The sequence below is a fragment of the Sphingomonas metalli genome, assembly GCF_014641735.1.
GTDB lineage: Bacteria > Pseudomonadota > Alphaproteobacteria > Sphingomonadales > Sphingomonadaceae > Sphingomonas > Sphingomonas metalli.
Window position 1 is genome coordinate 169,031 of record NZ_BMIH01000003.1, and the last position, 56,755, is coordinate 225,785.

At 68.9% G+C, this 56,755-nt stretch carries 51 protein-coding genes (2 of these 51 cut by a window edge); 23 read left to right on the forward strand and 28 right to left on the reverse strand.

Going from position 1 to position 56,755, the window contains the following annotated elements:
* From IEX18_RS11090 to mazG, 7 genes are all read left to right on the forward strand, one after another.
* Positions 1-161, forward strand: the end of a protein-coding gene (locus IEX18_RS11090) for a D-alanyl-D-alanine carboxypeptidase family protein (RefSeq protein WP_188658841.1). 1,003 nt of this gene lie to the left of the window's left edge; 161 of the gene's 1,164 nt are visible here — the last part of the coding sequence; the start codon falls outside the window, past its left edge; its stop codon occupies positions 159-161.
* A 7-nt stretch (positions 162-168) separates the two neighbouring features.
* The gene (locus IEX18_RS11095; RefSeq protein ID WP_188658842.1) at positions 169-1,137 is read left to right on the forward strand and encodes a DNA polymerase III delta subunit-related protein; all 969 of its coding nucleotides are present in this window, start codon (positions 169-171) and stop codon (positions 1,135-1,137) included.
* 61 nt (positions 1,138-1,198) lie between these two features.
* Positions 1,199-2,749, forward strand: coding sequence for a methionine--tRNA ligase (metG, locus tag IEX18_RS11100; protein ID WP_188658843.1), 1,551 nt, complete (start codon positions 1,199-1,201; stop codon positions 2,747-2,749).
* Entirely contained in the window at positions 2,749-3,525 is a 777-nt protein-coding gene (locus tag IEX18_RS11105; protein ID WP_188658844.1) for a TatD family hydrolase, read from the forward strand. The genes metG and IEX18_RS11105 overlap by 1 nt, the downstream gene beginning before the upstream one ends.
* Before the next feature lie 4 nt (positions 3,526-3,529).
* On the forward strand, positions 3,530-4,294 hold the full coding sequence (locus tag IEX18_RS11110) for an MBL fold metallo-hydrolase (RefSeq protein ID WP_188658845.1): 765 nt from the start codon (positions 3,530-3,532) through the stop codon (positions 4,292-4,294).
* Complete coding sequence (locus IEX18_RS11115) at positions 4,291-4,452, forward strand: hypothetical protein (RefSeq protein WP_188659475.1); 162 nt, start codon at positions 4,291-4,293, stop codon at positions 4,450-4,452. The genes IEX18_RS11110 and IEX18_RS11115 overlap by 4 nt, the downstream gene beginning before the upstream one ends.
* A 22-nt stretch (positions 4,453-4,474) precedes the next feature.
* Positions 4,475-5,242, forward strand: coding sequence for a nucleoside triphosphate pyrophosphohydrolase (gene mazG / locus IEX18_RS11120; RefSeq protein ID WP_268234947.1), 768 nt, complete (start codon positions 4,475-4,477; stop codon positions 5,240-5,242).
* A gap of 46 nt (positions 5,243-5,288) precedes the next feature.
* Here the strand turns inward: mazG and hflX are convergent, their stop codons facing one another.
* From hflX to dusB, 7 genes are all read right to left on the reverse strand, one after another.
* Complete coding sequence (gene hflX, locus IEX18_RS11125; RefSeq protein WP_188658846.1) at positions 5,289-6,593, reverse strand: GTPase HflX; 1,305 nt, start codon at positions 6,591-6,593, stop codon at positions 5,289-5,291.
* A complete protein-coding gene (gene hfq / locus IEX18_RS11130; protein ID WP_188658847.1) occupies positions 6,590-7,141 on the reverse strand; it encodes an RNA chaperone Hfq in 552 nt (183 codons plus the stop codon). Before hfq ends, hflX begins: the two co-directional genes overlap by 4 nt.
* 75 nt (positions 7,142-7,216) lie before the next feature.
* Positions 7,217-8,590, reverse strand: coding sequence for a nitrogen assimilation response regulator NtrX (gene ntrX, locus IEX18_RS11135; RefSeq protein ID WP_188658848.1), 1,374 nt, complete (start codon positions 8,588-8,590; stop codon positions 7,217-7,219).
* 4 nt (positions 8,591-8,594) lie between these two features.
* Positions 8,595-10,829, reverse strand: a complete 2,235-nt coding sequence (locus IEX18_RS11140) for a sensor histidine kinase (protein ID WP_229664533.1) — start codon at positions 10,827-10,829, stop codon at positions 8,595-8,597.
* A gap of 80 nt (positions 10,830-10,909) precedes the next feature.
* On the reverse strand, positions 10,910-12,343 hold the full coding sequence (gene ntrC / locus IEX18_RS11145; protein WP_188658850.1) for a nitrogen regulation protein NR(I): 1,434 nt from the start codon (positions 12,341-12,343) through the stop codon (positions 10,910-10,912).
* Positions 12,340-13,470 (reverse strand): two-component system sensor histidine kinase NtrB, encoded by a 1,131-nt coding sequence (locus IEX18_RS11150; RefSeq protein ID WP_188658851.1) that lies wholly within the window; start codon positions 13,468-13,470, stop codon positions 12,340-12,342. Before IEX18_RS11150 ends, ntrC begins: the two co-directional genes overlap by 4 nt.
* Complete coding sequence (dusB, locus tag IEX18_RS11155; RefSeq protein WP_188658852.1) at positions 13,391-14,401, reverse strand: tRNA dihydrouridine synthase DusB; 1,011 nt, start codon at positions 14,399-14,401, stop codon at positions 13,391-13,393. The genes IEX18_RS11150 and dusB overlap by 80 nt, the downstream gene beginning before the upstream one ends.
* 82 nt (positions 14,402-14,483) lie before the next feature.
* Here dusB and IEX18_RS11160 point away from each other — a divergent pair, with 82 nt between their 5' ends.
* From IEX18_RS11160 to IEX18_RS11170, 3 genes are read left to right on the forward strand one after another with little or no spacing between them, the layout of a single operon-like run.
* Positions 14,484-15,620, forward strand: a complete 1,137-nt coding sequence (locus IEX18_RS11160; protein WP_188658853.1) for a bifunctional 2-C-methyl-D-erythritol 4-phosphate cytidylyltransferase/2-C-methyl-D-erythritol 2,4-cyclodiphosphate synthase — start codon at positions 14,484-14,486, stop codon at positions 15,618-15,620.
* Positions 15,617-16,141, forward strand: a complete 525-nt coding sequence (locus IEX18_RS11165) for a hypothetical protein (RefSeq protein WP_188658854.1) — start codon at positions 15,617-15,619, stop codon at positions 16,139-16,141. Before IEX18_RS11160 ends, IEX18_RS11165 begins: the two co-directional genes overlap by 4 nt.
* Positions 16,138-16,671: a CinA family protein gene (locus tag IEX18_RS11170; RefSeq protein WP_188658855.1), complete on the forward strand. Its 534-nt coding sequence runs from the start codon at positions 16,138-16,140 to the stop codon at positions 16,669-16,671. The genes IEX18_RS11165 and IEX18_RS11170 overlap by 4 nt, the downstream gene beginning before the upstream one ends.
* On the opposite strand, the gene IEX18_RS11175 is transcribed toward IEX18_RS11170, so the two are convergent.
* On the reverse strand, positions 16,605-17,093 hold the full coding sequence (locus IEX18_RS11175; protein WP_188658856.1) for a type II toxin-antitoxin system RatA family toxin: 489 nt from the start codon (positions 17,091-17,093) through the stop codon (positions 16,605-16,607). The genes IEX18_RS11170 and IEX18_RS11175 overlap by 67 nt on opposite strands.
* Positions 17,093-18,037, reverse strand: coding sequence for a lipoyl synthase (gene lipA / locus IEX18_RS11180; protein WP_188658857.1), 945 nt, complete (start codon positions 18,035-18,037; stop codon positions 17,093-17,095). The genes IEX18_RS11175 and lipA overlap by 1 nt, the downstream gene beginning before the upstream one ends.
* Positions 18,038-18,213: 176 nt before the next feature.
* On the opposite strand from lipA, the gene IEX18_RS11185 reads away from it, so the two are divergent.
* Positions 18,214-18,843 (forward strand): carbonic anhydrase, encoded by a 630-nt coding sequence (locus IEX18_RS11185; RefSeq protein ID WP_188658858.1) that lies wholly within the window; start codon positions 18,214-18,216, stop codon positions 18,841-18,843.
* 81 nt (positions 18,844-18,924) lie between these two features.
* On the opposite strand, the gene IEX18_RS11190 is transcribed toward IEX18_RS11185, so the two are convergent.
* Positions 18,925-19,236 carry a UrcA family protein gene (locus IEX18_RS11190; RefSeq protein WP_188658859.1) on the reverse strand — a complete coding sequence of 104 codons (312 nt, stop codon included), beginning with the start codon at positions 19,234-19,236 and terminating at the stop codon, positions 18,925-18,927.
* Positions 19,237-19,456: 220 nt separating this feature from the next.
* Between IEX18_RS11190 and IEX18_RS11195 the strand changes: the two genes are divergently transcribed.
* The 6 genes from IEX18_RS11195 (at position 19,457) to IEX18_RS11220 (ending at position 27,858) form a co-directional block, all read left to right on the forward strand.
* Positions 19,457-21,739, forward strand: a complete 2,283-nt coding sequence (locus IEX18_RS11195; protein ID WP_268234948.1) for an ATP-dependent helicase — start codon at positions 19,457-19,459, stop codon at positions 21,737-21,739.
* A gap of 91 nt (positions 21,740-21,830) precedes the next feature.
* Positions 21,831-22,343, forward strand: coding sequence for a glycine zipper 2TM domain-containing protein (locus tag IEX18_RS11200; protein ID WP_188658860.1), 513 nt, complete (start codon positions 21,831-21,833; stop codon positions 22,341-22,343).
* Positions 22,344-22,482: 139 nt separating this feature from the next.
* Positions 22,483-24,513 carry a 3-hydroxyacyl-CoA dehydrogenase NAD-binding domain-containing protein gene (locus IEX18_RS11205; protein ID WP_188658861.1) on the forward strand — a complete coding sequence of 677 codons (2,031 nt, stop codon included), beginning with the start codon at positions 22,483-22,485 and terminating at the stop codon, positions 24,511-24,513.
* A 122-nt stretch (positions 24,514-24,635) separates the two neighbouring features.
* Positions 24,636-25,817, forward strand: a complete 1,182-nt coding sequence (locus IEX18_RS11210; RefSeq protein WP_188658862.1) for an acyl-CoA dehydrogenase family protein — start codon at positions 24,636-24,638, stop codon at positions 25,815-25,817.
* Between the two features lie 12 nt (positions 25,818-25,829).
* A complete protein-coding gene (locus IEX18_RS11215) occupies positions 25,830-26,957 on the forward strand; it encodes an acyl-CoA dehydrogenase family protein (protein ID WP_188658863.1) in 1,128 nt (375 codons plus the stop codon).
* Between the two features lie 19 nt (positions 26,958-26,976).
* Positions 26,977-27,858 (forward strand): acyl-CoA thioesterase, encoded by an 882-nt coding sequence (locus tag IEX18_RS11220; protein ID WP_188658864.1) that lies wholly within the window; start codon positions 26,977-26,979, stop codon positions 27,856-27,858.
* Here IEX18_RS11220 and IEX18_RS11225 read toward each other — a convergent pair.
* From IEX18_RS11225 to IEX18_RS11265, 9 genes are all read right to left on the reverse strand, one after another.
* Positions 27,855-28,295, reverse strand: coding sequence for a DNA polymerase III subunit chi (locus IEX18_RS11225; RefSeq protein ID WP_188658865.1), 441 nt, complete (start codon positions 28,293-28,295; stop codon positions 27,855-27,857). The genes IEX18_RS11220 and IEX18_RS11225 overlap by 4 nt on opposite strands.
* Before the next feature lie 52 nt (positions 28,296-28,347).
* Positions 28,348-28,740: a response regulator gene (locus IEX18_RS11230; RefSeq protein ID WP_188658866.1), complete on the reverse strand. Its 393-nt coding sequence runs from the start codon at positions 28,738-28,740 to the stop codon at positions 28,348-28,350.
* Between the two features lie 64 nt (positions 28,741-28,804).
* Complete coding sequence (locus IEX18_RS11235) at positions 28,805-30,997, reverse strand: ATP-binding protein (protein WP_188658867.1); 2,193 nt, start codon at positions 30,995-30,997, stop codon at positions 28,805-28,807.
* A 239-nt stretch (positions 30,998-31,236) separates the two neighbouring features.
* A complete protein-coding gene (locus tag IEX18_RS11240) occupies positions 31,237-32,556 on the reverse strand; it encodes an EAL domain-containing protein (protein ID WP_188658868.1) in 1,320 nt (439 codons plus the stop codon).
* A gap of 278 nt (positions 32,557-32,834) precedes the next feature.
* On the reverse strand, positions 32,835-37,061 hold the full coding sequence (locus tag IEX18_RS11245; RefSeq protein ID WP_188658869.1) for a translocation/assembly module TamB domain-containing protein: 4,227 nt from the start codon (positions 37,059-37,061) through the stop codon (positions 32,835-32,837).
* On the reverse strand, positions 37,061-39,250 hold the full coding sequence (locus IEX18_RS11250) for an autotransporter assembly complex protein TamA (RefSeq protein ID WP_229664534.1): 2,190 nt from the start codon (positions 39,248-39,250) through the stop codon (positions 37,061-37,063). Before IEX18_RS11250 ends, IEX18_RS11245 begins: the two co-directional genes overlap by 1 nt.
* Positions 39,251-39,382: 132 nt before the next feature.
* Positions 39,383-39,808, reverse strand: coding sequence for a hypothetical protein (locus IEX18_RS11255; protein WP_188658870.1), 426 nt, complete (start codon positions 39,806-39,808; stop codon positions 39,383-39,385).
* Positions 39,805-40,572 (reverse strand): prepilin peptidase, encoded by a 768-nt coding sequence (locus tag IEX18_RS11260; RefSeq protein ID WP_373284573.1) that lies wholly within the window; start codon positions 40,570-40,572, stop codon positions 39,805-39,807. The genes IEX18_RS11255 and IEX18_RS11260 overlap by 4 nt, the downstream gene beginning before the upstream one ends.
* Entirely contained in the window at positions 40,565-40,909 is a 345-nt protein-coding gene (locus tag IEX18_RS11265; protein ID WP_229664536.1) for a hypothetical protein, read from the reverse strand. The genes IEX18_RS11260 and IEX18_RS11265 overlap by 8 nt, the downstream gene beginning before the upstream one ends.
* Here IEX18_RS11265 and IEX18_RS11270 point away from each other — a divergent pair.
* A complete protein-coding gene (locus IEX18_RS11270) occupies positions 40,899-42,098 on the forward strand; it encodes an acetyl-CoA C-acyltransferase (RefSeq protein ID WP_188658871.1) in 1,200 nt (399 codons plus the stop codon). The two genes, IEX18_RS11265 and IEX18_RS11270, sit on opposite strands and share 11 nt — an antisense overlap.
* A 265-nt stretch (positions 42,099-42,363) precedes the next feature.
* Here the strand turns inward: IEX18_RS11270 and IEX18_RS11275 are convergent, their stop codons facing one another.
* Positions 42,364-42,849, reverse strand: coding sequence for an SH3 domain-containing protein (locus IEX18_RS11275; protein WP_188658872.1), 486 nt, complete (start codon positions 42,847-42,849; stop codon positions 42,364-42,366).
* A gap of 118 nt (positions 42,850-42,967) precedes the next feature.
* On the opposite strand from IEX18_RS11275, the gene IEX18_RS11280 reads away from it, so the two are divergent.
* Positions 42,968-43,966 (forward strand): 2-hydroxyacid dehydrogenase, encoded by a 999-nt coding sequence (locus tag IEX18_RS11280; RefSeq protein WP_188658873.1) that lies wholly within the window; start codon positions 42,968-42,970, stop codon positions 43,964-43,966.
* A gap of 33 nt (positions 43,967-43,999) precedes the next feature.
* Here the strand turns inward: IEX18_RS11280 and IEX18_RS11285 are convergent, their stop codons facing one another.
* The 3 genes from IEX18_RS11285 to IEX18_RS11295 form a co-directional block, all read right to left on the reverse strand.
* Positions 44,000-44,653, reverse strand: coding sequence for a DUF4893 domain-containing protein (locus tag IEX18_RS11285; protein ID WP_188658874.1), 654 nt, complete (start codon positions 44,651-44,653; stop codon positions 44,000-44,002).
* Between the two features lie 163 nt (positions 44,654-44,816).
* Positions 44,817-46,220 (reverse strand): NAD(P)H-dependent flavin oxidoreductase, encoded by a 1,404-nt coding sequence (locus IEX18_RS11290; protein ID WP_188658875.1) that lies wholly within the window; start codon positions 46,218-46,220, stop codon positions 44,817-44,819.
* A 76-nt stretch (positions 46,221-46,296) separates the two neighbouring features.
* Positions 46,297-47,436, reverse strand: coding sequence for a glycosyltransferase family 4 protein (locus IEX18_RS11295; RefSeq protein ID WP_188658876.1), 1,140 nt, complete (start codon positions 47,434-47,436; stop codon positions 46,297-46,299).
* Between the two features lie 144 nt (positions 47,437-47,580).
* On the opposite strand from IEX18_RS11295, the gene IEX18_RS11300 reads away from it, so the two are divergent.
* The gene (locus IEX18_RS11300) at positions 47,581-47,832 is read left to right on the forward strand and encodes a hypothetical protein (protein ID WP_188658877.1); all 252 of its coding nucleotides are present in this window, start codon (positions 47,581-47,583) and stop codon (positions 47,830-47,832) included.
* 54 nt (positions 47,833-47,886) lie between these two features.
* Here IEX18_RS11300 and IEX18_RS11305 read toward each other — a convergent pair whose 3' ends face one another.
* Positions 47,887-48,462 (reverse strand): PEPxxWA-CTERM sorting domain-containing protein, encoded by a 576-nt coding sequence (locus tag IEX18_RS11305; protein ID WP_229664537.1) that lies wholly within the window; start codon positions 48,460-48,462, stop codon positions 47,887-47,889.
* 64 nt (positions 48,463-48,526) lie between these two features.
* Positions 48,527-49,636, reverse strand: a complete 1,110-nt coding sequence (locus IEX18_RS11310) for a glycoside hydrolase family 130 protein (protein WP_188658878.1) — start codon at positions 49,634-49,636, stop codon at positions 48,527-48,529.
* Positions 49,637-49,801: 165 nt separating this feature from the next.
* On the opposite strand from IEX18_RS11310, the gene IEX18_RS11315 reads away from it, so the two are divergent.
* Positions 49,802-50,194 (forward strand): hypothetical protein, encoded by a 393-nt coding sequence (locus IEX18_RS11315; protein WP_188658879.1) that lies wholly within the window; start codon positions 49,802-49,804, stop codon positions 50,192-50,194.
* Between the two features lie 64 nt (positions 50,195-50,258).
* Here IEX18_RS11315 and IEX18_RS11320 read toward each other — a convergent pair whose 3' ends face one another.
* Positions 50,259-51,122, reverse strand: a complete 864-nt coding sequence (locus IEX18_RS11320) for an alpha/beta fold hydrolase (RefSeq protein ID WP_188658880.1) — start codon at positions 51,120-51,122, stop codon at positions 50,259-50,261.
* 36 nt (positions 51,123-51,158) lie between these two features.
* On the opposite strand from IEX18_RS11320, the gene IEX18_RS11325 reads away from it, so the two are divergent.
* Complete coding sequence (locus IEX18_RS11325; protein WP_188658881.1) at positions 51,159-52,517, forward strand: protein adenylyltransferase SelO family protein; 1,359 nt, start codon at positions 51,159-51,161, stop codon at positions 52,515-52,517.
* A gap of 44 nt (positions 52,518-52,561) precedes the next feature.
* Positions 52,562-53,971: a succinylglutamate-semialdehyde dehydrogenase gene (gene astD / locus IEX18_RS11330; protein ID WP_188658882.1), complete on the forward strand. Its 1,410-nt coding sequence runs from the start codon at positions 52,562-52,564 to the stop codon at positions 53,969-53,971.
* A 4-nt stretch (positions 53,972-53,975) separates the two neighbouring features.
* On the opposite strand, the gene IEX18_RS11335 is transcribed toward astD, so the two are convergent.
* Both IEX18_RS11335 and IEX18_RS11340 read right to left on the reverse strand, forming a co-directional pair.
* Positions 53,976-55,229, reverse strand: a complete 1,254-nt coding sequence (locus IEX18_RS11335) for a spinster family MFS transporter (RefSeq protein ID WP_188658883.1) — start codon at positions 55,227-55,229, stop codon at positions 53,976-53,978.
* A gap of 29 nt (positions 55,230-55,258) precedes the next feature.
* Positions 55,259-56,755, reverse strand: partial view of a TonB-dependent receptor gene (locus tag IEX18_RS11340; protein WP_229664538.1) — the 3' portion only. Its footprint extends 765 nt past the window's final position; the window shows 1,497 of its 2,262 coding nt (coding positions 766-2,262); its start codon lies off the right edge, out of view; the stop codon is at positions 55,259-55,261.

Here is a 56,755-nt window from a genome sequence, read left to right on the forward strand (position 1 = left end):
CGATCAAGGCGCCGATCAAGGCGGGCCAGCACATCGCAGACCTCGTCATCTCGTCGCCCGATGTGCCCGAACAGCGTCTGCCGCTCGTCGCTGCCACCGATGTCGCGGAGGCGGGCTTCTTCCGCCGTGCGTGGAACGGCCTGACCGGGTTCTTCGGCTGAACCGCCGATGCTGCCACGAGGGCATGACGGCGCCGTCGCGGCCTTCATGGCAGCGCTGCGGGGCGGCGCGCTTCACCATGCGTGGCTGTTGGCGGGGCCCGAAGGGGTAGGCAAGGCGGTGTTCGCCCGGGCCGCCGCGCTGCGGCTGCTCGCCGAAGGGGCAGGCGAGGCGTTGCCGCCCGGGCTCGACGTGCCTGCGACCAGCCGGACCACGATGCTGGCCGATGCAGGTTCGCATCCGGACCTCAAATGGCTGGCGCGCCTGCCCAAGGAGGCCGACAAGCCCGAGGGGGAGGTCGCCCGGTCGATCACCATCGCCCAGGTGCGGTCGCTCCAGCCGCTGTTCGCGACGGCTCCGTCGATGAGCCGCCGCCGCGTCGTGGTGATCGACGCGATCGACGATCTCGAGCGCAATGGCGCCAACGCCCTGCTCAAGAATCTCGAAGAGCCGCCCCTGGGCACCGTCTTCCTCCTCGTCAGTCATGCGCCCGGGCGGCTGCTGCCGACGATCCGCTCGCGTTGCCGGCTGCTGCGGTTCGAGGCGTTGCCCGATCGGTTGGTCGAGACGATCCTGCGCGAGGCTTTGCCGGACGCCGAGGATGCCGAGATCGCTGCGCTGACTGCCGCGGCGGAGGGTTCGCCCGGGCGCGGCCTGCGCTTCGCCGGGCTGGATCTGGCGGCGGTCGACGGTGCTATCGCCGCGATCGCGGCGGATGGCGATCCAGACAATCGACGCCGTTCGGCGCTGGCAAAGCAGCTCGCCGGCAAGGCCGCCCAGCCGCGCTACGAGGCGTTTCTCGATCGAGCGCCGGCGTTCATCGCCCGATCGGCCCGCACGCGGCAGGGGGCGGGACTGAAGGTCGCGCTCGACGCGCATGCCGCGGCCCGCGACCTCGCAGGCGCGGCGCGCGGTCTGTCGCTCGATGCGAGCGGCACCGTCTGGGAGATGGCGGGGCTCGTCGCGCGGCTGCGCTGAGCGCGCGCCGGCGTCCGCTTCGATCATTGTCCTGATCGCCCCGGCCGCCTAGAGCAGCGCCATGTCCGCGCCCTATTACATCACCACCGCGATCAGCTATCCCAATGGCCGCCCCCATATCGGCCATGCCTATGAGGCGATCGCCGCCGATGCGATCGCCCGGTTCCAGCGCCAGGCGGGGCGAGATGTGCGTTTCCAGACCGGCACCGACGAGCACGGCCTGAAGATGGTCCAGACAGCGCGCGACCGCGGCATCGGGGTGCGGGCTCTCGCGGACGAGATGTCGGGCCATTTCCAGGCGATGTGCGACGCACTGGCGATCAGCTATGATCGTTTCATCCGTACCACCGACGCCGATCACCATCGTGCCAGCCAGGCGATCTGGGAGGCGATGGCAGAGGCGGGTGACCTGTACCTCGACCGGTACGAGGGCTGGTATTCGGTTCGCGACGAGGCCTTTTACGATGAGAAGGAGCTCGTCGACGGGGAAGGGGGGGCGAAGCTGTCGCCGCAGGGCACGCCCGTGACCTGGACCGCGGAAGAGACCTGGTTCTTCCGTCTGTCCAAATACCAGCAGCCGCTGCTCGACCTGTACGACGCCAATCCCGACTTCATCCGTCCGGAATCTAGGCGCAACGAGATCCTGCGCTTCGTCGAAGGCGGCCTGTCGGACCTGTCCGTGTCGCGGACCAGCTTCGACTGGGGCGTGCCGGTCCCGGGCAGCCCGGGGCATGTCATGTATGTGTGGGTCGATGCGCTGACCAATTATCTGACCGGCGCGGGCTATCCGCACGGTCCCATGCCGCACTGGCCGGCCGACCTGCACCTGATCGGCAAGGATATCGTCCGGTTCCATGCCGTCTACTGGCCCGCCTTCCTCCTGTCGGCGGGGATTGCGCTGCCGAAGACGGTGTTCGGCCATGGCTTCCTGCTCCATCGCGGCGAGAAGATGTCGAAGAGCCTCGGCAACGTCGTGGATCCGCTCGACCTCTCCCGGGTGTTCGGGGTCGATGGCCTGCGCTACTTCCTGCTTCGCGAGGTGAGCTTCGGACAGGATGGCAGCTATTCGGCCGAAGCCATTGTGACGCGGGTCAATGCCGAACTGGCGAACGCCTTCGGCAATCTCGCCCAGCGCACCTTGTCCTTTATCGCGAAGAATCTGGAGGGCGCGTTTCCCGAGCCGGGCCGCAGCGATCCGGCCGACGCGATGCTGATCGAGGAGGTCGTGGTCGCCTGTGCCGGGCTGAAGACGGCGTTCGAGGATCTGATGCTCAGCCAGGGCATCGAGGCGTGGCTGCGCGGCGTCTATGCCTGCAACCAGTATATCGACGTGCAGGCGCCCTGGTCGCTCCGCAAGACCGATCCCGACCGGATGCACGCGGTACTCGGCACGCTCGTCCGCGCGATCCGGATGCTCGCCATCGCGATCCTGCCGGTCGTTCCGCGGGGCGCGGCGCATATCCTCGACATCCTCGGCGCCGAGGCGCGCGACCATGACGCGGTCGACGATGACGCCTGGTACGCGCGAACGGCCGCCAGCGGCTTTCGCATTGCGACGCCGACGCCGGCCTTTCCCCGGCTCGAAATGCCGGTCGAGGCGGAGCCGGCCTGATGCTTGCCGACAGCCATTGCCACCTCAACTATGAAGGGCTGGTGGACGACCAGCCGGGTGTCCTGGCGCGGGCGCGGGCACGCGGCGTGTCCGCGATGCTCAACATCGCGACGCGCGAACGCGAATGGGATGCCGTGATCGCCACCGCCGAGCGCGAGCCGGATGTCTGGGCGACGGTCGGCATCCACCCGCACGAGGCGGACCAGCATCCGCATGTCGATACCGCCCGGCTGGTCGAGCGCGCCCGGCATCCGCGGGTGGTGGGGATCGGCGAGTCCGGGCTCGACTATCACTACGATCATTCCGATCGGGCGCGGCAGCGTGACAGTTTCCGCGCCCATATCGCTGCCTGCCGCCAGTCCGGACTGCCGCTGATCGTGCATACCCGCGACGCTGAAGAGGATACCGCGGAGATCCTGGCCGACGAGATGGGGAAGGGCGCCTATCGCGGCGTCATCCATTGCTTCACAGCCAGTGGAGAATTCGCCGACAAGGCTTTGGCGTTAGGACTTTATATATCCATTTCGGGCATCGTTACCTTCAAGAACGCGACAGCCCTTCAGGCGGTGGCGGCCCGGCTGCCGATCGACCGGCTACTGATCGAGACCGATGCGCCCTTCCTGGCGCCGGTGCCGCATCGGGGAAAGCCGGGCGAGCCGGCGTTCGTCGCGGACACGCTGGCCTTTCTCGCCAGGCTGCGCGGCGACGACGCCGCGACGCTGGCCGAGCGGACCGCGGCCAATTTCCATCGCCTGTTCGACAAGACGAAGGGCTGAACGGGTGAGGGTGCGCATCCTCGGCTCGGGCACCTCGTCCGGCGTGCCGCGGATCGGCAATGATTGGGGTGCGTGCGACCCGGCCGATCCCCGCAACCGGCGCACCCGCGCCTCGCTGCTGGTCGAGCATGACGATACCCGCATCCTGATCGACACCAGTCCCGACATGCGCGAGCAGCTTCTGGCGGCAGGCGTCGCGCGGCTCGACGCCGTCATCTGGACCCACGACCATGCGGATCACTGTCATGGCATCGACGATCTGCGACAGGTCTTCCACGCGCTCGGCCATCCGATCCGCGGCATCGCCCGGCCATGGACGCTCGAGGTACTGCAACATCGCTTCGGCTACGCCTTTTCCGGCAAGCCGGGCTATCCCGCGACGATCGCGGCCGAAACGCTGCCGGATCAGTTCAGCATCGGCGGCATCGCGATCGAGGTCGTGGACCAGCCGCACGGCCGGGGCACCAGCACGGGTCTGCGTTTCAGTGCCGGCGGAAAGATCGTCGGCTATGCTACGGATTTCCATGAGCTGACACCGGACATGCGGTCGCTCTACAAGGGGCTCGACCTGTGGATCGTCGACGCGCTTCGCCACGCGCCGCATCCGTCGCATCCGACCGTGTCGCAGGTCGTTGCGTGGTGCGCCGACCTTGCGCCGGCTCGCGCGGCCCTGATCCATATGGATCAGAGCCTGGACTATGCGACCCTCGCGGCCGCGCTGCCGCCCGGGATCGAGCCGGGCCATGACAAGCTGGAGTTCGCGCTGTGAGCAAGACGGCGGATGTGGCGATGGCTCTGTTGCTGTTGATCCTGCCGCTGTCCGCGTTGGCGGCGCGACGGCTGCCCGCGCGTCAGTGGGTGCCCATGGCATTGGCCTGGATCGCGATCTTCGCCCTCGGCTGGCTCCTCGTGGCGTATTTTACATAATGTTGATTATCGGATATCTGTTGTGAGCGAGAGGGGGATCGACCGCCTGCTGGCGATCATGGCGACGCTGCGCGATCCCGTGCGCGGCTGCGAATGGGATCTGGCGCAGCGCTGGGACACGATCGCGCCTTACACGATCGAGGAAGCGTTTGAGGTCGCCGATGCAATCGACCGTGGCGACGCCGCCGCGATTCGCGAGGAACTCGGCGATCTGCTGTTCCAGGTGGTCTTCCAGAGCCGGATCGCCGAGGAAGCCGGCCTGTTCGCCTTCGCCGACGTGGCCGACGCGATCTCCGCGAAGATGGAGCGCCGCCATCCCCATATCTTCGGCGGCGCCGCCGAACGCCCCGACTGGGAAGCGCTGAAGGCGGACGAGCGATCGGGCGGCGGTGCGCTGGCCGGTGTCGCCAAGGGATTGCCGGCGCTGCAACGCGCGGACAAGCTGCAGCGCCGCGCCGCGCGGGTCGGCTTCGACTGGACCGATGCCTGCGGCCCGCGCGCGAAGATCGACGAGGAACTGGCCGAGATCGAGGCCGCCGGCGCGGACACGCTGGAAGAGGAAATGGGCGATCTGCTGTTCAGCGTCGTCAATTGGGCCCGCCACAAGGGGATCGACCCCGAACAGGCGCTGCGCGCCGCCAACGCCAAGTTCGAGCGGCGTTTCGCCGCCATGGAGGCCGCGTCCGGCGGGGACTTTGCCAGCCTGCCGCTCGACGCCAAGGAGGCGCTTTGGAATACGGCCAAGGCCGGCGAGAACGTACCGGATCGGAGCCAGACTCCAGACCGTTGACCCTCCGTCACGCTTGGTCCGGATCCGGACAAAACGACTCCGGCCCCTACTCCGCCCGTTCCGCCAGCCGTCGCTCGAACCGTGCATGGTCCTCTGCGCCCAGACGCACCTCGACGGTCACCGTCTCGTCGGCATCATGCTGGTCGACGACCTCGCCATGCGCATGCAGCCACGCAAGGCTGGCGCCATCGGAGGCGGGCAGCGTGATCGTATAGCGCCGGTGCCCCTCGGTCAGCTTCGCGGCGACCGCCTCGACCAGCGCGTCGACGCCCTCCCCGGTCAGCGCCGAGATCGTCATGACCCCGTCACGCCGCGCCGCGTCGGCAAGCACCGCTGCCCGATCGTCGTCGTCGAGCAGATCGAGCTTGTTCCATGCCTCGAAGCGCGGCGTCGTGTCGGTCACACCCAGCTCCGCCAGCACGCCCTCGACATCGGTGCGCTGCGCTTCGGTATCGGGATGCGCGATGTCGCGGACATGGATCAGCAGGTCCGCCGATACGACCTCTTCCAGCGTCGCCTTGAAGGCGGCGACGAGCTGGGTCGGCAGATCGGAGACGAACCCCACCGTGTCGGACAGGATCGCCTTGTCGAGCCCGGGCAGCGAGATCTGCCGCAGGGTCGGATCGAGCGTCGCGAACAGAAGATTCTCGGCCATCACGTGCGCGCCGGTCAGGCGGTTGAACAGCGTCGACTTGCCGGCATTGGTATAGCCGACCAGCGCGATCACCGGCCAGGGCGCACGCTGGCGCCGCTCGCGATGCAGGCCGCGCGTGCGGCTCACCTGTTCGAGCTCGCGACGCAGGCGCGCCATCCGGTCGCGGATCATCCGCCGGTCGGCCTCGATCTGCGTTTCGCCCGGGCCGCCGAGAAAGCCGAAGCCGCCGCGCTGGCGCTCCAGATGGGTCCAGCTACGCACCAGACGGCCTGACTGATAGTCGAGATGGGCCAGCTCGACCTGCAAGCGGCCCTCGGCCGTCGCAGCGCGCTCGCCGAAGATCTCGAGGATCAGCCCCGTCCGGTCGATCACCTTCGCCTTCAGGCCCGTCTCCAGATTACGCTGCTGGATCGGGGTGAGCGCGGCATCGACCACGACCAGGCTGGCATCTTCCATCGCCACGCGGGTGGCGAGCTCCTCGACCTGGCCGCTGCCGATCAGGGTCGCGGGACGCGGCTGCCGGACGCGAAGCGCGACGCGATCCACCACCTCCAGCCCGATCGCCGCGGCAAGCCCGGCGCTTTCCTCCAGCCGCGCATCCGCGTCGCGCGAGGAATCGCCGCGGTCCGGCAGGACCACGACGGCGCGCGCGCCGCGGGCGAATTCGTCCCGATCGCGTTCGAAACCCGTGCTCAATCCTCGACTGCCTCGTTCTGCTCTTCGGCCAGGTTCAGCGGCCGTGCCGGCTGGATGGTCGAGACGGCATGCTTGTAGACCAGCTGCACCATGCCCTCGCGTTGCAACAACATGCAGAACAGGTCGAATCCGGCGATCTGGCCCTGCAGCATCACGCCGTTGATCAGGAACATGGTCACCGGATCTTCGGACTTGCGCACGGCGTTCAGGAACAGCTCCTGCAGCAGCGGCTGCTTGCGCTGGTTCTCGCCCACCGCATCGACCACCGCGTCCGCGTCGAACGCGCCGCCGGGCATTATCGTGCTGATCGCATGCTTGTAGATGAGCTGCGACTGGCCGTCGCGGCGCAGCAGCACCGAGAAATTGTCGAACCAGGTGACGATGCCCTGCAGCTTCACGCCCTTGACCAGGAACATGGTGACCGGCGTCTTCGATTTGCGGAGGGCGTTGAGGAACAGGTCCTGCAGCGAGGTCTGCTTTTCGGCCATTTGCATTGAGCCTTCTTGTTGGCGGGCCGTGACCCGCAGGTGTGCGCCGTTGACCGGCATCGACAGGCGGCACCATGGCGGGCGCCGCTGCCATCAATCTAGGGTGCCGGACCATCAGCGTCCAGCACCCGCCCCTCAATCCTCGCGCGTTTCGGTGATGCCGAGGAGCTTGAGCTTGCGGTGGAGCGCGGAGCGTTCCATCCCGATAAAGCTCGCCGTGCGCGAAATATTCCCGGAAAAGCGGCGGATCTGGACGCGCAGATATTCACGCTCGAACGATTCGCGCGCCTCGCGCAGCGGCGCGCCCATGATCGCGGTCGTCGACCGATCGCCGCCCCCTTCCCCGCCAAGGACTTCCGCCGGCAGCATGTCGAGATCGATCCGGCCGATCCGGTCGCCCGGGGCGAGGATGACGGTACGCTCCACCACGTTGCGCAGTTGGCGGACATTGCCGGGCCATTCGTAGGATTGCAGTGCCACCATCGCGTCCGCCGCGATCTCCGGCACGGGCACGCGGCGCTCGCCCGCATAGCGCGCGAGGAAGTGCTGGACGAGCGGCGGAATGTCCTCGCGCCGGTCGGCAAGCGGCGGGATGACCACCGGCACCACGTTGAGGCGATAGTAGAGATCCTCGCGGAAGCGGCCGCCCGCTATTTCCTCGGTCAGGTCGCGCGCGGTCGCCGAGATGACCCGGACGTCTACCTTGACCACCCGGTTGCCGCCCACCCGGGTGAAGCTCTGATCGGTCAGCACGCGCAGGATGCGCGCCTGGGTGGCGATCGGCATGTCCGCGATCTCGTCGAGGAACAGCGTGCCACCATGCGCCTGTTCGAGCAGGCCGGGGCGCACCAGGTCGCCGCCCTCCTCGATCCCGAACAGCTCCTCCTCGACCCGTTCGGGCGCCATATTCGCGGCGCTGACGATGACGAAGGAGGCGTTGGCGCGCTGGCTCCAGCCCTGGAGCAGGCGGGCGGCGACCTCCTTGCCGACGCCGGCCGGGCCGACGATCATCACGCGGCTGCCGGTCGCGGCGACCCGCTTCAGCGTCGCGCGGACGCCATTGATCGCCGCGGAGGTTCCGGTCAGGTCGACCGGTCCGCCCGCGGTCGCGCGCAGCGTCGCGATCTCGCGGCGCAGCCGCTCGCTCTCGGTCGCGCGCTCGACCATCAGCAGCAGGCGGGATGCCTCGAAGGGCTTCTCGATGAAATCGACCGCGCCCTTGCGAATCGCGGCGACCGCAGTGTCGAGGCTGCCATGGCCCGAGATGACGAGCACCGGGATCGATGCATCCCGGCGCTTGATCTCGTCGAGCAGTTCCAGTCCGTCGAGGCGCGAGCCCTGCAACCAGACGTCGAGCAGCACCAGCGACGGTCGCCGGGCCGCGATCGCCTCCAGCGCGGCGTCGGCATGGGCTGCGCCGCGGGTCTCGTAGCCCTCGTCTTCCAGCACGCCGGCCACGAGTTCGCGAATGTCGAGCTCGTCGTCGACCACAAGGATATCAAGCGCCATCAGGTCATGTCCGATTCTGAATGAGTGCGGCGAGCTGGCCCTCCCCTGCCGGCTCGGTAGCGGGTACGCCCGTGTCGCGCGCGGCGAGACGGGCGGCGTCGAAGATGATCGTCACGATCGTGCCGCCGCCCGGGCGATCGGCGAAGGCGATCGTGCCGCCATGTTCTTCGACGATCTTCTTGACGATGGCGAGGCCCAGGCCCGTGCCCCGCGCGCGCGTCGTCATATAGGGCTCGACGATCCGGTCGCGCGCCTCGGGCAGGCCGATGCCGTTGTCGGCGACGGTCAGCACCACCTCGCCGGGTTGCGGGGCAGACAGGGTCAGCACCACCTCGCCCGCCTCGCCATCGGGCAGGCGACCCCGACCCTCGATGGCCTCGACGGCGTTCTTCACGATGTTCGTGAGCGCCTGGCCGATCTGGCGGCGATCGCAGACGAGCAGCGGCGCGGGATCCTCGTGCTCGAGCCGGAAGTGAATCGCCGGGTGAGCCACCTCGTGGAGGAACAGGACCTCGCGCGCGGTGTCGAGTAGCGGCTCCTGCCGGAAGACCGGTTTGGGCATGCGCGCGAAGGACGAGAATTCGTCGACCATCCGCCGCAGGTCGCCGACCTGCCGGACGATGGTCTCGGTCAGGCGGCCGAACGTGCCGTCGTCGCTCGCCTCGACCCGTGCGCCATAGCGGCGCTGGAGCCGCTCCGCCGCGAGCTGGATCGGAGTCAGCGGGTTCTTGATCTCGTGCGCGATCCGGCGGGCGACATCGGCCCAGGCGGCGCGGCGCTGGTCGGACAGCTGCTCGGTCACGTCGTCGAAGGTCAGGATGGGGCCACGGTCGATCTCGGCGTAACGCACTGCGAGCGTGCGGGTGCCGCGCCGCCAGCCATGGATCTGGATCACCGCTTCGCGCGTCCCCTCGCGGACCAGCGCGTCGAGTTCGGGCGCGACATCGGCGAGCGCGCGACCGACCAGCCCCGCACTGTCCGCATCGAGCAGCGCGCCGGCCGACGCGTTGGCGATGCTGACGACGCGGTCCTCGGTCGTGGCGATCACCCCTGCCGACACGCCGGCCATCACCGCCTCGATCAGGGCGCGACGGCTCTCAAGCTGGTCGTTGGCGGTCAGCAACTCGGTATTCTGTTCCTGCAACCGCCTTGTCATTTGGTTGAAGGCGTTGGCGAGCGTGCCGACCTCGTCGCGGCTGCGGGGATCGGGGACCCGGGCGGAGAGATCGCCCGCGGTGACCCGCCGCGCCGCATCGACCAGCTGGCCGACCGGCCGCACGAGCCGATCCGCGACCGCGAGTGCGATCCAGACCGCGATGCCGACGATGACGAACGAGATCGCCAGCAGCGCCGCATTGAACTTGAGCTGGAGGCTCCGCGCCCGCGCGATCAGCGCGCGATAGTCGCGCAGCACGTCGCGGGCCCGGGTCGACTGCTCGCTCATGAAGCGCATGTCGGACAGGCGCCCGGCATAGAGATAGGCCTCGTCCATGCCGGGCAGCCGCGTCACCACCTGGATGCGTTGGCCGGTGTCCGTCACCACGAACGGGTCGCCGCGCTTCAGGGCGTCGATCTTCCGCTGGTCGATGACCTGGCTGAGGTCGCGATCATATGGGTTCACCAGCGCGATCGACCGGATGCCGCCACGCCCGCCCGCATAGAAGATGGCCGCCTCGTTGAGATTGCGCTGGTAGACCTGACGGGCAAAGTAGAGCTGAAATTCGGGGCTGTCGGGCGCTTCCTGCTCCAGCGTCGCGGCCAGGTCGCTCGCCATGGCCGAGGCCTCGCTGGTCCAGCGATCGATGCTCATCTGATAGGCGGTGGTGGCCAGCCCGGTCGCATTGTTGATCATGCCCCGTGCCTGGTCCGAATACCAGAACTGCACGCCATATTGGAACAAGAGCGAGGCGACGATCGTCACCAGCAGGATCGGCACCGCCGCCACGGTGGAGAACAACGCGACGAGCCGCACGTGCAGCCGCCCCTCGCCGCCGACCGGACTGGACGCTGCACGCTTCTTGGCGATCCGCCGCCCGACCAGCATCAGCAGCAGGATGCCCGGCACGAGGTTGGCGACGAGGAGCAGCGCAACGAAGGGCGGCGGGATCAGCCGGCGCGGGTCGTTCGCTCCGGCCAGCAACAGATAGCTGGTGATGGCGACGGCGACGGTGATCGCGAGCACCAGCAGCTCGACCGCCGGCGTGATCGTCAGCCGGCGCCGCGGGTACGCGTCTTCCATGTCAGCAGGCGTCGCGGTTGCGATCATCGGACCGGCCGTACAGCCTCCATTGTTGCATTAAAACCACATAATTCGCCAACTCAGCTTTTCGCTGTTCCATTCCGACCCGGCACGATGCCGAGCATGTCGATCCGCTTCTTGAGAGTGTTCCGATTGATCCCCATCGCGCGCGCGGCGCGCAGCTGGTTGTGCCCGTGGCGCGACAGCATGGCCTCGATCAGCGGGCGTTCGACCTCGCCGATGACGCGATCGTACAGCGTGCCGTCCTCGAGCGCCTCCGGTCGCTCGCGGGCGATCCGGTCGATCAGCGCACGGACGGCCGCGTCGAGATCCGGATCGACCGCCGAGGCCTCGACGGGAGCTGTCCCGAACATCGCGCGTACCGCCGGAGCATCGATCGTCTCGTCGCGCGACAGCACCGCCAGTCGACGCATCAGGTTTTCGAGCTCGCGGACGTTGCCCGGCCAGTCATAGGCCTGCAACGCCGCGATCGCCTCGGCCGAAAGCCGCCGGCGGGGCAGGCCCTGTTCCGCGGCGCGGGTCAGGAAATGCTGGGCCAGGAGCGGCACGTCCTGACGCCGTTCGCGCAGGGCGGGCAGCGTCACGGGAACGACGTTGAGCCGGTAGTACAGATCCTCGCGGAACTGCCCCGTCCGCACCTGATCGGCGAGGTCGCGATTGGTCGCGGCGACGATCCGGGCCTCGGCACGGATCGTCCGGGTGCCGCCGACCGTGGTGAATTCCCCCGTCTGGAGCACGCGCAGCAACCGGGTCTGGGCCTCGAGCGGCATGTCCCCGATCTCGTCCAAAAACAGCGTGCCCCCGCCCGCCTGCTCGAAGCGGCCCGCCGTCCGCTGCGCCGCGCCGGTGAACGCTCCGCGCTCGTGGCCGAACAGCTCCGCCTCGATCAGTTCGCGTGGGATCGCGGCCATGTTGATCGCGACGAAGGCATTGGCCCGCCGCGGTCCGAGATCGTGGATCGCCCGCGCGACGAGCTCCTTGCCGGTCCCCGATTCGCCGGAGACGAGGACGGTCAGATCGTTCGACACGACGCGGGCGATCACCCGGTACACGTCCTGCATCGCCGGCGAGCGCCCGATCAGCGGCAGCGCGGCGTCCTCCGCCAGGCCGTCGGGTTCCGCCGAGCCGCCCCGCCCGCGGGCCAGCGCGCCATCGACCGCGCGGGCCAGCGCGTCGAGGTCGAAGGGCTTGGGCAGATATTCATAGGCGCCGGCCTCGTTGGCGCGCACCGCGGTGGTCAGCGTGTTGCGCGCCGACAGGATGATGACCGGCAATTCCGGGAATCGGGCCCGCACGTCGCGCATCCGCTCGATGCCGTCGCCGTCGGGCAGCACCACGTCGCTGACCAGAACGTCGGGCACTCCCTGTGCCAGCTGGCGATCGAGCGCGGTCAGGCTGTCGACCGAGGTCACGTCGTGCCCCGCGCGACGCAAGGCCTGGCCCACGACCATGCGGATCGCGGCATCGTCGTCGCACACCAGAATTCGGCTCATGTCGCGGCCCTGGGCAGGAGGAGGCGGAGCACGGTGCAGGGCGGCTCCCCTTCCCGCGCATATTGGACCAGCCCGCCCATGTCGCGGACCAGCTTGTCGACCAGTGACAGACCCAGCCCCTGCCCCTCCGGCTTGCCCGACACGAAGGGGTCGAAGAGATGCTCGGCGATATCGGGCGGCGCTCCGGGCCCGTTGTCCAGGACGCAGATCTCGATCGGCAGCGGAACGCGGCGGCCGTCGGGACCGCCCGAGCGGGTGATGCCGTGGCGATAGGCGGTGGTGATGGTGATCGACGGCGTCCGTTCGGCCGCAACCGCCTCGCGCGCGTTCTTCAGAAGGTTGATCACGATCTGGGTCAGGGCGTCCCGGTTGACCAGCGCCGGGGGCAGCGAGGGATCGTAGCGTTCCTCGATCCGCACGCCCCGCCCGAAGCCGGCCAGCGCGAGGTTCCGGGCATGGGTCAGGAGCGGATAGATATTTTCCGCCATCAGGGGCAGCGGGCGGGTGTCGCCGAACTCCTGCATCCGGTCGATCAACCCGGCGATGCGATCGACCTCGGTGGTGATCAGCCGGGTCAGCTCGTTGTCGCCGAGCAGCTGCGCTGCGCCGCGGATGCCGGACAGGGGGTTGCGGATCTCGTGCGCCAGCATCGCCGCGGCGCCCACCGCCGCGCGGGCGCCGGCCGACTGCTCGCTCGCCCGGCCGAGCCGCCGCGAACTGGCCGCATTGTGCAGCGTCACCACTCGCCAGCCCGGATGATCGGCGATCTGCGCCTCGATGAAGTCGACGCGCATCCGCACGCCGCGTGCCGTCGCGATCTCGACGTCGTAGACCGCGAAGCCGAAGCCGTCATGCGTCTCCCGCCCCTCGGGCGGCGGCAGGATGGCGGTGAGCGGCTGTCCGATCATCAGTCGCTCGGACAGGTTCAGCGTCTGCTCGGCCAGCGCATTGGCGTGGGCGATCCGGTCGTCGGGGCCGATCACCAGCGCGGCGACGGGAAGCGCCGCAAACAGATCAGCGAAACCCGGCCGTCCGCGCCGGGGGGCGTCAGGCCGCTGCAAGCCGCTCCCCCGACCCGCGCCACGGCGCGTAGAAGTCGGCCAGCATCGCCTTGACCCGGCCGGCATCCGGTTCCTGGTTCACGGCGTTGCGGAACTCGGCCGACCCCGGCAGCCCCTTCGTATACCAGCCGATATGCTTGCGAGCCATGTTGACGCCCGTCATCGTGCCATAGTGCGAGAGCATCGCGTCATAATGTTCGACGATCGCCTGATATTGCGCATCGAGGTCGGGGTCGGGGACACGACGCCCCTCCGACAGCCAGGTCATCACCTGTCCGAGCAGCCACGGCCGACCATAGGCGCCCCGGCCGATCATCAGACCATCCGCCCCCGACTGGTCGAGCGCCGCCTCCGCATCCTCGATCGAGCAGATGTCGCCGTTGACGATCACCGGTACCGAGACGGCCTCCTTCACGCCGCGCACGAAGCGCCAGTCGGCCTGGCCCTTGTACATCTGGTTGCGGGTGCGGCCGTGCACCGTCACCATCCTGACGCCCAGATCCTCCGCGATCCGCGCGAGCTCGGGTGCATTGAGGCTGTCGTGACACCAGCCCATCCGCATCTTCAGCGTGACCGGCGCGCGCACCGCCTTGACGATCGCGTCGATCAGCGAGGCCGCCAGCGTCAGGTCGCGCATCAGCGCCGATCCGGCATCGCCGTTCGTCACCTTGCGCACGGGGCAACCCATGTTGATGTCGATGATCGCCGCACCGCGATCCTCGGCCAGCTTCGCCGCCTCCGCCATCTCATAGGGCGTGCAGCCGACCAGCTGCATCGAGACGGGCTCTTCCGACAGGTGCCAGGCTGCCTTCTGGAGCGATTGCCGCGTCTCGCGGATCGCCGCCTGGCTGGCGATCATCTCGGTGACGTTGAGGCCCGAGCCGTAGCGGCGGACCAGTGTGCGGAACGGCATGTCGGTGACGCCCGTCATCGGGGCGAGTACGACGGGACAATCGATCCGGACATCGCCGATCTGGATGGGAGAAAGCGGGCGCATCGGTCTGCCTGAAAAACGGGCAGCCCCTAGCCTGTCACGCCCTGTCTGGCAAGCGCGGCCCGGCTCGGCTAGGCGGCGCGCGATGAGTCGCACCGCTGCCCTGATCGTCGCTGCGGGCCGGGGGCTGCGCGCCGGCTCGACCCTTCCGAAGCAGTTCGCCAGGGTCGCCGGCAAGCCGCTGGTCGCGCATGCCTATGATGCCTTCGCCAGCCACCCTGCCGTCGATCGCGTGATCGTGATGGTCGCACAGGGGCAGGAGGCGATGGCGCGCGAGGTTCTGGGGCCGGGCGCGACGATCCTGATCGGGGGAGCCGAGCGGCGCGACACGGTGGCGCTGGGTATCGCGGCGCTCGGCGATGCCGTCGAGCGCGTGCTGGTTCACGACGCCGCCCGCCCCTTCGTCCCGGCAGCGGTGATCGATCGGGTCCTCACGGCGCTCGACGATGCGGACGGCGTGGTTCCCGCCCTCCCCGTCGTCGACACGCTCTGCAGGGAGGATGCCGGCGTCGTCGACCGTGCCGGCCTCCACCGGGTGCAGACGCCGCAGGGATTCCGGCTCGCCCGCCTCGTCGAGGCGCATGCAGGCTGGCCTGCCGCGGCGGTCGCGACGGACGACGCGCAGATGGTGCGGCGGCTTGGCGGGCGCGTCGTTCTGGTGCAGGGCGATCCGATGCTCGAAAAAGTCACCTATCCCGAGGATTTCGCTGCGGCCGAGGCGCGGCTACGCTGGGAGACGCGGAGTGCGTCCGGCTATGACGTGCATCGACTGGAGGATGGCGAGGAGTTGTGGCTCGGCGGCATCCTGATCCCGCACGACCGAGGCCTTTCGGGCCATTCGGACGCGGATGTCGCGCTCCATGCGCTGACCGACGCGTTGCTCGGTACGATCGCGGCCGGCGACATCGGCACCCACTTCCCGCCGAGCGACATGCAGTGGAAGGGAGCCTCGTCCGACCGGTTTCTGGCGCATGCGGGCAAGCTGATCGCGGATCAGGGCGGCCGGATCGACTTCGTCGACCTGACGATCATCTGCGAGGCGCCGAAGATTGGACCGCACCGCTCCGCGATGGTCGCGCGGATCGCCGAGATCCTCGGCCTCCATCCCGCTCGGGTGAGCCTGAAGGCGACGACGACCGAACGGCTGGGCTTCACCGGTCGCGGCGAAGGCATCGCGGCGCAAGCCGTCGCGACCGTCAGCCTGCCCGGCCTGCCGCGATGAAGGGCGTCACCGCCATCCTCGCCGGGCTTGCGCTGCTCGCCGGTCCCGCCGAAGCGCAGCGGCGCTGCGTCACCGATGCCGAGGCCGAATCGCTCGCGCTGGTCGCCCTGCCCGAGATCCTCCGGGAGACGGGGCGGGTCTGCGCGGCACGCCTGCCGTCCGCCAGCCTGATCCGCCGCGCCGACAGTCCGCTGATCGTCCGCTACCAGGCGGCGGCGGATCGCGCCTGGCCCGATGCCAAGGCGGCGATCGTCCAGCTCAGCGATCCCGCGGTGGAGATGCTGCTCCAGTCCGACTATGCCCGCCCGGTCATCACCAGCGTCGTGGTGCCGCAGATCGTCGGCCGGATCGATCTGGGCGATTGCGCCACCGTCGATCGGCTGGTGACGCAGCTCGAGCCTCTGTCGCCGCGCAACACCGCCTCGATCGTCGTCACGGTCCTACGCTATCTCAAGGCCGACCGCGCACGCGCCGGCAAGGCCGCGGTCCCGCAGCTCCCCCTCTGTCCGGTACAGCCATGACCGATACGCTCCTTCCGACCCAGCTGACCGATCTCGCCCGGCGGGTCATCGACGAGAACCGCGCCGCGGGCCGTCGCATCGCGGTGGCGGAAAGCTGCACCGGCGGTCTCGTCGCCGCGGCCCTGACCGAGGTGCCCGGCTCGTCGGACGTGCTGGAAGCCTCGATCGTCACCTATTCGAACGAGGCGAAGGCGAAGCTGCTGCGCGTCAGCATGGACGTGCTGGAAACCTTCGGCGCCGTGTCGGTCGCGGTTGCGTGGAGCATGGCGCGCGGCGCGCAGGAGGCAACCGGTGCCGACGTCGCCGTGGCGATCACGGGTATCGCCGGTCCGGGCGGCGGATCCGAGAAGAAGCCGGTCGGCACCGTCGTCTTCGGGGTGGCGGAAAAGGGCGTCGATCCCGACGACATCCATGCCGACAAGCGCCAGTTCGACCCGGGCCTGGGTCGCGGGGCGATCCGGCTTCAGGCGGCGTTGTGCGCGCTGGAGCTGTTGCTGCCGCCCGCCGCGGCCGAAGCGGAGCCCGCGTAGAGCACGTCGGCCCGCGCCTCGAACGCCCCGATCATCCGCCGCAGTGCCTGGCCGAACACCTGTCCGGCCAGCATCTCGAAGACCCGGTTCTTGAAGGCGAAGTCGACCGAGAAGTCGATGTCGCAGCCCCCGTCGGCAGCGGCGCGGAAGCGCCAGTCGTTGCGAAGATACTTGAGCGGGCCGTCAACATAGTCGACGCTGATCCGCTCCGGCCGCAGCTTCTCGACACGGCTGGTGAAGGTCTCGCGCAGGCCCTTGAAGCCGACGATCATGTCGGCCAGCGTCTCGGTCTCGCCGTCCTTGCGCACGCGCATGGCGCTGACCCAGGGCAGGAACTCCGGATAGCGCTTCACGTCCGCTACCAGGTCGAACATCTGCTCCGGGCTGTAGGGCAGATGACGGGTCTCGCTATGCTGCGGCATCAGGCCCCGGCGAGCGTCCTGGCCGGCGACTTCCCGAGCTTCGCCTCGCGCGCCGCGCGCAGCCGCTCGAAATCGTCGCCGGCGTGATAGCTCGACCGGGTTAGCGGCGACGAGGCGACGAGCAGGAAGCCCTTGGCGCGCGCGATCCCGGCATAGGCGTCGAACGCCTTGGGCGTCACGAATTCGGCGACTTTGGCATGGCGCGGCGTCGGCTGGAGATACTGGCCCATGGTCAGGAAATCGATGTCGGCCGAGCGCATGTCGTCCATCACCTGATGCACCTCCAGCCGCTCCTCGCCCAGTCCGAGCATGATGCCCGACTTGGTGAAGATCGACGGATCGTGGCGCTTGACGCTCTCCAGCAGGCGCAGCGACGCATAGTAGCGGGCGCCCGGGCGGATCGTGGGATAGAGCCGCGGGACGGTCTCGAGATTGTGGTTGTAGACGTCCGGCCGCGCCTCGACGATCGACTCGACGGCCGCCTGCGCCTTGTTGCGGAAGTCCGGCGTCAGGATCTCGATCGTGGTCGACGGGGTGTTCCGGCGCAGCGCCTGGATCACCTTCACGAACTGCGAAGCGCCGCCATCGGGCAGGTCGTCGCGATCGACCGAGGTGATGACGATATGGCTCAGCCCCATCTCCGCCGCGGCGACCGCGACATGCTCGGGCTCCAGCGGGTCGACCGCGCGCGGCATGCCCGTCTTCACGTTGCAGAAGGCGCAGGCGCGGGTGCAGGTGTCGCCCAGGATCATCACCGTCGCATGCTTCTTGGTCCAGCATTCGCCGATGTTGGGGCAGGCCGCCTCTTCGCACACGGTCGCGAGGCCGAGGCGGCGCATCAGCCCCTTGGTCTCGGCGAAGCCGAGCGAGGTCGGCGCCTTGACACGGATCCAGTCGGGCTTGCGGGGGCGTTCGGGCCGGGCCAGCGGTGTCATCTCGGTCATGCGGCGCAGATAGGTGCCGGGCGGGCGAATGTCACATGGAAAGCGCATCGCGATCGGTCAACATGACAGACTTGTCATGTTTAGGGCATCGCCTGTATCGGGCTGCGGCGACCGGACGGAACCGCATGGGTCCGGTCCGGTTTCAATCGGAAACCATCAACGGAGCATGTGCGACAATGACCGACTTCACCGATCTGATCGACGGCTACTATCGTTTCCGCGGCGGCGAATGGCAGCAGGAGCGCGAACGCTGGAGCGAGCTGGCGACGGGGCAGCAGCCCAAGGTGATGATCATCGCCTGCTCCGACAGCCGCGTCGAACCGGCGACCATCTTCGGTTCGCGCCCCGGCGAGGTCTTCGTGGTGCGCAACGTCGCCAATCTCGTTCCGCCCTTCGATGCCTCGGGCGGCCTGCACGGCGTGTCGGCGGCGGTCGAGTTCGCGGTCACCAAGCTGAAGGTCGAGGAGATCCTGGTGCTCGGCCATGGCGCCTGCGGCGGCGTCAACGCCTCGCTGACCCAGAGCCTCGCCGACTCCAAGCCGGGTGAAGGCGGCTTCGTGGCCGAGTGGATCGGCCTGCTCGACGAAGCGCGCGAGAAGGTGGTGCACCAGCATGGCACCGGCCCCGAGGGGCAGACTGCGCTCGAGCAGGAGGGCGTCAAGGTCTCGATCAAGAACCTCAAGACCTTCCCCTTCATCCAGAAGGCGCTGGAAGCCGGCGAGCTCAAGATCCACGGCGCGGTGTTCGCGATCGCCGACGGCAAGCTGCGCGTGCTGCAGGACGACGGGCGGTTCGAGGCCGCCTGATCGACTGGAGCCGTCGCCCGCCCTGGTCGGCAGGGCGGCGGCAGGCAGCGGCCGGGGCTCTCCGGCCGCTGCGCTGGCCGGTCAGCGCTGGGTCGAGGCGACCAGCGTGTTCTTCGCGCGCACCGCGGCAAGCTGGACTTCGGCATCGCGCCGCATCTCGGACCGGCAACGCGCGCTGTCGGCGAGGCCGGCAAGATCAGAGGCCCTGGCGGCGCAGGCGCGACGGATCGCCTGATCGATGCGCTGCTGCATCGTCGCGCGACCGGCGGCGTTCGACAGATCGAGGTCGCGATAGCGGACGGCGGTGCGGACGGTCTCGCGCTCGCCGGCGGCAATCGCCGGCGCAGACGCGATGAGGGCCACCGCGAGCGCGGTGGTCGAACGGGTGAACATGGATTGGCTCCTGTTTTCCTGCGGTGCCCGTCGCGGCCGCGTGTCACCGGCCCCGGGCGATCCCCGTCTCCGATCCCGCCACTCGCCGGCAGCGGCCCGCTAGCGCGAAGTCGTTTCGTTTGCGCGACGATCGCGCGTCCGATTTGTGACGCGGTGCAGCCATGGCGCCAGCACCTTGATTGACTTGCTCCTTGTCTCCCCGTTCCCTAACTGTTCGACGGTGAACGACCAGCAGCTTGCCGATCCGCCCTATCTGAAGGGGCTCAACCCGCCGCAGCGCGAGGCGGTGCTGACCACCGACGGCCCCGTGCTGATGCTCGCCGGTGCCGGGACCGGCAAGACCGCGGCACTGACCGCGCGGCTGGCCCATCTGCTCTACACCCGCAAGGCATGGCCGAGCGAGATCCTCGCGGTCACCTTCACCAACCGCGCGGCGCGCGAAATGCGCGAGCGCGTCGGCCGGCTGGTCGGCGAGGCGGTGGAGGGCATGCCTTGGCTCGGTACGTTCCACGCGATCGGCGCCAAGATGCTGCGACGTCATGCCGAGCTGGTCGGACTGCAATCCAATTTTACCATCCTCGATACCGACGACCAGCTGCGGCTCCTCAAGCAGCTGATCCTTGCGGCCGATATCGACGAGAAGCGCTTCCCCGCCCGCAGTCTCGCCGGACTGATCGACGAGTGGAAGAACAAGGGGCTCGCTCCGCGCGACATCGATGCCGGCGAAAGCGAACGCTACGCCAACGGGCGCGGCGGCGAGTTGTACCAGCAGTATCAGGACCGGCTGAAAGCCGTGAACGCCTGCGACTTTGGCGACCTGCTGCTCCACATGCTGGTGATCCTGAGGACGCATCGCGACGTGCTGGAGCAGTATCAGCAGCGCTTCCGCTACATCATGGTCGACGAATATCAGGACACCAACAGCGTCCAGTATCTCTGGCTGCGGCTGCTGGCGCAGGAGCGGCGCAACATCGCGTGCGTGGGCGACGACGACCAGTCCATCTACTCGTGGCGCGGCGCCCAGGTCGAGAACATCCTGCGCTTCGAGAAGGATTTCCCCGGCGCCAAGGTCATCCGGCTCGAGCAGAACTATCGCTCCACCCCGCATATCCTTGGCGCGGCGGGCGGCGTGATCGCACACAATAGCGGGCGGCTGGGCAAGACCTTGTGGACCGAGCTCGACGCCGGCGAGAAGGTGCGCGTGCTCGGCGTGTGGGACGGCCCCGAGGAGGCCCGACGCGTCGGCGAGGAGATCGAGGCGGCGCAGCGCAGCGGCACCGGTCTCGACGATATCGCCATCCTCGTCCGCGCCCAGCACCAGACCCGCGAGTTCGAGGACCGCTTCATCGCGATCGGCCTGCCCTATCGCATCGTCGGCGGCGCGCGTTTCTACGAGCGGCTCGAGATCCGCGACGCCATCGCCTATCTGCGCGTCGTCAACCAGCCGTCGGACGACCTTGCCTTCGAGCGGATCGTCAACACGCCCAAGCGCGGCCTGGGGGACAAGGCCCTGGCCAAGGTCCATCAGCTCGCCCGCGCCGAGGGGCTGCCGCTGACCCTTGCGGGCGCACGGATTCTCGACACCGACGAGCTGACGCCGCAGGCGCGGCGTTCGCTTGGAAGGCTGGTCGGCGATATCGCGCGCTGGCGCGACATGGCGCAGTCGCTGCCGCATGCCGAGCTCGCACGGCAGATCCTCGACGAGAGCGGCTATACCGCGATGTGGCAGGCGGAGAAGAGCGCCGAGGCCGCCGGGCGGCTGGAAAACCTCTCCGAGCTGGTACGTGCGATGGAGGAGTATGAGTCGCTCGGCGCCTTCCTGGAGCATGTCTCGCTCGTCATGGAGCGCGACGGCGACGCCCGGCAGGCGGAGGTGACGATCATGACGATCCACGCCGCCAAGGGGCTGGAGTTCGATACCGTCTTCCTCGCCGGCTGGGAGGAGGGGCTGTTCCCCTCGCAGCGCGCGATTGACGAGGGCGGCACCAAGAGCCTGGAGGAGGAACGCCGCCTCGCCTATGTCGCCATCACCCGGGCGCGCCGGCGGGCGACGATCATCCATGCGGCCAATCGCCGCATCTACGGACAGTGGACGTCGTCGATCCCGAGCCGATTCGTCGGCGAATTGCCGGCCGAGCATATCGACAGCGAGACGACCATGTCGGGTGGCGAGAGCCTGTGGCGCGCCAACTGGTCCGAACATGCCGACCCCTTTGCCAATGTCGCGCGCGGCACGGGCCGCGGACCGGGCTGGCAGCGGGCGGCGGGCAGCCTCGGCAATCAGTCGACGTTCACCACCACGCCGAAGCGGATCGTCGAGACCCGCTCGAGCGCCGTCAGCCTGGGCAACAAGGGACGGGACGACCTGTCGCCCGGCATGCGGGTCTTCCACCAGAAATTCGGCTACGGCGCGATCGCCGAGATCGAGGGCAACAAGCTCGAGATCGAATTCGAAAGCGCCGGGCGCAAGCGGGTGATGGACAGCTTCGTCACCATTGCCTGACGGGGCGCTGACTGCGGCGTTCAGCAACCATCCTGCCGGGCAGGCGTACCGCTCCGTGCAGCCCGATTCGCGGGCCGGAGGAGTGTGTCCGATGCTGTCCCGTCTTGTTTCCGCAGGCCTGATCGCCGCCACGCTGGTGGCCGCCCCTGCCATCGCCCAGTCGAGCGCGGACGATGCCCGCTTCCGCGCCGCGCAGGAACGGTTCGATCGCGAATACGACATCTACCGGCAGGAAGTCGATCGCTACCGCAATGCGCGATCCGGCTATGACCGCGACTATCGGCGCGCGCCGGACCGCTACCAGGACGGGCGCTACGAAGACGGCCCCGCCTACGATCCGGCCCGCGACTATCGCGACGGCGCGCAATATCGCGAGCGCGTGCTGTCGTCGGACGATCGCGTCTACGCCGGCTACGACGGCCGCTATTATTGCAAGCGGTCCGACGGCACGACCGGGCTGATCGTCGGCGGCGCCGCAGGGGGCGTGCTCGGCAACGTCATCGACGGCGGCCGGAGCCGCACCGTCGGCACCCTGCTCGGCGCCGCAGCGGGTGCGCTGGCCGGCCGCTCGATCGATCAGAATTCGCAGGTTCGCTGCCGCTAGGGCTCGCTGTAGAAGATCGGGTCTGCTGCGGCCGAGGGCGGCGGCAGGCCCGTTTCCCGGTTGATTTACGCGCGCGTCAAGGCAATAGATCGCTCGATCTTAGAAACCCGGGTATGGCCCGATCAGGAGAGAGCAGCGCATGACGTCCCCGATCCGCACCGAGCGCCACGGCGAAGTGCTCGTCATCATCTCCGACAATCCGCCGGTCAACGCACTGTCGGCGGCCGTGCGTCAGGGACTTGAGGCCGCGATCAAGGAAGGCGTCGCGGACGGCTCGATCGAAGCAATGGTGATCCGCTGCGAGGGCCGCACCTTCTTCGCCGGCGCCGACATCACCGAATTCACCAAGCCGCCGGTCGATCCGCTGCTGCCGCAGGTGGTCGACATGATCGAGGCGTCGAGCAAGCCGGTCGTCGCCGCCATCCACGGCACGGCCCTGGGTGGCGGGTGCGAGGTCGCGCTCGGCTGCCACTATCGCATTGCGGTGCCCTCGGCGAAGCTCGGCACGCCCGAGGTGAAGCTCGGCCTGCTGCCCGGCGCCGGCGGCACGCAGCGGCTGCCGCGCGTCGCCGGCATCGAACTGGCGCTGGAGATGACCGCCAAGGGCGATCCGATCCCGGCGCAAAAGGCGCATGAGGCGGGGCTGATCGATCGACTGGCCGGCGAGGGCACGCTGGTGGACGAGGCCATCGCCTTTGCCCACGACATCAAGGCGGCGCGCCCGATCCCGCGGGCGAGCGAGGCTCCGGTCAAGGGCGACCCGGCCGCCATCGAGGCGTTCCGCACCACCAATGCCCGCCGCTTCCGCGGCTTCGACGCACCCGCGGCGAACATCGCCTGTATCGAAAAGGCCGCGTCCGGCGCCAGCTTCGCCGACGGCATCGCCTTCGAGCGGCAGGAGTTCATGAAGCTGATGTTCGGCGTCCAGTCCGCCGCCCAGCGCCACATCTTCTTCGCCGAACGCCAGGCCTCGAAGATCGACGACGTGCCCGCCGATACCGCGCTGCGCCCGATCCGCCGCGTCGGGGTGATCGGCGCTGGCACGATGGGCGGCGGCATCGCGATGAACTTCCTGTCCGCCGGCATCCCGGTCACCATCGTCGAGATGGCGCAGGAAGCGCTCGATCGCGGCACCGGGACGATCCGCAAGAACTACGAGGCGACCGCCGCCAAGGGCCGCATCAAGCCCGAGCAGGTGGAAGGCGCGATGGGATTGCTGTCGCCCACCCTAGACTTCGACGCCCTCGCCGACTGCGATCTGATCATCGAGGCGGTCTACGAGAATATGGAGGTGAAGAAGGAGATCTTCACCCGGCTCGATGCGATCGCCAAGCCCGGCGCGATCCTCGCGTCGAACACCTCCTATCTCGACATCGACGAGATCGCGGCTGTGACGAAGCGTCCGCAGGACGTGCTCGGCATGCACTTCTTCTCGCCCGCCAACGTCATGAAGCTGCTGGAGGTGGTGCGGGGCGCGAAAACGGCGGGCGACGTGCTGGCGACGGTGATGGATCTGGCCAAGAAGATCCGCAAGGTCGCGGTGGTCGCCGGCGTCACCTATGGCTTCATCGGCAATCGCATGCTGATGCCGCGCCAGGTCGAGGCGACCAAGCTGTTGCTGGAAGGCGCCACGCCCGAGCAGATCGACCGGGTGCATGTCGCGTTCGGCATGCCGATGGGCCCCTTCCAGATGGCCGACCTCGCCGGCGTCGACATCGGCTGGCACCGGGATCCGACACGGATCGAGAATATCCGCGATGCGCTCGCCGCCGAGAACCGCTGGGGCCAGAAGACCAAGGCCGGATTCTACGACTATGACGACAAGCGCAATCCGTCGAACAGCGCCCGCGTCGCGGAGATCATCGACGACTTCCGCAAGCGCGAGGGCGTGACTCCGCGCGAGATCAGCGAGGAGGAGATCGTCGCCCGCACCCTCTATACGATGGTCAACGAGGGGGCGCTGATCCTGGAGGAAGGCAAGGCGCAGCGTGCGTCCGATATCGATGTCGTCTGGATCTATGGCTATGGCTGGCCCGTCTATCGCGGTGGTCCGATGTTCTGGGCCCAGTCCGAAGGGCTGGGCAAGGTGGTAGCCGGGCTGGAGACCTATGGCTTCCCCGTGGCGAAATCGCTGAAGGATGCCGCGGCGAGCGGCGGCCGGCTCAAGTAGTTAGTCGAAAGCCCCTCCCCTCCAGGGGAGGGGGCGGCTTGGGGCGCAGCCGCATACGGCGCGCCCGACAAATAGCCCGCCCGCCCCTCTCTGATCGGGACGGGAGCAAGGAAGAGGATGCGATGACCGACCTGGAGAGGTTCCGCCAGGAGACCCGCGACTGGCTCGAGGCGAACTGTCCGCAAGAGATGCGCCGTCCGATCCGGTCCGAAAAGGACGTGTGCTGGGGCGGCCGCCGCTACGTCCCCGCATCGCCCGAGCAGAAGCAGTGGCTCGACGCGATGGCGGCGCGCGGCTGGACGGTGCCCGACTGGCCGAGCGACTATGGGGGCGGCGGATTGTCGCCCGCCGAGACCAAGATCCTCCGCGAAGAGCTGCGCCGCATCGGCGCCCGTTCGCCGCTCAACAGCTTCGGCATCTCGATGCTGGGGCCGGCCCTGCTGAAATACGGCACCGAGGCGCAGAAGCTCGAGCACCTGCCGAAGATCGCCCGCGGCGAGATCCGCTGGTGCCAGGGCTATTCCGAGCCCAACGCCGGGTCGGATCTGGCCGGGCTTGCTACCTGGGCCGAGGATGCCGGCGATCATTATGTCGTGACCGGACAGAAGGTGTGGACCAGCTATGCCGATCAGGCGGACTGGATCTTCTGCCTCGTCCGGACCTCGAAGGAAGCGAAGCAGGGCGGGATCAGCTTCCTTCTCTTCGACATGGAATCCGAAGGCGTCTCGACCCGGCCGATCCTGCTCATCTCCGGCTATTCCCCCTTCTGCGAGACCTTCTTCGACGGCGTGAAGGTGCCCAAGGCCAATCGCGTCCACGACGAGAACAAGGGCTGGGACGTCGCGAAGTATCTGCTCGGTCACGAGCGGGAGATGATCTCGGGCATGGGCCTCGGCGAAGGAGCCGATACGCTGGTGGCGGGGGCGCTGAAGGCGATCGGCACCGACGCATCGGGGCGGCTCGACGATCCGCTGCTCCGTGCCGACATCGCCCGCTTCCAGGTCCGCGCCCGCGCCTTTGCCGCCATGTCCGAGCGGTTCATCGACGAACTCAAGGCTGGCCGCGCCCACCCGGCACAGCCCTCGATGATGAAATATTTCGGGACGGAGCTGAACAAGGATCGCCACGAACTGATGATGGCCGCGGGCGGCACCGACGCGCTCGAATGGCAGAGCGAGGCGAGCCATGGCGGCGCACCCGCGCACGCCTGGCTGCGCACCAAGGCGAATTCGATCGAGGGCGGCACCAGCGAGATCCAGCTCAACATCGTCGCCAAGCGCATCCTGAACCTCCCCGGCGCCTGATCGGAGACCGCCATGCCCCTGTTTCTCGACGACGAGCAGACGATGCTGCGCGATACGGCGCGCGACTATCTGGCCGATCGGGCGCCGGTCGCCCATCTGCGTGCGCTGCGCGACGGCGACGACCCGGTCGGCTTCAGCCGGGACCTGTGGCGGCAGTTCGCCGAGATGGGCTTCACCGGCATCCTGATCCCGGAGGCGCAGGGCGGGCTTGGGCTCGGCCATGTCGAGGCGGGCGTGGTGCTGGAGCAGATCGGCCGCAACCTCTCCCCCTCTCCCTTTCTCACCACCGCGGTCGGTGCGGTCGCGGCACTGTCCGGCACGGCCCAGGCGGAACGCTGGTTCCCCGGCATCCTGGCCGGCGAGACGGTCGCGGCCCTGGCGATCGACGAAGGCCCCAAGCACCGCGACACGATCGGCCTGACGGCAGAGCGGGCCGGCAACGGCTTCCGACTGTCTGGCACGAAGCGCTTCGTCGCCCATGGCCATGTCGCCGATCTGCTGATCGTCGCCGCGCGAACTGCCGGCAATCCCGCGGACCGGGACGGGGTGACGCTCTTCGCTCTGCCACGGGACTCTGCCGGCCTCGCCGTCCGGGCCGAGCGGCTCGCGGATTCCAGCTTCGCCGCGCACTGCACCTTCGACGGCGTCACGGTCGACGGCGATGCGGTTGTCGGCGAGGTGGATGGCGGGCGGGTCGCCCTCGATCGGCTCTTGCGTGCGGGTCGCGCCGGCGCCTCGGCGGAGCTGCTGGGTGTCGGTGGCGGCGCGATGGACATGACGCTCGGCTATCTTCGGGAGCGGCAGCAGTTCGGGGTGGCGATCGGGAGCTTCCAGGCGCTGCAGCATCGCGCCGCTCACCTCTACGCCGAGATGGAGGTGGCGCGTGCGGCGGTGCTGAAGGCGCAGCAGCTGCTCGATACGGGCAGCGAGGCGGCCGACGAGGCCGTGTCGGTCGCCAAGGCGATGGCGGCGATGGCCGCCACCCTGGCGGTCAACGAGAGCGTCCAGATGCATGGCGGGATCGGCATGACCGACGATTACGATATCGGCTTCTTCATGAAGCGGGCGCGCAGCCTTGCCGAGCTGTGGGGAGACGCCAGCTACCATGCCGATCGGCTGGCGGTGGCCGCCGGCTATTGAGCCACCTATAGGCGTCGCGATGAATCAGGATCTTAGCCCCGAGCTGTTGGCGCAGCAGCTGGTCACCCTGCTCGATGTCGAGCAGATCGACACCGATCTGTTCCGCGGCGCGCGGCAACCGGGTGGCGAGGGCCGGGTCTTCGGCGGGCAGGTCATCGCCCAAGCCTTGCAGGCGGCGCAACGGTCCACCGACGCGCCGAAGGTCGCGCACTCGCTCCATGCCTATTTCATGCGCCCGGGCGACGAGGACTTTCCGATCATCTTCCGTGTGGTGCGCGATTTCGAGGGCCGCAGCTTCGCGACCCGCCGGGTCATCGCCATGCAGCGGGGCCAGCCAATCCTCAACATGGCCTGCTCGTTCCAGACCCCCGAGGACGGCTTCGTCCATCAGGACGCGATGCCCGGAGTGCCCGCGCCCGAGGCATTGGCGAACGAACAGGACCTGCTCGCCCGGATCGCCGACCAGCTTCCCGAACGGCATCGCCAGCGCATGCTGCGCCGCCGGCCCGTCGAGATCCGGCCCGTCTCTCCACGCGACTGGCTGTCGCCGCGCGACGCCGCGCCGGTCCAGCATGTCTGGTTCCGCCTCGCCGGCCGGATCGGCGACGATCCCGCGATGCATCGGGCCGTGGTCGCCTATGCCAGCGACTTCGGCCTGCTCGGCACCGGGCTGTTGCCGCATGGGGTGACCTGGCTCAGCCCGGGCATGCAGGTCGCCAGCCTCGACCATGCGTTGTGGCTGCACGAAAGCTTCCGCGCCGACGAATGGCTGCTCTACACGATGGACAGTCCCTGGGCCGGTCACGCCCGCGGCTTCAACCGGGGCCGGATCTTCACGCAAGACGGACGCCTCGTCGCAAGTGCCGCGCAGGAAGGCCTGATGCGCCAGCGCCAGGTCTAGGCAGCCTGCTCCCAGCGGCCGCCTTCGCCCTGTATCCAGTAGCGGCGTTCGATCCCGTCTCGCCCGCCCAGCGCCTTCCAAGCCTCGCGGGCCGCCTCGATCGCCTCGTCGTCGAAGAAGTGGAAGGCCCGGTCGAAATCGAGCGCCGCGTCGCGCCACAGGCCGTCTACGAGCGCGATGTTGCGTGCCGCATTCGCCGCACTCGCGTCACCGGCGAGCAGGATCGGCTGGGACGCATCCTCCCCCGCCCCGGCCTCGCCGTGCGGCAGAAAGCTGTCGGGCGCATAGGACCAGAGCAGGCGATCGAGATGGCGCCGCTGCTCCTCCGATCCGCTGACGATCAGCAGCCGCCCGCCGGATGCGATCACCCGTTCGGCGATGCGCGGCAGGGCGCGGTCGAGCGGCGTCGCCGTCAGATGATAGAAGTCGACCTGCATCGAACCGGTCGATAGCGGCACGGCGGGCCGGGCTCCAGCCCTGCCCCGCGGCTCAGACGATCATCGCGTCGCCGCCCGATCCCTTGGCGAGCACGCGGCCCATGGCCTCGAACAAATCATCCATCGCCACCGGCTTGAAGATCACGTCGTCCGCGCCTGCCGCAAGGCAGCGCTCGCGCAGGTCGATCGCGGCGTCTGCGGTGACGATGATGATCGGAACCTGCGCCTTTGCATCGGTGCGCGCGCGGATGTGGTGGACGGCGGTGATGCCGTCCATGCCGGGCATTCTCAAGTCGATCAGCACGACCTGGAAATCCTGCTCGTCGATCAGCTTCAAACCGTCTTCGGCGCTTTCCGCCTCGACCATCGTCGCCCCGGCGACGTCCAGCATATCATTGACGACGCGCCGATTCATTCGGTCGTCCTCGATGAACAGGACGTTCACCAGCCGCCTCCGTACGGTTGCGGGCAAAGGGTTGCGTAGCACCTCATGCCCGTTGCTCTACGCATCATGCCGCCCGCGATACAAGCGGTGTTCCGGTCAACCTATCGCATTCCGTATCGAAAATCATGGCGGCGAGCGCCGCGCCGGCAATGGGCTTGGCGACGATCCGCGTCATCAGCGGCGCGACGCCGTCGCGGCCGTCGCGGTCGCCCGACCACAGGAGCGTCGTCTCGACTCCGGCAGCCTGCGCCGCGGTCGCAAGCGTCGCCGTGGCATCGGCAGGATCCGCGGCCGCGAACAGCGTGGCATCGTCGATCAGCATGCGGGCGATCGCCCTGGAGCCGATCGCCGCGATCGCCTCGTCGACGGTGGCGGCGAACAGCAGCGTGCCCGCGCGCGCCTCCAGCAGGGTCTTCCACATGGCGCGGGTGATCGGACTGCGATCCAGCACCAGAAGGGCGGGCTGGTCGGCAAGCGGCGCCGTCGGCTCCGGCACCGCGGCCAGCTTGACCGGGATAACGACCGTGAAGGTCGCACCCTGTCCGACCTCGCTCCGGACCGTGATCGTACCGCCCATCGCCACCGTCAGGTTGCGACAGATGGCAAGCCCCAGCCCGGTACCGCCGAACTGCCGGGTCGTGCTGGCATCGGCCTGGCGGAAGGACTCGAAGATCGCACCCTGCTTCTCGGGCGCGATGCCGATGCCCGAATCGGACACGGTCAGCGCGAGCGCCTCGCCTCCGTCGACGGTGCAGGCGGTCAGCGCCACCTGCCCGCGGCTGGTGAACTTCACGGCATTCGACAGCAGATTGAAGACGATCTGCCGGATACGGCCCGCATCGCCCATCAGCATCCTGGGCGCGTCCGCCAGATCGATCCGGTAATCGAGCCCCTTCGCGCGCGCCTCCTCTTCCCACAGGCGCGCGGCATCGTGGATCGTCGCCGGGAGATCATAGGGCTGATCGTCCAGCGTCAGATGGCCGGTCTCCATCTTCGCGACGTCCAGAATGTCGTCGACCAGCGCCCGCATCGTCAGTCCGGCCCCCTGCACCACGCCCAAACGATCGCGCGTCACCGGCGGCAGCGTCGCATCCGCGAGCATGACCTGGGTCATGCCCAATATGCCGTTGAGCGGCGTGCGGATCTCGTGGCTGGTGGTCGCCAAAAACTCCGTCTTGGCGGCCAGGGCCTTGTGGAGCTCCATATTGGTCACGGCCAGCCCGTCGCGCGCGACCCGCAGTGCATTGCGGCTACGCCGAATCGTAAACAGGCCGATTGCCAGCAACAGGATCACGATCGCGGTTGCGCCGCCGGCGACCAGGAACATCGTCCGCTGGAACCGCGTGCGCGCCTGTTCCAAAGCGATGCTGCGACGCAATTCGGCGGCCCGCAGCTTCGCGATGCGCAGCTCCTGATTGGCGAAGTCGAAGCGCGCGGCCATCAGCGCGTTGCTGGTGCTGGTGGCCAGCCGCGTCGCATCGTCGTCGATCCGCTTGACGGCGGCGAGATGCTCCATCGCCAGCTCGTAGCGGCCCTGCCGCTGGAAGACCCGATAGGCGGTAAGGTGCGGCTCCAGCCAGCTCGCCTCGGTGTCGTCGATGTCCACCTGGGCGAAGCTCTGCGTGATCAGCCGCTCGGCCTGACCGAAATTGCCCCGCTGGAAGGCGGCCTCGGCGGCCAGCGCCAACAATTGCGGCCGCCAGCTCGCCGCCTCGCCGGACGCCGCGACCGCAAGGCTGCGACGCACCGCCTGCTCCGCGGCCGTGACCTGTCCGGCCTTCAAGCGGTTGCGCGCCACATTGCGGAGCACTTGTGCGATGAGAACCGGGCTGCGCATCTTCTCGGCATAGGAGAGCGCGACGCGGAACTGCTGCTCCGCCTCATCGTGCCGCTTCAGGTCCTGCAACACTCCGCCGCGATTGTTGTAGAGCGCGACCATCAGGCCCGGATCGCCGCGATAGATGTCGGACGCCTGCGTCAGATAGCGGAGCGCACGCTCGTAATCCTTGCCGCTGCTGTAGAGCGATGCGATCAGCATCAGCGCGATCGCCTGGCTGCGCTGATTGTCTATGCGCTCGAAAATCTTGAAGGCGTTCTGGAAGTCGGTCAGCGCGCCGCCGAACTGACTTTTGGCTCCGCGCAAGCTCCCCCGGGTCAGGCGTACTTCTCCGGCCAGCTCGGTCTGGTTGGGGCCAATCCGGTTCAGTGCCGATTCGATCAAGGGCGCCGCGCGATCCAGCTCTCCGAGTCGGAACATCGCTTCCGCCTGCAAGGCTTCGGCGGCAGCCAGGGTCTTCTGGCCGTCGGGCTGACCAGCATAAGCCCTGGCAGACGATGCGGCCTGTCGCGCGGCCTCGGCCGCGTTTTGCGGATCGACCATCATCGTCCGACGAGCGTCGGCGACTTGCCGGTCGATAACCGGCAATGGAGGGGCGGCCCGCACCTGTCCGACGAGCAAGCCTGCTAAGACTAGGCCGATCGCCAGCCGACGCACGGCTACCTACGCGCCGTCGCGGCGAAGTTCGGCAGCGTCCGCTTTTGGGCATCGAGCCCGCCGGACAGGTCGGTCTCGAGAAACTTGATCAGGGCGGAAAGGGCGAGCGGCCGGCTGATCAGATAGCCCTGGACGACGTCGCATCCCATCACCGACAGCAGCGCGAGCGCCGCCGGTGTCTCGACGCCTTCGGCCACGACCTCCATTTCGAGCGCATGCGCCAGATCGATCGTCGAGCGGACGATCAGCGGATCGCGGTTGGAGCTCGTCAGCTGGGTGACGAACAGCTTGTCGATCTTCAGCTCGCGCGCGGGCAGCTGCTTCAGATAGGCAAGCGAGGACAGGCCGGCACCGTAATCGTCGATCGCGATCGTAATGCCGATGTCGGCGAATGTCCGAAGATGCGCGATCGCGACGTCGGGGTCGTGGATGACCGCCGTTTCGGTGATCTCGAAGCCCAGGCTGGCGCCGCTGCTTTCGACCAGCGCACAGGCCCGCCGGACGAAGCGGGCGTCCGACAGCAGCACGGCCGATATGTTGACGAAAATCTGGACTTCGTGACCCTGCTCGGCCAGCGTGCGCTGGTCCTTGATCGCCTGCTGGATCGTCCAGACGGTCAGGTCGGTGATGTCGTGGGACTCTTCGGCAAGGCCGATGAACTCGCCCGGCAGGACCAGTCCGCGCACGGGATGCTGCCAGCGGACCAGCGCCTCGACGCTCAGCACACGCTGCTGCCGCACATGCGCCTTGGGCTGGTATTGAAGGAAGAGCTCGCCCTTGCCGATCGCGCCGCGCAGGTCCCGGACCAGGCTCCGCCGGTCGGCGGTGTCGGGGCTCGCACCCACCTCGCGCAGCACCGGCTCGCGCTGTTCGCGGGCGTCGTCCAGCGCCCGCTCCGCTTCGTCGATAAGCCGCACTTCGTCGCAATGCGGCGTCGCGATCGCCCCGCCCAGCGTCAGCTCGATGGCATAGGGCTCGCCGTCGATCTCGAAGGCCGCTTCGAAGGCGCGGTCCAGTCGCTGCAGCGCGGCTTCGAAGCCGGCATGGTCGGTGCCGGCGAAGTGGATCTCCAGCCGGTCGTGACCCACCACGGTGACGATCGCGGCCGGTGTCAGCCGCTCCACGAAGGCGGCGAGATCGGCGGCCAGCAGATTGGCGCGCCCGACGCCGAGATGCCGACGCAAGATCGCGAAATTGGCGATGCGGCCGATGATCAGCCCGACCTGCCACGGCTTGGATGCGCGACCGGTCGAGGAAGCGCGCGCGGCGCCCCCTTCCGTGGATTGGCTCGGAAAGCCGGCTCGGTCGACGGGCGAAGTCATCGCCTGCGGGCGTAACCCGCAATCGTAAACAATGGCTTAAGGATGGGCCACCCGTCCCGGAACGCGACGGCAGGGCCGTTGAGATATGGTTAAAATTCCCTTAACGTGAGCGAGCGTCCAACGAGGCGCTTTCAAGGGAGATAACCATGCTGCGTTTCATTCTCGCACTGATCCGTAACGAAGACATCCGTCCCTGGTAACAGGGCGCTGGGCCCGGTAGCGGCTCCGCCGGCTGTGCCGGCGGTCTCGCTACCGGGCCTTTCTGCGTCCGAATCGCCTCAATAATCCTTGCGATAGCGCACGCTCCCCGCCGACCCGCCGAACGATCCGGTCGAGGTCAGGATGCTCAGCGATCGGGACAGGGCGATCTCCAGCTGCGTCGCCGTGAAGCCGCGCGCGTCGGTGACGATCTCCACATAGATATCGTCGGTCAGATATTTGCCCGCCGCGAGGCTGGTACCGCGGCCGCTCGCCTCGTCGGCACCCAGCACGCGGAGCCGGTCGAACCCGGTCGCCGAGCGCAGCTTGCCGAGCGGGTTGAGCCCACCACCCGAACCCCGCAGCGAGTTCAGCGCCGATGCCAGCTGGATCGCCTCGGTCGCGGAGAGGTTCTCGGGGTTCGTCCCGAACAGCAGGCGGCTCAGCACCTCGTCCTGAGGCAGCGCCGGCGTCGAGGTGAAGGCGATCTGCGGCCGCTGCCCGGTCCCGGTCACGTTGATCACCGCGGTGATCCCGTCGGTGGTGGTGGTCGCCTGGATATTGATGTCCGGGTCGGTCAGGGCGCCGCCGCGGAACCGGATGACGCCGCGATTCACTTCGAAGCGCTTGCCAGCGAACGAATAGGTCCCGCGGATCAGGTCGAGCCCGCCGCCGATCGTCGGCGCGGCCGAGGTGCCGCCCACCTGCAGGTTCATCTGCCACTCGGACTCGAGGCCCATGCCGGAGACGAACAGCTGGTTGTCGGCGCGGATGCGCAGGTCGAGGCGGAATAGCCCGGGAGGGGCCGCCGGGGCGGGCCGGTCGGTCGGGCGGGCAATGCGGATATCGCTTCGGCGACGCACACCCGTCAGTTCGGGCACCTCTGCCGCGCCCTGACGGATGATCTGATAGCGGGCGTTCGGGACGGTCAGCACGCCGCGGATCAGCCCGCCGTCGCGGCCGTTGGTCAGCCGCACAGTGCCGCTCGTCGTCGCCGCCAGCGCATCGCTGTTCGCCAGCCGCGCATTGGTGAGCCGCGCGGTCAGGTCGATCGGGTAGCCCGAATCTGCCGCCAGTCCCACCGATCCCTGCGCCTCGACCGTGCCGTCTCCAGCCCGCGCCTGCAGGCGGGTCAATTCCAGCCGGTCGTTGCTGAAGCGCGCGGCGATCTGCATCCGCGTCAGCCGCGTTCCATAGGTCTCGTTGTCATAGGTCAGGTTGTCGGCACGGATCAGGCCGTTGAGTCTCGGCGCCGACACACGCCCCGAGAAGTCGGCGGCGACGGCGATCGGACCGCTCAGCTGCTGGTTGGGCAGCGCCGCGAAGGAGAAGAGCACCGCGGACGGCCCGTTGTAGCGGATCCCGCCGGACAGCGGCGCCTGCATCAACCGCGTGGTCCACGGGCCGGTGCCGGGCGGCAAGGGGCGCAGCGCCGCGACCAGCCGCCCGACCACGGTGGTACCGCTCTTCACCAGTGCGCGAGCCTCGCCACCATCGGGGACGAGCCGGCCGGCGAAGACGATGTCGACGGGATCGGACACGGCCGCGACCCCCGTCCGGCGGAACTGGGCGATCGTCATGCGTGCGTCGGCCGAGGGGAAGCTGGCCCCGGCGGCCTGGCCGTAATCAAGGCTGCCGGTCGCCTGGCCGGAAATGCCCAGATTGGGCACGAAGGCGCTGAGGATCGACAGGTCGAGCCGGTCGAGGCGCAGCTGGACGCTGGTCGCGTTGCCGAAGCTCCCGGCGATCCGGGCGGAGCCCTGCCGCAGGTCGATCCGGGTCGGCGAGAGACGATAGGTGCCGCCGGCGGCCTGGATCCGGGCAGGATTGGCGGTGCGGAAGTCGATGCCGTTCGCCTGCCCCTGCAGCGCCACCAGATAGTCGTTGGGTGCCAGCCGCCCGTTGAGCGCGACGCGGAACGGCACGCCGCTCGACCCGGTCAGCAGCGCCTGCGCCGTTCCGCGTCCGCCGACATAGTTCACCTTCGCCCGCGCGGACTGGATGACGGTCGGCCCGTAACGGGTGTCGGCCAGTTGCACGTCCGCCACCACCTGCGGCGCCTTGGGCAGCAGCACGATGCTGGCATTCGCGATCGCGCGTCCGATGGTGAAGTCGACCTGCCCCGGAATGCGGGCGTTATAGGCACGCGCCGCCACGTCGGCACGCTGGTTCCCGCCTTGATTCGCGAGCCGGACCGAACCGGTCAGCCCCTGTCCGTTGAAGGCGAGCGCGCCGGCGAACGGGCCCGCGGCGGTCTGGACCACGCGTCCGTTGGCGAGGATGCCGGCAAAGACCACCCGCCGGACGTCGATGGCCAGTTGCGCACCGGGCCTTACCAGCACGTCGGCGGTGAAGGGACCATAGTCGGTCCCGCCGCTCGCGGTCACCGCATAGGCGCCGCCGCGCCCGACGATCCGGGCGTTGAGATCGGCGAGGCCCACCCCGACACCGGGGTGCGGAGCGCGGACAACCACGACGGGGCTGGTCGCGCTGCCGGTCACCCGCGCGAACAGTGGGCCATATTGCCCGGACACGGCATCGGCCTCGACCGCGACCGCGCCGGTGCTGGGATCGAACCGGCCCCTGCCCCGGGTCACGCGGAATTGCGGAGCGTTGAGGCGCAGGCCGGCAAAGGTCACGATCCCTTCCGGGCTGTAGCTGATATCGGCGCGCACGACCGCATTGCCGCCGAGGAAATTGCGGATGCCGCTGTTGAACAGCTGCTCGGTCCGCGCGACGACCCGCCCGCTGATGCCGAAGCCGCCATTGGGGCCGGGCACCAATCTGGCGTCGGTCGTCAGATCGACAATGCCGATCGACTCGACCCTGTAATTGTTCACGCGGCCCTTCAGTGCGCCCGTGTACCGGCCGGTCTGGACATTGGCGACGACGATCGCGGTCGCGTCGATATTGTCCGAGCGGATACGCAGATTGTCCGACAGGATGTTCGGCATCGAGATCGCGAAATCGCCCTGGATGGCGACGTTGTTCGCCAGACCGCCGACCGCCGCATTCAGGCCGGTGACCCGCCGCGCCCGCGCCTTGACGGGGACGAGGATGCGGTCGGCGTTCACCTGCGCGAGACCTTCGGCGTAGAGCGCCTCCACCCCGGTCGTACCGAAGCCGAGCCGCGCGGCAGCGATCTTGTAGTCCACGGTCGGGGTAGCGAAGGCGCCGTTCAGGACGACCCGCGCCGTCACGTCGCGTCCGTTCAGATTGGGCGCGATTGCTCCCGGCGTCAGCAGCCGTGCGTCGATCGCGAAATTGCCGAAACGGCTGTTCGCCAGATCCAGCACCCCGCCTGCGTCGACGACCAGCGCGTCCGAGCGAAGCTTGATTCGACTGTCGGCGCTGCGCTCGGCGAGCGTCGTGTCGATCGCGACCTGCAAGGCCGGCGCGGTCAGACGCTCCACCGGCCCCTCGAGGTACAGGCCCGGGCGCGCCGTGCCGCGGACCTCGATATGGCCGTCCCTCGCGCCGAGCGTCAGATTGGCCAGCTCACCGCCCCCCAGCGTCGCCACGGCCCGGCCTTGCCACGCCGCCCAACTGCCGCGCCCGTCGACAGAGACTTGCAGCGGTGCCTTCAATCCGGCCATCGTCGACACGACGCCACCCGTCGGTGCCGCCAGCTTGACGTCGATATCCAGCCGGTTGCGGTCCGGAACGGCGTCGAGGCGCAGGGCCAGCCGGTCACCGCCCGCCACACCCGGCCCGCGAAGGGCGGCGGCGTTGGCGACGATCTGCGCGCGCCGATCGGCGACGTGCACCGTCCCGTCGATCGACAGGATATGCGCCTGCCCGGTCACCGGCGGCGCCAGCACCAGCCGCGCGATGCGGAGGCGGCCCACGTCGATGTCGAGATCGGGCAGCAGCGGTGCATTCGGGTCGGACGGCGGCGTCTGCTTGAGCACCGGTCGCCGGCGCACGGTGATCTGGCCGGCGCTCAGCTCGCGCACGTCGATATGGTTGCGCGCATAGGCGAAGGGGCGCCAGTCCACCTCCAGCCGGGGACTGTCGACGAACACCCCCTGCGGATCGCTGACCCGGAGGTCCGACAGGATCATCCGCCCGTAGAGCGAGCCGTCGATCCGCCCGACCTTGATGTTGAGACCCGATGCCGTGGTGTAGCCGCCGATCTGGTCGGCGACGAAGCGCCGCCCGGGATCGGTGTTGATCCCGAACAGCACGACGAGCACCAACGCGACGAGGCCGAGTATCGCGATACCGAGCCACTTGAGCAGCCGCAGCCAGAGGGGCCGCCGTTGCACGGCCACTGCGGACGCGCCCCGATCGATCTCGTCCGTCATCAGAAGGCCTGCCCGATCGAGATATAGAGCGCGACCTTGCCGTCACCGGGCCGCGGGTTGAGCGGCGTGGCGATGTCGACGCGGAACGGGCCGAAATTGGTATAGAAGCGCCCGCCGATGCCCGCGCCGAAGCGCAGGGACGAGAAGGTCGGCAGGCTCGATTCGTAGCTGTTGCCCGCATCGATGAAGGGCACGATCCCGAAATTGCCGAAGCGATAGCGCGCCTCGACCGCGAATTCGTTGAGGCTCCGGCCGCCGACCGGGTTGCCCTCCGGGTCGAACGGGCCGAGCCTCTGATAGCCATAGCCGCGCACCGAGCCGCCGCCGCCGCCATAATAGCGGCGCGAGGGCGCCAGATCGTCGCGATCGATCCCCTGGATCGATCCGGCACGGGCCCGGCCCGCGATCACCAGACTGTCGCTGACCGGGTAGTAGCCGGTGGCCTCCACCATCGTCCGCACATAGGGCCGCACCCCGCCGCGCACCGAGGTCTCGGGGCTGAGGTTCAGCTTCAGCCGGAAGCCCTTGGTCGGATTGAGGAGGCTGTCCGATCGGTCGAACACGACCTGGCCCGGCAGTGCCGCGATCCCGAACGTGCCCCGCCGGCGCCGCCCGAGGCCGAAGTCATAGACATCCTCGTTGGTGCCGGTCAGCTCGACGCCATAGGCATAGGTGAAGCGCTTCTGCCAGATCGGTGTCGAATCATAGCTCCAGCGCAGCGCCAGCGTCCCGATATAGGCTTCGTACGCATCATAGTTCTGGTGGCTCGCATTGGCGATGATCGAGAAGGTCCGGTCGCGCCGGCCGGCGTTCGAGCGGCGGAAGGTCGCGCCGACGCCCTGCTCCTGGGTGCCGGCCACCGCCGTCGCGATCAGCGCACCCTCGTCGGGAAACAGGTTCCGATGGGTCCAGCTTCCTTCGATCCGGACGCCCTGCCCCGTCGAATAGCCGCCCGTCGCGGCGAGGGACCGCGCCGGACCCTTGGTCTGTCGCACCAGCAGGTCGACCGCCTCGGTCCCGTCGGGGCCGGGTCGACCGCTCTGTTGCGGCTCGACCGAAATATTGCGGAAGAGGCCGGTCGCCACCAGCGCCTCGCGCAGATCGTCGGTCAGCCGCGAGTCGTAGAGCTGCCCCTCCTTGTAGCGGGGGAAGACGTTGAGGTGGTCGAGCCCGAAGACGGCGTCGCCCGTGGTCACGATCCGGCCGAACGACGATCGCGGCCCCGGCGTGACCGGCAGCACATAGGCCCCGACCGGATCGGGGGACTGGTCTTCCAGCAGAATGTCGCGGTCGCCGAGCTTGACGAACGGATAGCCGCGCTGCGGCAGGACCAAGCTGACATTGGCCTCGGCACCCTGCACCCGCGCCGCCTCGATCGGATCGCCGACCTTGAGCGGCAGGTTGCGGCGGATCAGGTCGTCCGGCACTACGGCGGGCGCCTGGACCGTAATCGACGAAAATCGGTACAGTCGCCCCGGCGTCGCCGTCAGCACCGCGCGCAGTCGCCCGCTCGGTGCGCCCCCGTCCTCGGCGGGCACCTGCTCGATCACCGACGTCGCGGTCGCGTCATAATAGCCCAGCGAGCGCATCAGCCGGACAGCGAGGCCCTCGTCCTCGCGCGCCCGCGCCGACAGCTGCGAGGCGTTGGCCGCCTTCCCCTTGCCCTCGCGCAGCGCCGACAGGCTCTTGAACTCGTCGTCGAGGTTGAGCGGCTCCAGCCCGCGTACGACCGTGTCGTACCGGATGTCGGGCAGATCCTCGCCCCGCGCCGCTGCCGCCGTTTCGAGCGGTGTCGTGTCGAAGCTGCCGATCGGCGTCAGGGGCGCGGCAAGCGCCGGGTCTTCCGGCGCGACCGTACCGAGCGCGTCGCCGGTGGCGATCGGTGCGGCCGTCGTGGCCGGCGGGGGCGACACCGTTCCGGATGCAGGCGGGATCGGCTCCAGCGGCGCGTTGATGTCACCCGACAGCGGCGGCAGCGCCGCGTTGAACTCTGCGTCGGGAACGATCGGCGCATTGCCGGCGGGGTCGGATGAAGGGGCGTCACCCGGCTGACGCGGCGACGGGTCCTGCTTGGGCGCATCCGGGCCGCGCGCGGGAGCGGTTCCTGGCTGCGACAACTGGGCGGCAGCAGGGGAGGCGGCGAACAGCGCGACGGCAAGCCAGTGGTGGCGGCGATCCTGGCCCTTCACGCTGCTTCATGTCCCCTTTGGTCAAACCCTTGAGGGAACGTCCGATTTTTCTCGGATCAGTCCCCCGCTCAGCCCGCACAACGCGTGAAAGAGCGGCATGGTTCATCGCCGGGGCGCAATTCGTCGAAGGGATCAGCGTTGCGGCGCGCAGCCGACGAGGCCTCCGACCGGGATCATCACCGCGTCCGCACCGGGCCGCTCCAGCGTCAGCGTCGCCTGCTGGACCAGTCCGCCGTCGGTCAGCTCCGCCTGGCTGGAGACCGTCATCGTCAGCGTCGCGGTCACGCCCTGGGCGGCATAGCTGGTGGTGCTCGCGAAGCCGAAGCCGGTCGTGCCCGACGTGGCGTTTCGCGGCAGATCCGCCACCCGCCCGCCGAGACTCAGCCGCAAGGTTCCGCTGGATGCGGTCGCCACCGCGACCAGCTTGCGATCGGCCACGCTCCAGAGAAAGGCGGCGCAGCCCTGCTGCGGCATCGACTGGGGCCCGAGGGTATCGGGAAGCGGCACCGTAGCGGCGGCCTGGGTCAGGGCGAGCAGGATCGGCATCAGGGCGGTCATGCCGCCATACCTACCATCATCAACCAGGCCGGGTAAGCCGCCAACGCCATCAGCGTGCCGAGCGGCAGGGCATCGTCCCGCACCATCGCCCGTCCCTGCACCATTCGGAACAGGACGACGCCCAGCCCGATCAGGCCGGCGCAGAGCAGCACCGCCGGCAACAGTCGCCAGCCGAGCCAGAGCCCGATCGCGCCCAGAAGCTTGGGATCGCCGCCGCCCAGCCCGTCCCGCCCGCGCCACCGGCGATACCCTGCCGCGATGAGCCAGAGCGATGCCCGGCCGCCAAGGCCGCCCCAGAGCCGGTCGGGCAGATCGGGAGCGAGGCCTAGGACACCCCCCGCCAGCCCGAGCAGCGCGAGTGGCGCGACGATCGCATCGGGCAGCCAGAAGGCGCGTAGGTCCAGCACCGCCAGGGTCAGCAGCAGCCAGCCCAGGATCGCACCGGCAACTCCCGCAAGTCCCGGCGCCACGATCCCGGCCGCGATCGCGATGATCGCGCAGCCCGCCTCCACCTGCCAGTGCAGCGGATCGATCCGCATGCCGCAGCTACGGCACCGTCCGCGGCTGATCACGGCACTGACGAGGGGGACGAGCTCCGCCGGCTTCAACGTCCGCCCGCAACCGTCGCAGGCCGACCGGACGCGCGCGATCGACCGGCCCTCGGGCCAGCGCAGGATCACCGTCGCCGCGAAACTGCCGATCAGAAGTCCGGCAAGGCCCAGCACGACCGGCCAGACCCACGCCGGCCCGATGCCATCATGGATCAACACCGCGGATCAGATAGCGATAGACGCCCAGCACGTTGATCGCGAACAGCGCACCGTTCTGCATCCCCAGCGCCCAGTCCTCGGTCAGCCAGGCGCCGGTGAACCAGGCGATGGAGGATGCTACGAACAGGACGAAGCCCCAGCCGGTGACCCGCCGTCCGAGGTCCAGCGACACCATCAACGCGGCGGTCACGCCGGAGATCGAGGCAAACCATTTGATCCCATCGGCCAGTGCTTCCATATGCCCGCCGTAGCGAGCGGCACGGCTTTTGCCTTGACCTTTCTCAATCGCAACAAAAATCATAATCGGAGCGGAGTTCGCCATGGCCAGCATCACCCCACACGACCCGGTCGTCATCCTCTCCGCCGCCCGGACGCCGATGGGCTCGTTCCAGGGTGTGCTGGCGGGCGCGACCGCGACCGAACTGGGGGCTGCCGCCGTGAAGGGTGCGGTCGAGCGGGCGGGCGTGGCCGCGTCGGCGGTCGAGCGGATCTATATGGGTTGCGTGCTGCCCGCTGGCCTCGGCCAGGCGCCGGCGCGGCAGGCGGCGATCGGCGCGGGCCTCGGCACGCATGTCGAGGCGACGACGGTCAACAAGATGTGTGGCTCGGGGATGCAGGCGGCGATCATGGCGGCGGACGCGCTGGCCGCGGGGTCGGCGGACCTGATCGTCGCGGGCGGGATGGAGAGCATGACCAATGCGCCCTTCCTCTCCAGGACGCACCGCGGCGGCGCCCGTATCGGTCACGACACCTTCTACGATCACATGTACCTCGACGGTCTCGAGGACGCCTATGAGCCCGGCCGCCTCATGGGCAGCTTCGCCGAGGAGTCCGCCGCCGCCTATCAGTTCACCCGCGCGTCGATGGACGCGTTCGCGATCGAGTCGCTCCACCGCGCCCAGCGCGCGCAGGCGGACGGCGCGTTCGACGCGGAAATCGTCGCGGTAGAAGTGAAGGGTCGCAAGGGCGCCACCACCGTCGACGCCGACGAGCAGCCGGCCCGGGGCGACGTGGCGCGGATCCCGACCCTCAAGCCCGCCTTCTCGCCGGACGGCACGATCACCGCCGCCAATGCCTCGTCGATCTCCGACGGTGCGGCGGCACTGGTGATGACGCGGGCGAGCGTGGCGGACCGGCTGGGGCTGACCCCGATCGCCCGCGTCGTCGCGCATGCCGCCCATGCCCATGAGCCGGCGCTGTTCACCACCGCCCCCGTCCCGGCGATCCGCAAGACGCTGGACAAGGCGGGCTGGGATGTCGGTGAGGTCGACCTGTTCGAGATCAACGAGGCGTTCGCCGCGGTCGCGATGATCGCGATGCGCGATCTCGACCTGCCGCACGACAAGGTCAACATCCATGGCGGCGCCTGTGCGCTGGGCCATCCGATCGGGGCATCGGGCGCGCGGGTCCTGGCGACGCTGATCGGCGCGCTCCAGCGCACCGGCGGCCGCCGGGGTGTCGCGGCACTGTGCATCGGCGGTGGAGAGGCGACCGCCATGGCCGTGGAATTGGTCGACTAGGACCTGATCCAGCCATCATGACTCGTCGCCCCAGCGCAGGCTGGGGCCTCTACCGACCTGCCCTTCGCTATCACCGGGAGGTTTCGGCTTCCGCGAGACCTCTGTGAAAGTTACCGCGTCATGCGGGACCTGTTCCGGCATCCACCGCACACCACGCGTATAAGCCGTTGCTTATGCGGAACCGTGGATCCCGGAACTAGTCCGGGATGACGATCGCACCAGCTCAAGTAGATCGAAGCGGGAAGCCGGGCCCAAATACCCGCCCTCAGGACAGCGTCTCTCCCGGTTCGACTCCCCACAGGTTCGCGGTCTCGACATAGCCGGACTTGCCCTGCACGTCGAAGCGGCACCAGCCGCTGCCGCATTGGGTGATCCGGCCGACCACGCCCGGCGCGGCGCGCCAGAGCAGCTTGGCGGTTCCAGTCGGCTCGGCGCGCATCGGTGCCGGTGTCTCGCCCCGCACGATCGCGGTGCGGGTACGGCGAAGCAGGTTGACGAGCATCCAGCCCTCGGTCCCGTCCGGATCCTGCACCCGCCGCCATTCCTCGAACACGCCGATCACGCGCACCGGCAGGTCGACGCGCTGGTACATCCAGCTGCCCGGATAGGTGCGCGCGGGTCCGGTGCGCATCAGCGCCCGCCCCGCACCGATCGAGGCCCAATAGGGGGGCGTCGGCGTCTTGTCCTGAGCCGGCGCGGCGCTCGCGGCGACAGCCGTCAGGATCAGAAAGGCGAAGCGCGTCAGGCGCATGATGGAGTATCCCCTGTCGGTCCGGGCGGCACGGTCCCTGCCCTCCTGCCATCAAAGCCGTCGCCGGATCAACGCCCCGCGTTGACGTGCGGGGCACGCCGCGCCAAGCATCGCAGCCATGTCGGACACACGCCGCTGCCCCCGACCCCGGGTCGTCGTTACCCGGATGCTGCCCGATGCGACGATCGAGCGGATGGAGGCGCTGTTCGATACGCACGTCCATCGCAGCGACGCCCGGCTGCCCGCGGGCGCGCTGCGGGCAGCGGTCGCGGCGTGCGACGTGCTCGTGCCGACCGTCACCGATACGATCGATGCGGAGGTGATCGCCGCCGCCGCGCCCCGCCTCAAATTGATCGCCAATTTCGGTGCGGGCGTGAACCATATCGACCTCAAGGCCGCGCGGGCGCGCGGGATCATCGTCACCAACACGCCCGGTGTCCTGACCGAGGATACGGCGGACATGACGATGGCGCTCATCGTCTCCGTCCCGCGCCGACTCGCGGAGGGCGAGAAGCTCGTCCGCTCCGGCGCCTGGTGCGGCTGGAGCCCGGGCGCCATGCTCGGCCACCGGATCGGCGGCAAGGCACTCGGCATCGTCGGAATGGGGCGGATCGGCCAGGCGGTGGCGTCGCGCGCCCGCGCCTTCGGCCTCTCCATCCACTATCACAACCGCAACCGCCTGCCGGCGGTGCTGGAGGCGCAGCTCGCCGCGACCTGGCATCCCGATCTCGACGACATGCTGCGCGCGATCGACATCCTGACGGTCCACACCCCGCTCAACGCCGACAGCCGGATGCTGATCGACCGGCGCCGCATCGGCCTGATGCGGCCGCATGTCTTCCTCATCAACGCCAGTCGCGGCGGCATCGTCGACGAGGAGGCCCTGGTCGACGCCCTGGAGGCGGGTCAGCTGGCCGGTGCCGGGCTCGACGTCTGGGAGCATGAGCCGCGGATCGATCCGCGCCTGCTCGCCCTGCCCAACGTCGTGATGACCCCGCATATGGGATCGGCGACGGTGGAGGGACGCGTCGCGTCCGGCGAGAAGGTGATCCAGAACATCCGCATGTGGGCGGACGGTCACCGCCCCCCGGATCAGGTGCTCGAAGGCTGGGCCTGATGGGGAGAGGCGGGCTCCGGCGATGACTTTCCCTCAGCCGCTCGCGCCCTGCTGCTCGAAGGGCACCGGCGTCAGCTCGTAGACCTGGAAGCTCGGTCCGGGCAGCACGAGCCGCCAGCGGAAGGGGCCGACCCGTTCGGCCACGCCGATCAGGTCCCGCGTCTTGTCGACGCCGTAGCCGAGCGTTGCGGTGCCCGGCCGCTTCTGGTTGGCGCCGAGGAAGACATAGCGTCGGTCACCGTCGGGATACAGCCAGCCGCCCGGCAGGGCGGACCCCGTCTGCTTGGTGAAGCTGATCCGCTCCCCCGTCTCGCTGCCGATATAGCAGAAGAAGGGCGGCGACTTGCGCAGGACGCCGCGGGCGATCGTCACCGAGCGGCATTTGTACGAGCCGGGCGGCAGCGCCGGGTGATCGAGCGCCGCATCCGGCTTGAGCAGTTCGCCCTCCGCCTTCATCGCCGTCGCGTTGCGTCGCCCCGCCTGCGCCCAGGCCGCGCTCCAGGCGGCCGGAAGAGCCTCGATCCGGGCGGCATCGGGCTTGTCGATCGCGGTGCGCCAGGCGGGTTCGGGGGCCGGCTCGACGGTCACCGTCGCGCCGGCCGATGCGATCGGCGTCTCGGTCTTGTGCGCACAGCCCGCAAGGACCGGCGCGATGGCGAGCCACGCTGCGTTGAACCTACGCGACATCTCGTCCTCCCGCGCAGGAGCCGCCAATACCGGCCCGGCGCTCATGGTGGGCGGCGGGCAACTCGCGGCCGCCGACCCTATGGGAGATGCGCCGTCAGGGTTGACGAAAGGTTAAGCGCGCGACCAACTGCCTGATAGCAGCCGCGTTTGCGACGAGCCGGGATCAGTCGCCGGTCAGGATGCGATCCACCAGCTGCCGCACGGTCGGCACGAAACCGTTCGAATAGAAGGGATCGCGCTTGAAATTATAGGCCGCATGTCCCGCGAACATCAGGTTCGCCTCGGTATCGCCGCCATGGGCGATGTCCTGCAGCGTCTTCTGGATGCAGAAGCTGCGCGGATCGGCCAGGCGGCCGGTCGAATTTGTCTCCGTGTCCGCCCAGCTCGAGAACAGGCACTGCGACAGGCAGCCCATGCAGTCCGCCTGATCCTTGCGGATTACCTTCGCCTCTTCGGGCGTCACGAAGACCAGCGTGTTGTCCGGCGTCTTGAGCGCGGTCTGGAAGCCCTGGCCGAACCATTCGCGCGCCGAGATCAGATCGTTGCGCGTCACCCAGAAATTCTTGCCCTTCACGCCCACATCGAGCTGGAAGACGTGATCCCCCGCCTCCTGCGTCGAAAAGGCGATCTGCCGGTGCGAGCGCTCCTCGAGATTGCGCAGGAACGGGTTGCGTACCGCCGAGGAATAGAAGCCCGTCGGGCTGAACCGGTGGAGCAGCACATCGCCCTCCTCGATCGTCATCAGCCGCTGCTTCCACGCCTCCGGAATCGGGCTCTCCTGCGTCAGCAACGGACGCGTGCCGTACTGGAAGGCGATCGTGCCGAGCTCCGGATTGTCGATCCAGTCGTTCCAGTCGCGCAGGTACCAGACGCCGCCGGCCATCACGATCGGCGTCGTGTCGGGAATGCCGCCCTCGCGCATCGTCTCGCGCAGCGCCTTGACCCGGGGATAGGGGTTCTCGGGCTGCAGCGGATCCTCGGCATTGGACAGGCCGTTATGCCCGCCCGCCAGCCACGGATCCTCGTAGACGACCGCCGCCAACCACTCGCTCGCCTTCGAGTAGGCGCGCTTCCACAGGGCGCGGAAGGCGCGGCCCGAGCTGACGATCGGCAGATAGGAGACGTTGTAGGATGCGGCGATCTCGGACAGCTTGTAGGGCATGCCCGCGCCGCAGGTCACGCCCGAGACCAGCCCGCGCGTCCGCTCCAGCACGCCGTGCAGCACCCGCTGCGCGCCGCCCATCTCCCACAGCACGTTGATGTTGATGGCGCCCTTGCCGCCCGCGATGTCGAAGGCGCGACGCACCTGCTCGACCGCGCCGTCGATGGCATATTGGATCAGCTCCTCGTGCCGCTCGCGCCGCGTCAGCGCCCGATAGATCTGCGGGACGATCTTGCCGTCCGCATCATAGCTGTCGGCGTTGACGGCCGAGACGGTGCCTATCCCGCCCGCCGCGGCCCAGGCGCCGGCCGAGGCATGGTTGGTCGCCGCGACGCCCTTGCCGCCTTCCACCAGCGGCCAGACTTCGCGGCCGTTATAGACGATGGGAGAGAGGCCTTTGAACACGGTGGACGCAACCTTCGGGCAAAGATGAAAGTCCTCCCTATACCGCAACACACCGCAGGCGCGAGCGAAACCTGCCTCAGCCGCCCAAAGCGCCGGGGCGGCCGAGCGCGCGCTCGTAGAGTTCGCGGTAGCGGGCGATCATCACCGCCTCGTCATACTCGGCGGCGGCGCGTGCACGGTTGGCCGCACCGACCTGCCTGCGCAGCCCGGCGTCGCCCATCAACGCCTGGATCGCGTCCCGCAACCGGACCTCGGTCGGCCATTCGGCGATAAAGGGTGCGTTCTCGGCCGCGACCATGGTCGGGATGTCGCCCACCGGCATCGCCGCGACCGGCAGGCCCGCCGCCATCGCCTGGACAATTCCTGTGGGAAACTGCTCGACGAGCGAGGGCGAGGCGACCAGATCGAACAGGCCCAGCACCTGATAAGGGCGCTCGACCCCGCCGGGTACGATCGTGACCTGCCCGCCGATCCCCATCACCGCGGCGGCGCCCTCGACATTCGCGCGCTCGGGTCCGTCGCCGAGGAAGACGATGCGGAACCGGCCGGATAATCCACCCGCCGCGCGGATCAGGGCGGTGGGATTGCGCTGGGCGGTCAGCGGCCCCGGCACCGCGATCAACACCTCGCCGTCGCCTCGCGTCAGCCCGGGCAAGGCTTCCGGATCCGGCCTGGCCGCATAGGCGGCGATCGGCACGCCATGCACGATGCGATGGACGCGGGCCGGAGGCTGCTTCCAGGGGCCGAGCGCGATCCGCTCCATCGTCGCGGACGGCACCACCAGAGCCGACGCGGCACCCAGTGCGGCGCGGCGGAAGAGGTTGCGCTCGAGCTTCAGCCCGCTGGCCTCGTCCGCTCCGAAGCCTTCCTCGTGATGGACGAGCGGCGGCAGCCCCTTGGCGAAGGCCCGGCGCGCCATCACCCCGTCGATCGCGCCCCAGCCATAGGTGAGGACCAGATCGAAGCGGCGCATCAGACGGGCGATCGCCTCGTACCGCGCCACGGACGGCCGTCCCGCCAGCGGCGGCGGCGCCTGTGCGATCTCGTGAGCGACGCCGCGCGGTGTCGATGCCGCCGCTCCGAGCGCAGCCGCATCCGCAGAGACGGTGACATGCCGCGCCCGTTCGCCCCAGGCGCTCATCAGCCGCTGGACCCGCGCCGTCTTGGCGGAGGGATCGAAGTTGTCGTGCAGATGAAGGATCGAGAGAGTCGCCATGCCGCCCGCGTTACAGACTCCCCTGCGCATGCGCACCCGGCTTTCGGGTTTCGCCGCAGGTCGAGTGCGTTAACCATCAATGTGCGGAACCGGACCGTCTTTGCTGCGTTGCGGGATCCTCTCTGGTCGAAACGGGAGTTCGACATGCTCAAGACGATTTTCGCCTCCAGCTGCGCCGCCGCCATGTGCGTCGCCCCCGCTTACGCCGCACCTGTTGCCAATCCGGCGCAGTCGCTGTCGGTGAGCTCGAACGCCCGGGTCGGCACGCCGGCGCGCAAGTCGTCGCAGAAGCTTGCCGCGCCCGGCGCCGTGGTCGGCCTGGTGCTCGCGGCGGCGATCGTCGCGGGCGGCGTGATCATCGCGGTCGACGACGACGACAACTCCGACAGCAACTGACCGGACTGATGGCGTGAATGAGGAGGCGTGCCGTGGCGGCGCGCCTCCTTTTCCTTATGCGTCCTCGCCGGAGGCGATCCGACGGAGCCGCTCGGTGAAGCGGGCCTCGGACAGGCGGATACGGCGCCGGATCACCGCGCCGATCAACAGGAATCCCGCGATCAGCATCGCCCATGTCGCCGGCTCGGGCAGATGGCCGCTGTCCTTGATCTCGGCGATGCGCAGATCGGCATAGGCGATGGGCCCGCGGCCGCTGATATGCACCCGGGCGATGTCGCCGAGCCCGGTCAGGCTCAGGCGTTCGCCCCCCGTGGCCTCGTCCCCGCTCCGCTCGGCGACGCCGAGGAGCCGCCCCGATTCGTCATAGGCGGTCACCATCGCCCGCAGGTCGGGATCGACCGAGATCGAGAAGGAGTCGGTCGAGCCCCGCCGGGACGGATCGCGCGGGTCGACGATCATCAGGTCGAGGTCGGCGCGTGCGTCGACACAGGCTGCCCCGGCCGGTTCGGACGGGCAGCCGCTGTCGCGGATGACGACGCCGGCATGGCCGCTCTGCACGCCGGTGGTGGCAAGCGCCGGCAGGGGCGAGACGCCCGCGACCATCGCCATCACCCAACCTGCCGTACGCACCGCCGTCACCCCTGAAGTTCAACCTGGGGCGGAGCTTAATCCAGCGTTCATCCAGCCTCAAGACTCAGGCGAATCGATCTTTCCCGATATGGGTCACGCGACAGGCCAGGTCGGCCTCGCCGCTCGCCACGACATAATGATCACCGGCATCGACGATCCCAGTCGTGAACACCACCTGGTCGAGATACATCAGGTCGGCGAGCGGCTCGGTGAGATCGGGCGCCGGTTCGAGCAGGGGCTCGTGGCGGGTATCCACCACGATGCTCGGGTCGTCGCGGTCGAGGATCGACCAATAGGTGCGGTAGATGCCCACGACCCCCGATGGCTCGACGCCATGCCACAGCGTCAGCCAGCCGCGCTCGGTGGCGATCGGCGGTGCGCCGCCGCCCATCCGCGCGGTCGCCATGGTCGCGGCATGGGGCCGGATCCCCGGCCGGTCGTGCGGCTTCCAGTGCAGGGCATCGGGCGAGCGGGCGAGATTGATCGACGGTCCCGCCCGCCACGGGCTGTCCGGCGGATAGGCGAAGTACAGGTCGCCCAGCGGTCGCGTCTGCGCCCAATATTCCCCGGCGATGAGCCCCTCGAAGATCAGCATGTCCTTGTTCTGGTGATCGAGGACGATGCCCTCCAGCCGCCAGTCCACGGCGTCGTCGCTCGTGTAGAGGGTCGTCGAGTGGCGCTCGGGGCTGACCGAACAGGTGGTCATCAGCCAGCGGTCGCCGACCCGGCTGATCCGCGCATCCTCGACGCCATAGCATTGATAGTCCGCCGCCGGCACGATCGCCCGATCGTAATGCACCACTTCGACCCTCAATCCGTCCGGCGACAGCTCGACCGGGAGCAGCCAGGACAGGCTGGTCAACGCCATCACCTTCCACCCGCCGCCCCGCATCATGAACTTTCGCGGGTCCGCGGTGTCGACGAGCTGGAGCGGCCAGGGATCGAGGCGATAGCCTTCCACAGTCCAGCGGATCGCATGGATATGCCCGTCACGGATCGGATGGCGCAGCGCCTCCGCGACCCGCACCATCATCAGGAGATTGCCGTTGGGCAGCCGGGTCAGCCCGGGATTGAACGCGCCGAGGATATAGGTCTCGGCCTCCACCCTGCCCGCCAGCGGCGACCGCGCAAGGTCGACGTCGCGCGGGCTGAAGACGATCCGGTCGATATGCATGCGCCCTCCGTTCGGCCTTTGGCTGAGACGCTGCCGGACGTGCAGGGTTCCGCGCCCGCAACTGCGGCCGCATCATGCAAATGGATGATGCGCACGCTCTGCGCCCTGCCCTATCGGGGCGGAACGCGGCGTCCGGGGGGAATGCCGTCAGGAGGGAAAGCGGCGGTGCGTGGGCGCGGCACGATGGTCTGGGGCGCATTGACGATGGCGGCGATCGGGGTCGCCGTCGCGGGCTTGCTGGGTGCAGCAAGTCTGGCGACGGTGTCGCAGCCACGATCGGACTTTCGGATGCAGGCCGACGCACCGTCGCGGGAGGCGATCGCCTTTCGCGAGGCGGCCCTGCCGGGCGATCAGGGCGTGTCGGTCGGCCTGCCGATCGGCGCCTGCGTCGCCGAACCGTGCACGCGTGCATGGTACGATCTGCCGCCGCCGGCCGCGCCGACCCCGCACGTGATCGCCGGACGGGACTGGCTGGCGCCGTCGGTGGCCGTCGCGATGCTGATCGTCCTCCTCCTTCGGCTGCGCGACCGGCGAAGGAAGCGCCGCCTTCCCCTGTAGGGTCGGCCATGGGAGGCCGGCCCCTGACCCGATGCGGCCCGGCCGAATCGGACACAGGCATGGATCAGCCGCGGTCGATCCGGTCGAGCAGCCGTCCGACCGCGGCCTCCGCCTCGGGCTCGGCCAGCGTCGGCGCGTGTCCGACGCGTGGCACCGTGACCAACTCCGCCTCGGGCAGCGCGGCCATCATCCGCTGCGCGGTCTTCTCGCCCAGCAGGTCCGATCGCTCGCCCCGCACGACCGCCACCGGTACGCCGGAAAGCCCGGCGAGTGCCGACCACATGTCCGGCCCCGTCTCCGCGCCGGGCACGCGGAACGGCTCGGCAATCCGCATGTCATAGTCGAGCACGACCCGTCCGGCGGTGTTCACGCGATAGAGCCGCTTGGCCATGGCCAGCCAGTCCTGCAGCCCCCAGTCGGGATAGACGTCGCGATTGGCCTCCTCCACGGCCCGCGCGGCGTGGAGCCAGGTCGGCCAGCTCGACGCCTTGCCGACATAGCCGCGGATCCGCGACAGGCCCCCCGCCTCGATCTCCGGCCCGACATCGTTGATCAGCGCGCCCGCCAGCCGGCCGCGGGCGGGTCTGGCGAGGAGCATGGTGACGATCCCGCCCAGCGAGGTGCCGATCATCGCGAAACGACCGATGCCCTGCTCGGCGAGCAGCGCCTCGAGATCCTGGACGTAGGTGAGCGGGACATAGCTCATAGCGTCCTTGGCGTAGCCGCTCTCGCCGCGGCCGCGCAGGTCGACCGCGATCACCCGCCGCGCGCCCGACCAGCGTTCGGCGAACGCGGCATAGTCCCGCGCGTTGCGAGTCAGGCCCGGCACGCAGAGCAGCGGCACCGCGCCCGGATCGCCGGGATAGTCGCGCGCATGCAGCCGCACCCCGTCGTTCGACCACCAATGCACGTCTGAATATGCGGCCATGTTGCGCCCCGGGTTGCGACGCCCCCATATTGCGCCATGCCCGTCGACCCGCAAGCATATCACCCTGCCGACGCCCTGGCCGCGCTGGGCCCGGACTTCTGGGATCCGGTCGAGGCTGCTCGATTTCCCGAGACCCGCCTTCGCTTCCGCAACGATCGCGCGGCGGCCCAGGTCGGCCTGGCAACGCTGGACGATGACGAGTGGGTCACCCATTTCGGGCGCTTCCAGCCGCTGCCCGGCACGCTTCGCCAGCCCCTGGCGCTACGCTATCACGGGCATCAGTTCCGCGCGTACAATCCCGATATCGGCGACGGACGCGGCTTCACCTTCGCGCAGCTCCGCGACGATCGCGGGCGGCTCATGGATCTCGGCACCAAAGGCTCGGGCCAGACCCCCTATAGCCGCTTCGGCGACGGCCGGCTGACGCTCAAAGGCGCGGTGCGCGAGATCCTCGCCACCGAGATGCTCGAAGCGCTCGATGTACCCACGTCGCGCACCCTGTCGGTGATCGAAACCGGCGAGGCGCTCGATCGCGGCGACGAACCCTCGCCGACCCGCTCGGCGGTGCTGGTCCGGCTCAGCCACGGCCATATCCGCATCGGCAGCTTCCAGCGCCTCGCCTATCTGCGCGACGCAGAGGGCATGCAGCGGCTCGCCGGCTATGTGCTCGCGAACCTCTATGGCGAGGCGGGCGACGATCCCGTTCGGCTGCTGGAGCAGGTCGTGGCGCGCACCGCCGTGCTGGCGGCGCGCTACATGGCGGCCGGCTTCGTCCATGGCGTGCTCAATTCCGACAACATCAACGTCACCGGCGAAAGCTTCGACTATGGCCCCTGGCGCTTCGCGCCGGTCTGGGACCCGAACTTTACCGCCGCCTATTTCGACCATGCCGGCCTGTATGCCTTCGGCCGCCAGCCCGAGGCGATCGGCTGGGACGTCGCACAGCTCGCCGCATCGCTGCGCCTCGTCGCGGAGAGCGATCCGCTGATCGCGGCGCTCGACGGGTTTGGTCCTGCCTTCCAGGCCGCGCTGCCCGCGGCGATCCTCTGGCGGCTCGGCCGGCGGCCGGTCGATGCGGCGACGGATCGCGCGACGGTCCGCGTGGTGGAACAGGCGCTGCGCAGCACCGGCGCGCCGCTCGACCGATTCTTCTTCGACGCCTTCGCGGCCGATCTGCCCGCCGGCTATGGCCCCGAATGGGACGCCGTTCGCGCGGCACTGGCCGGCCATCTCTTGCGCAGCACCCGAGAGGCTGCCTTCTGGCACGGCGAGCCGCAGGGGCTGCTGATCGACGAGGTCGAGGCGCTCTGGACGCCGATCGCCGAACGCGACGACTGGGCGCCGCTCGAACGCAAGGTCGCGGCCATCCGCACCATGGGCGCGGCGCTCGCCTGATCCGCGTCCCTCGACTCGAAGCCGACGTACGTTAAAGACGAACCATGGCCGAACTCATCTCGTACGAGCCCGCGACCGGCATCGAAATCGCGCGGCTTCCTTTGGGCGACGTGGAACAGGAGGTGGCGATCGCGCGCCAGTCCTGGTCCGAATGGGCGGCACGCCCCCTGTCCTTTCGGGTCGAGACCCTGCGCCGCTACGCCAATGTCGTCCGCCAGCGCTATGACGACTTCGCCGACCTGATCGCGCGCGAGACGGGCAAGCCGCTCTGGGAGGCCCGGACCGAGGTCGATTCGGTCATCGCCAAGGTCGACATCTCGGTCGCCGCCTATGCGGACCGCACGTCGCAGCGGCGGATGGAAGGACAGATGGGCACGCGCGTCGCGGTTCGGCACAAGCCGCATGGCGTGCTCGCGGTGCTCGGCCCCTATAATTTCCCGGCGCACCTGCCCAACGGCCATATCGTGCCCGCGCTGATCGCCGGCAACGCCATCGTCTTCAAGCCGTCGGAGAAGACGCCCGCGACCGGCGCCTTCCTGGTGCAATGCCTGCACGCCGCCGGCGTTCCCGAGGGCTGCGTCCGCCTGCTGGTCGGCGCGGCGGCGGAGGGCCAGGCGCTGTCGGCGCATGCCGGGATCGACGGCCTGCTCTTCACCGGCTCGGCCCGGACCGGGCTGGCGCTCAACCGGTTGTTCGCGGACCGGCCGGAGAAGATCCTGGCGCTGGAGATGGGTGGCAACAATCCGATCATCGTCTGGGATACGCCCGACATCCACAGCGCCGCGGTGCTGGTCGTCCAGTCCGCCTTTACCAGCGCCGGACAGCGTTGCACCGCCGCCCGCCGGCTGATCGTGCAGGACGGGATGGCCGATGCGCTGCTCGCCGAGATCGAGGGGCTGTGCCGCCGCATCATCGTCGGCGCGCCGCACGACAGTCCGGCTCCCTTCATGGGGCCGGTGATCGACAACGACGCCGCCGATCAGCTGACCGAAGGCTTTCTCGCACTGCTGATGAAGGGCGGCCGGCCGATCCGGCATCTCGAGCGGCCCCAGCCGGACCGGCCCTTCCTGCTTCCGGCGATGATCGACATGACCGCGGTGGCGGAACGGCCGGACGTCGAGCTGTTCGGCCCCATCCTCCAGGTGGTGCGGATCGCCGATTTCGACGCTGCGATCGCCGAGGCGAACCGCACGCGCTACGGCCTGTCCGCCTCGCTGGTCAGCCAGACGCCGACGCTGTACGACCGCTTCTGGGCGCAGGCGCGTGCAGGCATCGTCAACTGGAACCGCCCGACCAACGGCGCGGCGTCGAACGCGCCGTTCGGCGGGATCGGCCATTCGGGCAACCACCGCCCCTCGGCCTATTATGCCGCCGATTACTGCGCCTATCCGGTGGTCTCCAGCGAGGCGGAGTCGCCGCGCGCCTCGATCGGGGTCGGCCTGCGCGACGGCTGATCGGTCAGTCGACCCAGTCGCGGCGCAGCGGCGCCGCCGCCAGCCACATCAGCACGCCCGCCAGAAGGTACAAGCCGAGGCCCGACAGCATCGCATAGCGCAAGGCCTCGGTCCCGAAGCGCGCGGTCATCGCATCCGACAGCGCCCCCATCACCAGCGTGCCCGCCCCCAGCCCGATCAGATTGTTGATCAGCAGGAAGGTCGCGCTCGCGGTCGCGCGCATATGCGCGGGCACCAGATGCTGGACCGCGGCGATGACCGGGGCCAGCCAGACATAGACCAGCGCCTGGGGCACCAGCCACAGAAGGAACGCCGCCGTGCTCGACGAGGACAGAATGCCCGCCGCGAAGAAGGGCACCGCGATCCAGAAGCTGACCGCCGGCAGCCGCGCATACATGCCCCGATCGCGCGCGCCGAGCCGGTCGCCGACGAACCCGCCGAGCAACACCCCCGCCACCCCGCCGATCAGCAGCAGCCCGCCATAGAAGCGGCCGATCCCGGCCAGCTCCATGCCGAAGCTGCGCTTGAGGAGCGACGGGAGCCAGAAGGCGAGGCCGTAGCCCAGCATCGAGCTCGATGCCGCACCGAAGGCGAGCAGCCAGAAGCTCCGCTTGCGCGCGAGGATCCCGAAGACGCCCGCGATCGGTTCGGCTCCGGCCGGAGTCGCCGGGCGCGCGGGTTCGCGGACGATCAGGCGGAAGAGCGGGGCGACGACCACACCGGCGATCCCGACCGCGACGAAAGCCGTGCGCCAGTCGATCGTCGCCGCGATCCAGCCCCCCAGCATCACCCCCGCGGCCGAGCCGAGCGGGATGCCGAGCGAATAGACCGACAGCGCCCGCGCGCGCTGGCCGGCGGGAAAATAGTCGGCGATCAGTGCATAGGACGGCGCCACGCCCCCCGCCTCGCCCACGCCGACCCCCAGCCGGCACCAGAAGAGCTGCCAGAAGCTGCCCGCATAACCGCACAGCGCCGTGAAGCCGCTCCACACGGCGAGGCTGACCGTGATGACCCAGCTCCGGCTCGTCCGGTCCGCCAGCCAGGCGAGCGGAATGGCGAGCGTGGAGTAGAGCAGCGCGAAGGCGAGGCCGCCAAGCGCGCCGAGCTGGGTATCGGACAGCGCCAGATCGGCCTTGATCGACGGGGCGAGGATGCCGAGGATCTGCCGGTCGACGAAGTTGAAGGTGTAGACGATCAGCAGCATCGCCAGCACCACGCCGCGATAGCCCGGTCGCGCCGTCGTCGTCCTGTCCGTCATCTGTCCCTCCCCGGCTCCCGTGCCGTCCGTCAGAACCGCACCTCGAACGTCGCCGTAGCGGTCCGCGGCGGACCGTAATAGCCGATGATGGAATTGCCGAAGAGCGCGCCGGGGAAGTTGTACCCGCCGACCCGGTACCGCGCATCGGTCAGGTTGCGCAGGTTCATCGCCACCCGGTATCGCCCGTCGCCCGAGATCCAGTTGGCCGAGGCGTTGACCAGCGCATAGCCATCCTGGTCGAGCGCCGGCGTCGGGATCTCGAACAGCGTATAGTCGGACCGGAGGCTCACTTCCGGAGTCACCGACAAGGTACCGCCGGCAAAATCGGTCGAGGCGGTGAACGATCCGTTGACGGTGAACTTCGGCGTATTCTGGAACACCCGCTGGTTGGCGACATCGACCGGGGTGGTGCCGCCGGCGATGAAGGTCAGGAACTCCTTGTACTTGGCATGGGTGTAACCGAGAGACGCCTGAGCGGAGAACCAGCGTGCCGGCACCAGCCGCGTCTCCAGCTCCAGTCCGTAGATGTCGGCCTTGCCGGCATTGTCGACGAAGCTGGCGATGCCGCCGGCGATGTTGGGCACCTGCACCGTGACCTGCTGGTCCTTGTAGCGCGAGTAATAGCCGGCAAGGTTCACGAACAGCGTCCGGTCGAGGAACGCGCTCTTCAGACCTAGCTCGTAGCTGGTGATCTTCTCCGGATCATAGCCGTTGACGGTCGTGGGGGTGAACACCGCATCGCCGCGCATGTCGAATCCGCCCGATTTGAAGCCCTTGCCCCAGGACGCGTACAGATTGAGGTCGCGCCGCGGCTCGTAGCTCAGCGAGAAGCGCGGAGTGAACTGATCGAAGCTGCGCGAATTGGTATAGTCGGTGCGGATGAGGCCGGGCACCGCCGCCGCATTGCCGAACCGTGGCGAGCGGATCCCGGTATAGTTGCGCCGGAAGACGGTGCCCGTCTTGTCGTCCTTGGTGTAGCGCAGCCCCGCCGACAGCTTCAGCGTCTCGGTCAGGGCATAGGTGAAGTCGCCGAAGGCTGCATAGCTCTTCGTCTTGACCCGACCCGACGTCAGCGTCGTCGTGTTGAGCAGCCCGACCACCGTGTCGAACGCGCCCGACGCGGTGGCATCGAGATAATAGAGGCCGAACACGCCCTGCAGGCGCTCGCCCTCGTAGAGCAGCTGCAGCTCCTGGGTGAACTGGTTGTCCTGATAATAGGCGGGCACGTCGAGCGTCGGCAGGGCGGTATTGTCGAAGTCGATCACCGTGTCGGTCGACCCCTCGCGATAGGCGGTGATCGTCTTGAAGGTGACCGCGTCGGAAAGGCGGAACTCGCCCGTGCCCGAGACGCCCTGCGCCAGCACGCGGTTGCGGTCGCCGATGCCTGCGCGCGTGTCGTACACGCTGTTCGTCGGCGCGTAGCGCGGATCGGTGCCGTTGCCGACCAGACGGGTGCCGTGGCGGGGGTTGGACTTGTCGAGCGTGCGGTCTCCCGCGATCCGCACGAAGATGTCGTCGTTCGGCGA

What these genes read in the sequence shown, in the direction of transcription:
- IEX18_RS11095 (WP_188658842.1), top strand. Translation starts at nt 169, where the DNA reads ATGCTGCCACGAGGGCATGACGGCGCCGTCGCGGCCTTCATGGCAGCG.
- metG (WP_188658843.1), top strand. Translation starts at nt 1,199, where the DNA reads ATGTCCGCGCCCTATTACATCACCACCGCGATCAGCTATCCCAATGGC.
- IEX18_RS11105 (WP_188658844.1), top strand. Translation starts at nt 2,749, where the DNA reads ATGCTTGCCGACAGCCATTGCCACCTCAACTATGAAGGGCTGGTGGAC.
- hfq (WP_188658847.1), bottom strand. Translation starts at nt 7,141, where the DNA reads ATGCCGGTCAACGGCGCACACCTGCGGGTCACGGCCCGCCAACAAGAA.
- ntrX (WP_188658848.1), bottom strand. Translation starts at nt 8,590, where the DNA reads ATGGCGCTTGATATCCTTGTGGTCGACGACGAGCTCGACATTCGCGAA.
- IEX18_RS11140 (WP_229664533.1), bottom strand. Translation starts at nt 10,829, where the DNA reads ATGGAAGACGCGTACCCGCGGCGCCGGCTGACGATCACGCCGGCGGTC.
- ntrC (WP_188658850.1), bottom strand. Translation starts at nt 12,343, where the DNA reads ATGAGCCGAATTCTGGTGTGCGACGACGATGCCGCGATCCGCATGGTC.
- IEX18_RS11150 (WP_188658851.1), bottom strand. Translation starts at nt 13,470, where the DNA reads ATGCCGGCCGGGTCAAGGCGATGCTGGCCGACTTCTACGCGCCGTGGC.
- dusB (WP_188658852.1), bottom strand. Translation starts at nt 14,401, where the DNA reads ATGCGCCCGCTTTCTCCCATCCAGATCGGCGATGTCCGGATCGATTGT.
- IEX18_RS11160 (WP_188658853.1), top strand. Translation starts at nt 14,484, where the DNA reads ATGAGTCGCACCGCTGCCCTGATCGTCGCTGCGGGCCGGGGGCTGCGC.
- IEX18_RS11165 (WP_188658854.1), top strand. Translation starts at nt 15,617, where the DNA reads ATGAAGGGCGTCACCGCCATCCTCGCCGGGCTTGCGCTGCTCGCCGGT.
- IEX18_RS11170 (WP_188658855.1), top strand. Translation starts at nt 16,138, where the DNA reads ATGACCGATACGCTCCTTCCGACCCAGCTGACCGATCTCGCCCGGCGG.
- IEX18_RS11175 (WP_188658856.1), bottom strand. Translation starts at nt 17,093, where the DNA reads ATGCCGCAGCATAGCGAGACCCGTCATCTGCCCTACAGCCCGGAGCAG.
- lipA (WP_188658857.1), bottom strand. Translation starts at nt 18,037, where the DNA reads ATGACCGAGATGACACCGCTGGCCCGGCCCGAACGCCCCCGCAAGCCC.
- IEX18_RS11185 (WP_188658858.1), top strand. Translation starts at nt 18,214, where the DNA reads ATGACCGACTTCACCGATCTGATCGACGGCTACTATCGTTTCCGCGGC.
- IEX18_RS11190 (WP_188658859.1), bottom strand. Translation starts at nt 19,236, where the DNA reads ATGTTCACCCGTTCGACCACCGCGCTCGCGGTGGCCCTCATCGCGTCT.
- IEX18_RS11200 (WP_188658860.1), top strand. Translation starts at nt 21,831, where the DNA reads ATGCTGTCCCGTCTTGTTTCCGCAGGCCTGATCGCCGCCACGCTGGTG.
- IEX18_RS11205 (WP_188658861.1), top strand. Translation starts at nt 22,483, where the DNA reads ATGACGTCCCCGATCCGCACCGAGCGCCACGGCGAAGTGCTCGTCATC.
- IEX18_RS11210 (WP_188658862.1), top strand. Translation starts at nt 24,636, where the DNA reads ATGACCGACCTGGAGAGGTTCCGCCAGGAGACCCGCGACTGGCTCGAG.
- IEX18_RS11215 (WP_188658863.1), top strand. Translation starts at nt 25,830, where the DNA reads ATGCCCCTGTTTCTCGACGACGAGCAGACGATGCTGCGCGATACGGCG.
- IEX18_RS11220 (WP_188658864.1), top strand. Translation starts at nt 26,977, where the DNA reads ATGAATCAGGATCTTAGCCCCGAGCTGTTGGCGCAGCAGCTGGTCACC.
- IEX18_RS11225 (WP_188658865.1), bottom strand. Translation starts at nt 28,295, where the DNA reads ATGCAGGTCGACTTCTATCATCTGACGGCGACGCCGCTCGACCGCGCC.
- IEX18_RS11235 (WP_188658867.1), bottom strand. Translation starts at nt 30,997, where the DNA reads ATGTTCCGACTCGGAGAGCTGGATCGCGCGGCGCCCTTGATCGAATCG.
- IEX18_RS11240 (WP_188658868.1), bottom strand. Translation starts at nt 32,556, where the DNA reads ATGACTTCGCCCGTCGACCGAGCCGGCTTTCCGAGCCAATCCACGGAA.
- IEX18_RS11245 (WP_188658869.1), bottom strand. Translation starts at nt 37,061, where the DNA reads ATGACGGACGAGATCGATCGGGGCGCGTCCGCAGTGGCCGTGCAACGG.
- IEX18_RS11255 (WP_188658870.1), bottom strand. Translation starts at nt 39,808, where the DNA reads ATGACCGCCCTGATGCCGATCCTGCTCGCCCTGACCCAGGCCGCCGCT.
- IEX18_RS11270 (WP_188658871.1), top strand. Translation starts at nt 40,899, where the DNA reads ATGGCCAGCATCACCCCACACGACCCGGTCGTCATCCTCTCCGCCGCC.
- IEX18_RS11265 (WP_229664536.1), bottom strand. Translation starts at nt 40,909, where the DNA reads ATGCTGGCCATGGCGAACTCCGCTCCGATTATGATTTTTGTTGCGATT.
- IEX18_RS11275 (WP_188658872.1), bottom strand. Translation starts at nt 42,849, where the DNA reads ATGCGCCTGACGCGCTTCGCCTTTCTGATCCTGACGGCTGTCGCCGCG.
- IEX18_RS11280 (WP_188658873.1), top strand. Translation starts at nt 42,968, where the DNA reads ATGTCGGACACACGCCGCTGCCCCCGACCCCGGGTCGTCGTTACCCGG.
- IEX18_RS11285 (WP_188658874.1), bottom strand. Translation starts at nt 44,653, where the DNA reads ATGTCGCGTAGGTTCAACGCAGCGTGGCTCGCCATCGCGCCGGTCCTT.
- IEX18_RS11295 (WP_188658876.1), bottom strand. Translation starts at nt 47,436, where the DNA reads ATGGCGACTCTCTCGATCCTTCATCTGCACGACAACTTCGATCCCTCC.
- IEX18_RS11300 (WP_188658877.1), top strand. Translation starts at nt 47,581, where the DNA reads ATGCTCAAGACGATTTTCGCCTCCAGCTGCGCCGCCGCCATGTGCGTC.
- IEX18_RS11310 (WP_188658878.1), bottom strand. Translation starts at nt 49,636, where the DNA reads ATGCATATCGACCGGATCGTCTTCAGCCCGCGCGACGTCGACCTTGCG.
- IEX18_RS11320 (WP_188658880.1), bottom strand. Translation starts at nt 51,122, where the DNA reads ATGGCCGCATATTCAGACGTGCATTGGTGGTCGAACGACGGGGTGCGG.
- IEX18_RS11325 (WP_188658881.1), top strand. Translation starts at nt 51,159, where the DNA reads ATGCCCGTCGACCCGCAAGCATATCACCCTGCCGACGCCCTGGCCGCG.
- astD (WP_188658882.1), top strand. Translation starts at nt 52,562, where the DNA reads ATGGCCGAACTCATCTCGTACGAGCCCGCGACCGGCATCGAAATCGCG.
- IEX18_RS11335 (WP_188658883.1), bottom strand. Translation starts at nt 55,229, where the DNA reads ATGACGGACAGGACGACGACGGCGCGACCGGGCTATCGCGGCGTGGTG.